Annotated in this window: 60 protein-coding genes and 1 tRNA gene (2 of these 61 only partly in view); 28 read left to right on the top strand and 33 right to left on the bottom strand. The window is 74.2% G+C overall.

Going from position 1 to position 54,311, the window contains the following annotated elements; translation table 11 throughout:
- From EMA09_RS03285 to EMA09_RS03275, 3 genes are all read right to left on the bottom strand, one after another.
- Positions 1–222, bottom strand: partial view of a glycoside hydrolase family 13 protein gene (locus tag EMA09_RS03285; RefSeq protein ID WP_129843805.1) — the beginning only. It extends 1,434 nt beyond the left edge of the window; the window shows 222 of its 1,656 coding nt (coding positions 1–222); it begins with the start codon at positions 220–222; its stop codon lies beyond the left edge, outside the window.
- 120 nt (positions 223–342) lie between these two features.
- A complete protein-coding gene (gene ligD, locus EMA09_RS03280) occupies positions 343–1,326 on the bottom strand; it encodes a non-homologous end-joining DNA ligase (protein WP_129838708.1) in 984 nt (327 codons plus the stop codon).
- Between the two features lie 68 nt (positions 1,327–1,394).
- Positions 1,395–2,015 (bottom strand): CGNR zinc finger domain-containing protein, encoded by a 621-nt coding sequence (locus EMA09_RS03275; RefSeq protein WP_129838706.1) that lies wholly within the window; start codon positions 2,013–2,015, stop codon positions 1,395–1,397.
- 165 nt (positions 2,016–2,180) lie between these two features.
- On the opposite strand from EMA09_RS03275, the gene EMA09_RS03270 reads away from it, so the two are divergent.
- The 3 genes from EMA09_RS03270 to EMA09_RS03260 all read left to right on the top strand — a co-directional run bounded on the left by EMA09_RS03270 (position 2,181) and on the right by EMA09_RS03260 (position 4,447).
- The gene (locus tag EMA09_RS03270) at positions 2,181–2,642 is read left to right on the top strand and encodes a nuclear transport factor 2 family protein (RefSeq protein ID WP_129838704.1); all 462 of its coding nucleotides are present in this window, start codon (positions 2,181–2,183) and stop codon (positions 2,640–2,642) included.
- Positions 2,643–2,849: 207 nt separating this feature from the next.
- Positions 2,850–3,545 (top strand): hypothetical protein, encoded by a 696-nt coding sequence (locus tag EMA09_RS03265; RefSeq protein WP_129838702.1) that lies wholly within the window; start codon positions 2,850–2,852, stop codon positions 3,543–3,545.
- 233 nt (positions 3,546–3,778) lie between these two features.
- Positions 3,779–4,447: a UdgX family uracil-DNA binding protein gene (locus EMA09_RS03260; protein ID WP_129838700.1), complete on the top strand. Its 669-nt coding sequence runs from the start codon at positions 3,779–3,781 to the stop codon at positions 4,445–4,447.
- A gap of 13 nt (positions 4,448–4,460) precedes the next feature.
- Here the strand turns inward: EMA09_RS03260 and rfbB are convergent, their stop codons facing one another.
- The 3 genes from rfbB to EMA09_RS03245 all read right to left on the bottom strand — a co-directional run bounded on the left by rfbB (position 4,461) and on the right by EMA09_RS03245 (position 6,801).
- Positions 4,461–5,444: a dTDP-glucose 4,6-dehydratase gene (gene rfbB / locus EMA09_RS03255; protein ID WP_129838698.1), complete on the bottom strand. Its 984-nt coding sequence runs from the start codon at positions 5,442–5,444 to the stop codon at positions 4,461–4,463.
- 79 nt (positions 5,445–5,523) lie between these two features.
- Positions 5,524–6,321 (bottom strand): DNA-formamidopyrimidine glycosylase family protein, encoded by a 798-nt coding sequence (locus EMA09_RS03250; RefSeq protein WP_129838696.1) that lies wholly within the window; start codon positions 6,319–6,321, stop codon positions 5,524–5,526.
- 33 nt (positions 6,322–6,354) lie between these two features.
- Complete coding sequence (locus EMA09_RS03245) at positions 6,355–6,801, bottom strand: hypothetical protein (protein ID WP_129838694.1); 447 nt, start codon at positions 6,799–6,801, stop codon at positions 6,355–6,357.
- A gap of 233 nt (positions 6,802–7,034) precedes the next feature.
- Between EMA09_RS03245 and EMA09_RS03240 the strand changes: the two genes are divergently transcribed.
- From EMA09_RS03240 to EMA09_RS03225, 4 genes are read left to right on the top strand one after another with little or no spacing between them, the layout of a single operon-like run.
- On the top strand, positions 7,035–8,111 hold the full coding sequence (locus EMA09_RS03240) for a 2-keto-3-deoxygluconate permease (RefSeq protein ID WP_129838692.1): 1,077 nt from the start codon (positions 7,035–7,037) through the stop codon (positions 8,109–8,111).
- Positions 8,108–9,391: a four-carbon acid sugar kinase family protein gene (locus EMA09_RS03235; protein WP_129838690.1), complete on the top strand. Its 1,284-nt coding sequence runs from the start codon at positions 8,108–8,110 to the stop codon at positions 9,389–9,391. Before EMA09_RS03240 ends, EMA09_RS03235 begins: the two co-directional genes overlap by 4 nt.
- Positions 9,392–9,428: 37 nt before the next feature.
- Complete coding sequence (gene pdxA, locus EMA09_RS03230; protein WP_129838688.1) at positions 9,429–10,433, top strand: 4-hydroxythreonine-4-phosphate dehydrogenase PdxA; 1,005 nt, start codon at positions 9,429–9,431, stop codon at positions 10,431–10,433.
- Between the two features lie 55 nt (positions 10,434–10,488).
- A complete protein-coding gene (locus EMA09_RS03225) occupies positions 10,489–11,256 on the top strand; it encodes a DeoR/GlpR family DNA-binding transcription regulator (protein WP_129838686.1) in 768 nt (255 codons plus the stop codon).
- Between the two features lie 13 nt (positions 11,257–11,269).
- Here the strand turns inward: EMA09_RS03225 and mnhG are convergent, their stop codons facing one another.
- From mnhG to EMA09_RS03180, 9 genes are all read right to left on the bottom strand, one after another.
- The gene (gene mnhG, locus EMA09_RS03220; RefSeq protein WP_240796211.1) at positions 11,270–11,668 is read right to left on the bottom strand and encodes a monovalent cation/H(+) antiporter subunit G; all 399 of its coding nucleotides are present in this window, start codon (positions 11,666–11,668) and stop codon (positions 11,270–11,272) included.
- Positions 11,665–11,931, bottom strand: a complete 267-nt coding sequence (locus EMA09_RS03215) for a monovalent cation/H+ antiporter complex subunit F (RefSeq protein WP_129838684.1) — start codon at positions 11,929–11,931, stop codon at positions 11,665–11,667. Before EMA09_RS03215 ends, mnhG begins: the two co-directional genes overlap by 4 nt.
- Positions 11,928–12,521 (bottom strand): Na+/H+ antiporter subunit E, encoded by a 594-nt coding sequence (locus tag EMA09_RS03210; RefSeq protein WP_129838682.1) that lies wholly within the window; start codon positions 12,519–12,521, stop codon positions 11,928–11,930. Before EMA09_RS03210 ends, EMA09_RS03215 begins: the two co-directional genes overlap by 4 nt.
- Positions 12,518–14,029 carry a Na+/H+ antiporter subunit D gene (locus tag EMA09_RS03205; protein WP_129838680.1) on the bottom strand — a complete coding sequence of 504 codons (1,512 nt, stop codon included), beginning with the start codon at positions 14,027–14,029 and terminating at the stop codon, positions 12,518–12,520. Before EMA09_RS03205 ends, EMA09_RS03210 begins: the two co-directional genes overlap by 4 nt.
- Complete coding sequence (locus EMA09_RS03200; RefSeq protein ID WP_206305889.1) at positions 14,026–14,469, bottom strand: Na(+)/H(+) antiporter subunit C; 444 nt, start codon at positions 14,467–14,469, stop codon at positions 14,026–14,028. The genes EMA09_RS03205 and EMA09_RS03200 overlap by 4 nt, the downstream gene beginning before the upstream one ends.
- A complete protein-coding gene (locus EMA09_RS03195) occupies positions 14,466–17,372 on the bottom strand; it encodes a Na+/H+ antiporter subunit A (RefSeq protein ID WP_129838678.1) in 2,907 nt (968 codons plus the stop codon). Before EMA09_RS03195 ends, EMA09_RS03200 begins: the two co-directional genes overlap by 4 nt.
- 197 nt (positions 17,373–17,569) lie before the next feature.
- Entirely contained in the window at positions 17,570–18,139 is a 570-nt protein-coding gene (locus EMA09_RS03190; protein ID WP_129838676.1) for a GNAT family N-acetyltransferase, read from the bottom strand.
- 50 nt (positions 18,140–18,189) lie between these two features.
- A complete protein-coding gene (locus EMA09_RS03185; protein ID WP_129838674.1) occupies positions 18,190–18,762 on the bottom strand; it encodes a hypothetical protein in 573 nt (190 codons plus the stop codon).
- Positions 18,763–18,771: 9 nt separating this feature from the next.
- A complete protein-coding gene (locus EMA09_RS03180; RefSeq protein WP_206305888.1) occupies positions 18,772–19,734 on the bottom strand; it encodes a LysR family transcriptional regulator in 963 nt (320 codons plus the stop codon).
- Between the two features lie 122 nt (positions 19,735–19,856).
- Here EMA09_RS03180 and EMA09_RS03175 point away from each other — a divergent pair, with 122 nt between their 5' ends.
- Positions 19,857–21,104: an MFS transporter gene (locus tag EMA09_RS03175; RefSeq protein WP_240796210.1), complete on the top strand. Its 1,248-nt coding sequence runs from the start codon at positions 19,857–19,859 to the stop codon at positions 21,102–21,104.
- 14 nt (positions 21,105–21,118) lie between these two features.
- Here the strand turns inward: EMA09_RS03175 and EMA09_RS03170 are convergent, their stop codons facing one another.
- The 3 genes from EMA09_RS03170 to EMA09_RS03160 all read right to left on the bottom strand — a co-directional run bounded on the left by EMA09_RS03170 (position 21,119) and on the right by EMA09_RS03160 (position 24,402).
- Positions 21,119–22,153 carry a DNA topoisomerase IB gene (locus tag EMA09_RS03170; protein ID WP_129838670.1) on the bottom strand — a complete coding sequence of 345 codons (1,035 nt, stop codon included), beginning with the start codon at positions 22,151–22,153 and terminating at the stop codon, positions 21,119–21,121.
- A 94-nt stretch (positions 22,154–22,247) separates the two neighbouring features.
- Positions 22,248–22,751 (bottom strand): peptide-methionine (S)-S-oxide reductase MsrA, encoded by a 504-nt coding sequence (gene msrA, locus EMA09_RS03165; RefSeq protein WP_129838667.1) that lies wholly within the window; start codon positions 22,749–22,751, stop codon positions 22,248–22,250.
- Positions 22,752–22,944: 193 nt separating this feature from the next.
- Positions 22,945–24,402, bottom strand: a complete 1,458-nt coding sequence (locus tag EMA09_RS03160) for an MFS transporter (RefSeq protein ID WP_129838665.1) — start codon at positions 24,400–24,402, stop codon at positions 22,945–22,947.
- Positions 24,403–24,534: 132 nt separating this feature from the next.
- Between EMA09_RS03160 and EMA09_RS03155 the strand changes: the two genes are divergently transcribed.
- Both EMA09_RS03155 and EMA09_RS03150 read left to right on the top strand, forming a co-directional pair.
- On the top strand, positions 24,535–24,990 hold the full coding sequence (locus EMA09_RS03155; protein ID WP_129838663.1) for a MarR family transcriptional regulator: 456 nt from the start codon (positions 24,535–24,537) through the stop codon (positions 24,988–24,990).
- 74 nt (positions 24,991–25,064) lie between these two features.
- Positions 25,065–25,889, top strand: a complete 825-nt coding sequence (locus EMA09_RS03150; protein WP_129838661.1) for a hypothetical protein — start codon at positions 25,065–25,067, stop codon at positions 25,887–25,889.
- Between the two features lie 56 nt (positions 25,890–25,945).
- Here the strand turns inward: EMA09_RS03150 and EMA09_RS03145 are convergent, their stop codons facing one another.
- The 3 genes from EMA09_RS03145 to EMA09_RS03135 form a co-directional block, all read right to left on the bottom strand.
- Positions 25,946–26,167 (bottom strand): DUF397 domain-containing protein, encoded by a 222-nt coding sequence (locus EMA09_RS03145; protein WP_129838659.1) that lies wholly within the window; start codon positions 26,165–26,167, stop codon positions 25,946–25,948.
- An 80-nt stretch (positions 26,168–26,247) separates the two neighbouring features.
- Positions 26,248–26,484 carry a DUF397 domain-containing protein gene (locus EMA09_RS03140; RefSeq protein WP_129838657.1) on the bottom strand — a complete coding sequence of 79 codons (237 nt, stop codon included), beginning with the start codon at positions 26,482–26,484 and terminating at the stop codon, positions 26,248–26,250.
- Positions 26,481–27,356: a helix-turn-helix transcriptional regulator gene (locus EMA09_RS03135; RefSeq protein ID WP_129838655.1), complete on the bottom strand. Its 876-nt coding sequence runs from the start codon at positions 27,354–27,356 to the stop codon at positions 26,481–26,483. The genes EMA09_RS03140 and EMA09_RS03135 overlap by 4 nt, the downstream gene beginning before the upstream one ends.
- 231 nt (positions 27,357–27,587) lie before the next feature.
- Here EMA09_RS03135 and EMA09_RS03130 point away from each other — a divergent pair, with 231 nt between their 5' ends.
- The 4 genes from EMA09_RS03130 to EMA09_RS03115 all read left to right on the top strand — a co-directional run bounded on the left by EMA09_RS03130 (position 27,588) and on the right by EMA09_RS03115 (position 29,906).
- Entirely contained in the window at positions 27,588–28,022 is a 435-nt protein-coding gene (locus tag EMA09_RS03130; protein ID WP_240796209.1) for an ATP-binding protein, read from the top strand.
- Between the two features lie 115 nt (positions 28,023–28,137).
- On the top strand, positions 28,138–28,527 hold the full coding sequence (locus EMA09_RS03125) for a hypothetical protein (protein WP_129838653.1): 390 nt from the start codon (positions 28,138–28,140) through the stop codon (positions 28,525–28,527).
- Positions 28,520–28,837, top strand: a complete 318-nt coding sequence (locus tag EMA09_RS03120) for a hypothetical protein (protein WP_129838651.1) — start codon at positions 28,520–28,522, stop codon at positions 28,835–28,837. The genes EMA09_RS03125 and EMA09_RS03120 overlap by 8 nt, the downstream gene beginning before the upstream one ends.
- Before the next feature lie 265 nt (positions 28,838–29,102).
- A complete protein-coding gene (locus EMA09_RS03115) occupies positions 29,103–29,906 on the top strand; it encodes a hypothetical protein (RefSeq protein ID WP_240796208.1) in 804 nt (267 codons plus the stop codon).
- 288 nt (positions 29,907–30,194) lie between these two features.
- On the opposite strand, the gene EMA09_RS03110 is transcribed toward EMA09_RS03115, so the two are convergent.
- The 4 genes from EMA09_RS03110 to EMA09_RS03095 all read right to left on the bottom strand — a co-directional run bounded on the left by EMA09_RS03110 (position 30,195) and on the right by EMA09_RS03095 (position 33,906).
- On the bottom strand, positions 30,195–30,443 hold the full coding sequence (locus EMA09_RS03110) for a hypothetical protein (RefSeq protein WP_129838649.1): 249 nt from the start codon (positions 30,441–30,443) through the stop codon (positions 30,195–30,197).
- A 274-nt stretch (positions 30,444–30,717) separates the two neighbouring features.
- The gene (locus EMA09_RS03105) at positions 30,718–31,224 is read right to left on the bottom strand and encodes a carboxymuconolactone decarboxylase family protein (protein ID WP_206305887.1); all 507 of its coding nucleotides are present in this window, start codon (positions 31,222–31,224) and stop codon (positions 30,718–30,720) included.
- Between the two features lie 82 nt (positions 31,225–31,306).
- Positions 31,307–32,746, bottom strand: a complete 1,440-nt coding sequence (locus EMA09_RS03100) for an MFS transporter (protein ID WP_129838647.1) — start codon at positions 32,744–32,746, stop codon at positions 31,307–31,309.
- Positions 32,747–32,757: 11 nt separating this feature from the next.
- A complete protein-coding gene (locus EMA09_RS03095) occupies positions 32,758–33,906 on the bottom strand; it encodes a serine hydrolase domain-containing protein (RefSeq protein WP_129838645.1) in 1,149 nt (382 codons plus the stop codon).
- Between the two features lie 140 nt (positions 33,907–34,046).
- Between EMA09_RS03095 and sigJ the strand changes: the two genes are divergently transcribed.
- Complete coding sequence (sigJ, locus tag EMA09_RS03090) at positions 34,047–34,937, top strand: RNA polymerase sigma factor SigJ (protein WP_129838643.1); 891 nt, start codon at positions 34,047–34,049, stop codon at positions 34,935–34,937.
- Positions 34,938–34,946: 9 nt separating this feature from the next.
- Here sigJ and EMA09_RS03085 read toward each other — a convergent pair whose 3' ends face one another.
- On the bottom strand, positions 34,947–36,215 hold the full coding sequence (locus EMA09_RS03085; protein ID WP_129838641.1) for an MFS transporter: 1,269 nt from the start codon (positions 36,213–36,215) through the stop codon (positions 34,947–34,949).
- 32 nt (positions 36,216–36,247) lie between these two features.
- On the bottom strand, positions 36,248–36,928 hold the full coding sequence (locus tag EMA09_RS03080; RefSeq protein ID WP_129838639.1) for a hypothetical protein: 681 nt from the start codon (positions 36,926–36,928) through the stop codon (positions 36,248–36,250).
- 300 nt (positions 36,929–37,228) lie between these two features.
- On the opposite strand from EMA09_RS03080, the gene EMA09_RS03075 reads away from it, so the two are divergent.
- Positions 37,229–37,570 carry a hypothetical protein gene (locus EMA09_RS03075; RefSeq protein ID WP_129838637.1) on the top strand — a complete coding sequence of 114 codons (342 nt, stop codon included), beginning with the start codon at positions 37,229–37,231 and terminating at the stop codon, positions 37,568–37,570.
- On the opposite strand, the gene EMA09_RS03070 is transcribed toward EMA09_RS03075, so the two are convergent.
- Positions 37,539–38,657, bottom strand: a complete 1,119-nt coding sequence (locus tag EMA09_RS03070) for a hypothetical protein (protein WP_129838635.1) — start codon at positions 38,655–38,657, stop codon at positions 37,539–37,541. The two genes, EMA09_RS03075 and EMA09_RS03070, sit on opposite strands and share 32 nt — an antisense overlap.
- A gap of 252 nt (positions 38,658–38,909) precedes the next feature.
- Here EMA09_RS03070 and EMA09_RS03065 point away from each other — a divergent pair, with 252 nt between their 5' ends.
- The 3 genes from EMA09_RS03065 to EMA09_RS03055 are packed head-to-tail and all read left to right on the top strand — an operon-like array spanning position 38,910 to position 41,571.
- Positions 38,910–39,593, top strand: a complete 684-nt coding sequence (locus tag EMA09_RS03065; protein WP_129838633.1) for a response regulator transcription factor — start codon at positions 38,910–38,912, stop codon at positions 39,591–39,593.
- Positions 39,590–41,080, top strand: coding sequence for a HAMP domain-containing sensor histidine kinase (locus EMA09_RS03060; RefSeq protein ID WP_129838631.1), 1,491 nt, complete (start codon positions 39,590–39,592; stop codon positions 41,078–41,080). Before EMA09_RS03065 ends, EMA09_RS03060 begins: the two co-directional genes overlap by 4 nt.
- Entirely contained in the window at positions 41,077–41,571 is a 495-nt protein-coding gene (locus EMA09_RS03055) for a GerMN domain-containing protein (protein WP_129838629.1), read from the top strand. Before EMA09_RS03060 ends, EMA09_RS03055 begins: the two co-directional genes overlap by 4 nt.
- A gap of 56 nt (positions 41,572–41,627) precedes the next feature.
- Here EMA09_RS03055 and EMA09_RS03050 read toward each other — a convergent pair.
- A tRNA-Leu gene (locus tag EMA09_RS03050) sits at positions 41,628–41,712 on the bottom strand.
- 254 nt (positions 41,713–41,966) lie between these two features.
- Between EMA09_RS03050 and EMA09_RS03045 the strand changes: the two genes are divergently transcribed.
- The 3 genes from EMA09_RS03045 to EMA09_RS03035 all read left to right on the top strand — a co-directional run bounded on the left by EMA09_RS03045 (position 41,967) and on the right by EMA09_RS03035 (position 44,578).
- On the top strand, positions 41,967–43,271 hold the full coding sequence (locus EMA09_RS03045; protein ID WP_129843799.1) for a M20/M25/M40 family metallo-hydrolase: 1,305 nt from the start codon (positions 41,967–41,969) through the stop codon (positions 43,269–43,271).
- A 144-nt stretch (positions 43,272–43,415) separates the two neighbouring features.
- A complete protein-coding gene (locus tag EMA09_RS03040; protein ID WP_129838627.1) occupies positions 43,416–43,649 on the top strand; it encodes a chaplin in 234 nt (77 codons plus the stop codon).
- A 143-nt stretch (positions 43,650–43,792) separates the two neighbouring features.
- Positions 43,793–44,578 (top strand): chaplin, encoded by a 786-nt coding sequence (locus EMA09_RS03035; RefSeq protein WP_129838625.1) that lies wholly within the window; start codon positions 43,793–43,795, stop codon positions 44,576–44,578.
- Positions 44,579–44,708: 130 nt separating this feature from the next.
- Here EMA09_RS03035 and EMA09_RS03030 read toward each other — a convergent pair whose 3' ends face one another.
- The gene (locus EMA09_RS03030; protein WP_077062428.1) at positions 44,709–44,897 is read right to left on the bottom strand and encodes a DUF5703 family protein; all 189 of its coding nucleotides are present in this window, start codon (positions 44,895–44,897) and stop codon (positions 44,709–44,711) included.
- Between the two features lie 47 nt (positions 44,898–44,944).
- Here EMA09_RS03030 and EMA09_RS03025 point away from each other — a divergent pair, with 47 nt between their 5' ends.
- A complete protein-coding gene (locus tag EMA09_RS03025) occupies positions 44,945–45,694 on the top strand; it encodes a hypothetical protein (RefSeq protein ID WP_129838623.1) in 750 nt (249 codons plus the stop codon).
- A gap of 162 nt (positions 45,695–45,856) precedes the next feature.
- On the opposite strand, the gene EMA09_RS03020 is transcribed toward EMA09_RS03025, so the two are convergent.
- A complete protein-coding gene (locus EMA09_RS03020) occupies positions 45,857–47,842 on the bottom strand; it encodes a helix-hairpin-helix domain-containing protein (protein WP_346655802.1) in 1,986 nt (661 codons plus the stop codon).
- On the bottom strand, positions 47,839–48,825 hold the full coding sequence (locus EMA09_RS03015) for an aldo/keto reductase (protein ID WP_129838621.1): 987 nt from the start codon (positions 48,823–48,825) through the stop codon (positions 47,839–47,841). The genes EMA09_RS03020 and EMA09_RS03015 overlap by 4 nt, the downstream gene beginning before the upstream one ends.
- Before the next feature lie 102 nt (positions 48,826–48,927).
- On the opposite strand from EMA09_RS03015, the gene EMA09_RS03010 reads away from it, so the two are divergent.
- The 5 genes from EMA09_RS03010 to mshC all read left to right on the top strand — a co-directional run bounded on the left by EMA09_RS03010 (position 48,928) and on the right by mshC (position 53,537).
- Positions 48,928–49,977 carry an LLM class F420-dependent oxidoreductase gene (locus EMA09_RS03010; RefSeq protein WP_129843797.1) on the top strand — a complete coding sequence of 350 codons (1,050 nt, stop codon included), beginning with the start codon at positions 48,928–48,930 and terminating at the stop codon, positions 49,975–49,977.
- Positions 49,978–50,007: 30 nt separating this feature from the next.
- A complete protein-coding gene (locus EMA09_RS03005) occupies positions 50,008–50,700 on the top strand; it encodes an MSMEG_4193 family putative phosphomutase (RefSeq protein ID WP_129838619.1) in 693 nt (230 codons plus the stop codon).
- 65 nt (positions 50,701–50,765) lie between these two features.
- Positions 50,766–51,359, top strand: a complete 594-nt coding sequence (locus EMA09_RS03000; protein WP_129838617.1) for a DUF3090 domain-containing protein — start codon at positions 50,766–50,768, stop codon at positions 51,357–51,359.
- Positions 51,320–52,237, top strand: a complete 918-nt coding sequence (locus EMA09_RS02995) for an SCO1664 family protein (protein ID WP_129838615.1) — start codon at positions 51,320–51,322, stop codon at positions 52,235–52,237. Before EMA09_RS03000 ends, EMA09_RS02995 begins: the two co-directional genes overlap by 40 nt.
- A gap of 70 nt (positions 52,238–52,307) precedes the next feature.
- Complete coding sequence (mshC, locus tag EMA09_RS02990) at positions 52,308–53,537, top strand: cysteine--1-D-myo-inosityl 2-amino-2-deoxy-alpha-D-glucopyranoside ligase (protein ID WP_129838613.1); 1,230 nt, start codon at positions 52,308–52,310, stop codon at positions 53,535–53,537.
- Positions 53,538–53,636: 99 nt separating this feature from the next.
- Here the strand turns inward: mshC and EMA09_RS02985 are convergent, their stop codons facing one another.
- Positions 53,637–54,311: the 3' portion of a PAC2 family protein gene (locus tag EMA09_RS02985; RefSeq protein WP_129838611.1), read on the bottom strand. The gene runs 318 nt beyond the window's last position; 675 of the gene's 993 nt are visible here — the last part of the coding sequence; its start codon lies off the right edge, out of view — the gene reads right to left on this strand; it ends in the stop codon at positions 53,637–53,639.

The following is a 54,311-nucleotide window of genomic DNA, read 5'->3' as shown; positions in this document are numbered from 1 at the left end:
GCGCGGGTCGACGTCGCGGTGGTCGGCCACGTCGTAGCCGGCGTCGGCCCAGGGGGAGGGGTAGAACGGCGTGAGCCACACGGCGTCGACGCCGAGGTCCGCCAGGTGGCCGAGACGGCCGGTGATGCCCGGGAGGTCCCCCACGCCGTCGCCGTCCGCGTCGGCGAAACTGGGGACGTACACCTGGTAGACGACGGACTCGCGCCACCAGTCGTCGGGCATGTGCTGTATCACGGTGTTTCCTCCGGGCGGAACGGTACGCGGGGGCACCCGTCGCGCGGGTCCCCGGGGCCCGCCGTTCTACCAGACGGCGCGGACACGGCCGTGGGCCGGGCGCCCGCGTCAGCGGTCGTCCGGCAGGGTGACGCCGGCGGGCTCCACGTCGGCGCGCAGCCCGCGCCACACGGCGTGCCGAAGCCGTCCGTCGCGCGTCCACGTGCGGTGCGCGACGTCACCGACCAGGACGGGTTCGACCCAGCGCGCGCGGCGGGCGCGCTCGCGGGGGACCGGCTCGTCGAACGGGCTGCCGGCGCGCGCGAGGGGCGCGAGCCGGTCGGCGAGGTCGGCGAGCGCCGCGTCGGAGAAGCCGGTGCCGACGTGGCCGATGTACCGCAGCCGGCCGGCCGTGTCGTACGCCCCGAGCAGCAGCGATCCGATGGCTCCCGAGCGGTGCCCCTCGCCCGGCTGCCAGCCGCCCACGACGGCCTCCCGCGCGGTGAACAGGGGGCGTTTCACCCACAGCGCGGAACGCCGCCCCGGCAGGTAGCGGGAGTCGAGGCGCTTCGCGACGATCCCCTCGATGCCGCCCCGGCGCGCCGCCTCGATCAGCTCGGCCGGTTCGGCGTCCCGGGCCGTGTAGTACCGGGGGACGGCGAACTCCCGGTGTTCCGCGTCGAGTCCGAGCCCGTCCAGGGCCGCGCGGCGGTCGGTGTAGGGGGCGTCCAGCAGGTCGTCCGTGCCGAGGCGCAGCAGGTCGAACGCGAAGAGGACGACGGGGATCTCGGCCAGCAGCCGGGGGGACGGACGCCGCTGGTGCCGCCGTTGCAGGCGTCCGAAGTCGGGCCGCCCGGCGGAGTCGGGGGCGACCAGTTCGCCGTCGAGCACGGCGGCGCGCCCGCCGAGCGCGCGGCCGGCCGCGGCGGCGACCTCGGGGTAGGCGGCGGTGAAGTCGTTGCCGTTGCGGCTGGTGAGCCGGGCCTCGCCGGTCGGTGCCACGCGCAGGCAGCAGCGGTAGCCGTCCCACTTGTACTCGTAGGCCCACGGCCCGCTGGGCGGATCGCCGTCCACGGCCAGCATGGGCGGGACGGCCCTCGGCATCTGCGCCATTCCCCCAGTACACGCCGGACGCCGGCCGCCTCACGCGCCGACACGCACGGTGCGGGGCGGAGCGGCCGTCAGGTCGGCGGGCGTCGGTGGCGGTGGTAGTGGCGTCGGGCGCGGACCCGGCTGCCGCATGTGGGGGAGCACCACTCGCGGCGCGGGTGGTCCTTGAGGAAGTAGAGGACGCACCCGGGGGCGAGGCAGGAGCGCAGCCGCAGCCGGTCGCCGCCCTGGCCGAACAGCGCGATCGCCTCCTCCGCGAGGGCCGACAGTGCCGCTGCCGGGGCGTCGCCGCCGGTGCGGGTGAGGCGCGCGGGCTGCCCGCCGGGGGGCCAGACCAGGGCTGACCAGTGCGGCACCGCGCCGGCGGCCTCGTTGAGGGTGGCGACGGCGGCGGCCAGTCCGGCGGGCGAGGCGGCGGCGGGCCGGGGGTCACCGGTCGCCTCGGCGGCCAGCCGCCGCAGCGCGTCGCGCAGTCCGCGCAGCCGCTCCGTCAGCGTGCGCAGGTCGTCGGGGGACAGGGCGTCCACGTCGCCGGCCGTGAGCGGGGCGAGCCGCGGGGCGACGGCACGCAGCCAGGCGGCGGTGCCGGCGGTGTCGCGCAGCGCGTCGTGGATGCCGTCGCGGTCGGCCCAGACGGTGTTCATCAGCTCGACCGGCAGCGGTTCGCCCAGGAGCGGCGGGCTCGTCCCCATGGGGTGACCCTATCGCCGCAGCCCCGCTCGTCGGGCCTTCCCCGCGTTGACAGCGGAGGGGGACCCTGCCAGTCTTCTCACGGTTGCATCGCTTTACAACCGTTGGGTTGGGGGCGGCTCCACCGACCGTCCCCGCCTCCGCCGACACGAAAGGGCGTCATCGCCATGCCCGCCTCCCGCCCGCCCCTCCCGCCGTTCGACCTGGACGGCGCCCTCGCCAAGGTCCAGGCCGCCGAGGACGCCTGGAACACCCGTGACGCCCACCGGGTCGCCCTCGCCTACACGGAGGACTCGGTCTGGCGCAACCGGGACGTCTTCCTCGCCGGCCGCGACGAGATCGTCGCCTTCCTCACCCGCAAGTGGGAGCGCGAACGGGACTACGTGCTGCGCAAGAGCCTGTGGGCCTTCCACTGGAACCGCATCGCCGTCAGGTTCCAGTACGAGTGGCACGACGCCGCGGGGCAGTGGTATCGCAGCCACGGCAACGAGCAGTGGGAGTTCGCCGACAGCGGCCTGATGAGCCGCCGCGAGGCGAGCATCAACGACGTGCCGATCAGCGCGGCCGACCGCCGCTGGACCGGCCCCCGGGCACCGCACGAACACGGACAGGACCTGCCGCTGCGCTGAGGGGGCGGCCCGGGTCCGGGGCACCGTCGAAGAAGCGGTGGCAGACCCCGGCGGCACCCTGCCCCACGACACAGCGGTCAGGGGCGACACCCAGCGGTGCGGGCCGCCCGACCTGCTGACCGGCGGGAAGAGCCCGGCCGCCGTCGTCAGGGCTGATTCCCGCCACCCCCGGGGCCTCGGGCGGCGGCCGCGTGCGAGGATCCGGCTGTGCTGGACGCGATCGACGCGGTGGACTGGGCCGCCATACCGGGTCACCCCGACCGGTACCTGCCGGAGCGCGCCGCCGGTGGTCTGCGCGCGCTGGCCACCGCGACGAATCTCCTCCAGGCGGCGGACGCGGGATCACGGCTCGGCGGCGGCGGAATCGTCCACGGCCACAGCGCCGCGGTGTTCCCCGCCGCGGTCGCGGCGACCCCGCTGCTCCTCGACATCGCGCGGCTGGGGCACCCGGCCGCGCGGGACACGGCCCTGCTGCTCCTCGACGACGCCCTGTCGTTCCATCCGCATGCCGGGTACACGCGGGACGGCGCCGGCGTGCCCGTCTGCTGCGCCATCGCCCACCACCTGCGGGCACGGGCCGGTTTCCTCGCCGGGCTCGGCGGACGGGGCAGGTCACTGCTGGCCGAAGCGGCCGCCCACTGGCGTTTCGAGGTCGTCGAGTGCGTCGCCGAGGGCGGGGACACGGCGGCCTTCGGCACACTGGCCGGCCGTCTCCCCGAGGGCGTACAGGCAGCCGAGATGCTCTTCGCCGGCACCGCCACCCCGCTCGGCGGCGTCTTTCTCGACTACCCGCCCGTGCAGGGCTCGCCCGATGCGTGCCTGCGGGTGACCGGCCGTCACCCCGGTGAACTGCCGCGCGGCGCCCTGCTGCTGCCGACCGAGTGCGGGGAGCGCGTGCACTGACGGACTCCCGGCTGCGTCCCTTCGTACGGGGTACGCGTGGCCGTCCTCCGGACTGTGGAGGCCCGTCATCCTGGAGAGGTTCATGGGCTCCGCCCCGGCCTGCTGGTTCGTCGTCCTGCCCGATCGGGACTTCTCCCCCGGGCACTGTGGCACGTCTGCGGGCGGAACGTCCGTCCGCCGCGCGGTCGCTGGCGCGATGGGTGAAACCCCGGGGGAGGGGTACCCGGGTCGGCATGCAGCAGCGAACCGACGAGGCGGCCGGTCCGGGCCGGTACGACGCCGCCCCCTACCTGCCCCGCCTGAACGCGGGTCTCGCAGCCCTGCGCCGCGCCGCCGCCGACTGCCACGGCTGCCCCCTGTTCGAGGGCGCCTCGCAGACCGTGTTCGGCGCCGGTGACACGCGGGCGCGCCTCATGCTCGTCGGGGAGGAGCCGGGCGACCAGGAGGACCGCGCGGGCGAGCCGTTCGTCGGCCCCGCCGGCCGACTGCTCGCCCGCGCCACCGAGGACGCCGGGATCGACCCGGACCACACCTACCTCACCAACGCGGTGAAGCACTTCAAGTTCACCCGTCCGGGCGGCGGCAAGCGGCGCATCCACAAGTCGCCGACCCTGCGCGAGATGTCCGCCTGCCGGCCCTGGCTCGACGCGGAGCTGCGCCAGGTCGCCCCCGAGGTCGTCGTCACCCTCGGCGCGACGGCCGGCAGGGCGCTGCTCGGCTCGTCCTTCCGGGTCACCAGGGAACGCGGCGTCCTGCGCCCGCTGCCCGGCGCGGACGACGGCACCCGCCTCGTCGCGACGATCCACCCCTCCGCCGTCCTGCGCGCCGACGACAGCGACCGCGCCGCCGCCTACGACGGCCTGGTCGCGGACCTGCGGGTCGCCGTGACGGCTCTCGGCTGAGCCGCACGGCGGCTCACGCCTCGGCGCGCGCCTTCAGCGGCTCCCACCACGCCCGGTTCGCGCGGTACCACGCGACGGTCGACGCGAGCGCCGCGTGGAAGGCGGCGCGCGGCGCGTACCCCAGCTCGGCGGCGATCTTCGCGCAGTCCACCGAGTAGCGGCGGTCGTGCCCCTTGCGGTCGGTGACGTGGCGGATCCGCTCGGGGCCGGCGTCGCAGGCGTCAAGCAGCAGCCCCGTCAGCTCGCGATTGGTCAGCTCGGTGCCGCCGCCGATGTTGTAGATCTCGCCGGGCCGCCCGCCGGTGCGCACCAGTTCGACGGCCCGCACGTGGTCGTCGACGTGCAGCCAGTCCCGGACGTGCAGGCCGTCCCCGTACAGCGGCACGTCCCGGCCCTCCAGCAGCCGGATCACGAACGACGGGATCAGTTTCTCGGGGAACTGGTAGGGGCCGAACGTGTTCGAGCAGCGGGTGATCCGTACGTCCGTGCCGTGCGTCCGGTGCTCGGCGAGCACCAGGAGGTCGGCCGCCGCCTTCGACGCCGCGTACGGGGAGGACGGGTTCAGCGGTGCCGTCTCGGTCCACGAGCCGGTGGCGCGGGAGCCGTACACCTCGTCGGTGGAGATCTGCACGAACCGCCGCACCCCGCCGTGCCGTGCCGCGTCGAGGAGGACCTGCGTGCCGAGCACATTGGCCGAGACGAACGGGTCGGCGTCGTGGATCGAGCGGTCCACGTGCGACTGGGCGGCGAAGTGCACCACCTCGTCGTGCTCGGCCGCGAGCCGCCCGGCGAGGACCGCGTCGCGGATGTCGCCGTGCACGAAGCGGAAGCCGGGGTGGTCGCGCACCGGGTCGAGGTTGGCGCGGTTGCCCGCGTAGGTGAGCGCGTCGAGGACGGTGACCGCGACACCGCCGGGGCCGCCGGGGCCGAGCAGACCGCGCACGTACGCCGAGCCGACGAAGCCGGCACCCCCCGTCACCAGGATCTTCGTCACCATGGAACCTTCCGCGCCGTGCCGTCGTGCTGTGCGGGCCGCGTCGCCGCGGGCCCGCCGGGTAGACCGTAACCCGTGCCGGTCAGCGGTCCGGGGCGGGCTGGCAGCGCGGGCACCAGACGGTGGTCCGGCCGGCGACGCGGCCGCGCGCGAGACGGTCCCCGGTGCGCGGGCACCGGCCGCCGTCGGGGTCGTCGCGCCGGCCGGTGAGCCAGTCGTCGCGCGGCGGCACGCGCCCGGCCGCGACGGCGGCGTCCAGGACGCGCGGGAGCGCGCCGGCGAGACGGCGGCGCTCGGGGGCCGTCAGGCCGTCCGCGCGGCGGGCGGGGTGGAGGCGCGCCCGCCACAGCAGCTCGTCGGCCAGCAGGTTCCCGAGGCCGGCCACGACGGACTGGTCGAGGAGCGCGCTCTTCAGGCCGCCGCGCCGCCGTGCGAGGCGCCGCACGAGGCCGGGGCCGCCGACGGCCGCCGCGTCGGGTCCCTGCCCGGCCAGGAGGCGCGCGATGTCGCCGGCGGTCGGGGCGAGCCAGATGCCGCGCAGTTTCCGTTGGTCGCGGAAGCGCAGCTCGCCTCCGCCGGACAGGCCGAACACGACGCGGTCGGCCCGCTCCAACGGGTCGCCCGCGGCGGCCGGGACGAGGCGGCCGGTCATCCCGAAGTGCAGCAGGAGCGTCGGCCCCGCGTCGGTGGGGGCGATGAGCCACTTCCCGTGCCGTTCCGGAGTGCCGAGACACCGGCCCCGGACGGCCCGCCGGAACCGGCGCGTGCTCACTTCGCGCAACACGCCGTCGTCCCTGACCGTGAGGCGTTCGACGCGGCGGCCCGTGCCGTGGTCCCGCAGGACGCGGCGGAAGCCCTCGACATCCGGCAGTTCCGGCATGCCGTCACCGTAGCCCGGGTCAGGGCGCGGGGCTCAGCGGACGGGCGCGCCCGTGAGTTCCTCGACGAAGCGGTCGAGTTCCGGCTGCCAGTAGTGCGCGACCTGGCACTCCAGCGATCCCTCCCCGTACGGCAGCGCGAGCCGCACGTGGCTGTACAGCCGTCCCCTGCCGGCCTCCTCCACGAGCGTGCCGTGGTCGGTGCGGAGCAGTGTGTGGACGCGGGTGCGCGGCCCGGGGTAGCGGAATCCGCCGGTCGCGTGGATGACGACGGTCCGTTCCGTCAGGGAGACGAAGCAGTCCTTGGACAGGGTCCGGCGCAGCGTCCCGACGACGCCGGACAGCAGTCGTGAGCGCGTGCCCGGCGGGCGCGAGGCGCCGATCGCGTGGAACGTGACGAGCGGCCGTTCGCCCGGGTCGCTCCGTGCGATCTCCTCGGCGGCCTGCTCGCGCACCCGTTCCTTGTCCCAGCGCACAGCCATGTCGTCCTCCTCGGTCCGGCTGCGGTGTGTTTCCGTGCTCCCACATCGGGTGAACGCGCTGGAACGGTGCAAACCACCCGAGCGACCATGTGACCGAAACCGGACGTCCCGCCCACCCCGAGTGCGCGAAGTGCGCAGCTTGCGCGAAACGCGCATGCAGTCGTAGGGTCGCCCGCGTGCCGACTCGTGAGGGCCGGTCTACGAAGAAGTGGATGGAAGGCAGGCCGCACACCATGTCGATTCCGATCAAGGCAACCGTGGAGCGCGTTCCCGGCGGGATGATGCTGGTACCGCTCCTCCTCGGTGCGGTGATCAATACCGCGCACTCGGGGACGGGCGAGTTCTTCGGCTCGTTCACCGGAGCGCTGTTCTCGGGCTCGCTGACGATCCTGGCCGTGTTCTACGTGTGCATGGGCGCCACGATCGATGTCCGCACGACGCCCTACATCCTGAAGAAGGGCGGCGTGCTCCTCGTCACGAAGGCGGTCATCGCGATCGTCGTCGGCGTCGTGCTGGGGCACTTCATCGGCGAGACCCCGGTGGACGGCGGCGCGTTCGCCGGCATCTCCACCCTCGCCGTCGTCGCCGCGCTGAACGACACCAACGGCGGCCTCTACATGGCGCTGATGGGCCAGTTCGGCCGCTCCAAGGACGCCGCCGCGTACTCCCTGATGAGCCTGGAGTCCGGGCCGTTCCTCACCATGGTGACCCTGGGCGTCGCCGGTCTCTCCTCGTTCCCGTGGCAGACGATGCTCGGCGCGATCCTGCCCCTCCTGATCGGCATGATCCTCGGCAACCTCGACCCCGACATGCGCCGGTTCCTGGCCCCCGCCGTCCCCGTGTGCATCCCGTTCTTCGGGTTCGCGCTCGGCACCGGCATCGACCTGGAGACCGTCTGGACCGCCGGTCTGCTCGGCATCGGGCTCGGCCTGTTCGTCCTGCTCGTGAGCGGCACGACCCTGTTCACGGCCGACCGCCTCGTCGGCGGCAGCGGACTCGCCGGCCTCGCCGCCGCCAGCACGGCGGGCAACGCCGCCGCCGTCCCGGCCCTGGTCGCCGCGGCCAACCCCGTCTACGAGGAGGCGGCCGAGAAGGCGACCGTCCTCGTCGCCGCCGCCGTCGTCGTCACGTCGCTGCTCGTGCCGGTCGTCACCCTCGCCTACTACAAGCGGCTCCAGCGCCGCCACCCCGACGAGTACCCGGCGGACACCGCGACCGCGCCGGCGGCCGGCGACGGCGGAGCCGCGCCCGCCCCGAAGCCGGCGCCCGGCACCCCGCGGACCGCCGCGCACGGGAGTGAGCGCGCATGACCGCCCCCGCAGCGTCCCCCGCCGTCCTGATCATCGCGGACGACCTCTCGGGAGCGGCCGACAGCGCCGTGGCGCTCGCCGACCGCGCCGCCACCACCGTCGTCCTGGACGCCACCGCGCCCTGGCCCGACAGCACCGTGGTGGCCGTGGACGCCGACAGCCGCTACCTGCCCGCCGAGGCGGCGGAACGGCTGGCCGCCGCGGTCGTCGACCGCGCGGGACCCGGCACCCTCGTCTACAAGAAGATCGACTCCACCCTGCGCGGCAACATCGGCCCCGAGACCGCGGGCTGCCTCACCGCCCTCGCCCGCCGCACGGGCCGCCGCCACCTGGCCGTCGTCGCCCCCGCTTTCCCCGCGACGGGCCGTACCGTCCGGGACGGGCGGGTCCTGATCGACGGGCAGCCCGTCGAGGACCGCCACCCCGGCCGGCGGCCCCTCGCCGGCCAGCTCACGGCGGCCGGCCTCACGGTCACCGCGCTGCCGCTCGCCGCACTGCGCACCGCCGGGGCCGCCGTCCGCGCCCTCACGGCCGCCATCGACGCCGGCACGGACGCCGTCGTCGTGGACGCCGAGACCGACGACGACCTGGCCGCGACGGTACGGGCCTGCGCCGACCTGCCGGTGCTGCTGGTCGGCTCCGGCGGTCTCGCCCACCGGCTCACCGGCTTCCCCGCCGCGCCCGCCGCCATGACGGCGCACAACACCGGCCCGGACACGGCGGAGGCCGCCCCCGGCGGCGCCCGCCGCCCGGCCCTCGTCTGCGTCGGCAGCCGCAGCGACCTCGCCCGCGCCCAGCGCGACGCCCTGGTCACCGGCCTGCCCGCGGCGGCCGTGCCCGTGCCCCTCACGGACCCGGACGCCGGCGACGCGACCGCCGCCGTCACGGCCGCCGTCACCGAGGCCCTGCTCGCCGGCCGGCACGCCGTCGTCTTCCCCGACCCGGACGAGCCGGTGCGCCCCGACCGCGCCGCCGACATCGCCGCCGGGGTGGCCCGCGCGGTCCGCCCCGCGCTCCACGCGGCCGGGACCCTGCTCGTCACCGGCGGCGAGACGGCCCGCGCCGTCCTCCTCGCCGCCGGCGTGCACAGCCTCACCGTCCACGGCGAGGCCGAACCCGGCGTCGTCCTGATGCGCACCCACGACGGGCTGCCCGTCATCACCAAGGCCGGCGCGTTCGGCGACGCGGGCACCCTGCTGCGCGTCGTCGGCGCGCTGCCCGGCGCCCCGGCCGCCCCCGGCCGCCCGGACGACGCCCCAACGGCGTCCTCCGCCCACTGATTTGTCCTCCCCGTCACTTCTCAGGAAAGCTGGCACCATGTCCCATCCCGTAGTCGCCATCACCATGGGAGACGCCGCGGGCGTCGGTCCCGAGGTCGTCGTCAAGGCCCTGGCCGGTGACGCGGCCCGGCTGCCGTTCCGCCCGCTCGTGGTGGGCGACGCGGCCCGGCTGCGCCGCGCCATCGAGATCTCCGGCGTCAGCCTGACCGTGAACCCCGTCGAAGGCCCGGAGCAGGCCGCCTGGCAGCCCGGCACCATCGACTGCGTCGACCTCGGCAACATCCCCGCCGACCTGCCGTTCGGCACCCTGTCCCCGGTCGCGGGCGAGGGCGCCTACCGCTACATAGAGGTCGCCACGCGCCTCGCCTCCGAGGGCCGCGTCGCCGCCATCTGCACGGCCCCCCTCAACAAGGAGGCCCTGCACGCCGCCGGGCACAAGTTCCCCGGCCACACCGAGCTGCTGGCCAAGCTCACCGGCACCGAGGAGGTGTCGATGCTGCTGTCCGCGCCCAAGCTGCGCGTCATCCACGTGACGACGCACATCGGCCTCGTCGACGCCGTCGCCCGCATCGAGCCGGGCCTCGTGGAGCGCACGATCCGCCGCGGCCACGCCACCCTCACCGCCGCCGGGATCGCGAACCCGCGCATCGCCGTGTGCGGCATCAACCCCCACGCCGGTGAGAACGGCCTGTTCGGCCACGGCGAGGAGGAGTCCAAGGTGGTGCCCGGCGTCGAGGCGGTGCGCGCCGACGGCATCGACGCCCGCGGCCCGCTGCCCGCCGACACGGTGTTCTTCCGCGCCGTGCGCGGCGACTTCGACCTCGTCGTCGCCATGTACCACGACCAGGGCCACGGCCCGGTGAAGGTCCTCGGCCTCGACGCGGGCGTGAACATCACCGTCGGCCTCCCCGTGATCCGCACCAGCGTGGACCACGGCACGGCCTTCGACATCGCCGGCACCGGCCGCGCCGACGAGGCCAGCATGGTCGAGGCGCTGCGGCAGGCCGTCGAACTGGCGCCGGGCGGCGACGCCGCGGCGTGACCGGCACGACGACGGCGCCGCCCGGCGGGCGGCGCCAGGGGAGAGGTGGCACAGCATGCTGAGCGGGGCGGCCAGGCGCGGCGAGATCCGGGACCTGCTGCAGGTGCGGCCCATCGCGGTCGCCGAACTGGCGGAGCGCTACGGCGTCTCCGAGTCGACGATCCGCCGCGACCTGGGCCGTCTCTCCCGGGACGGGCAGATCGTCCGCACCTACGGCGGCGCGGTGTCCCCGGGGCCGCAGGAGGAGCAGCCGCTGCAGGAGCGGGAGCACCTCGCCGGCCCCGAGAAGGCCGCCATCGCCCGCGCAGCCGACCGGCACGCGGCCGGCTGCGGCCTGGTCCTCCTGGACGCGGGCACGACGGTCGGCGCCCTGGCCGGCCGGCTCGCCGCCCGCGGCGGCCTGACGGTCGCGACACCCGGCCTCACGTCGATCAACATCCTGGCCGGTGTGCCCGGCATCGAGCTGGTCGTCCTCGGCGGCACCGTGCGGCCCCTCAGCCTCGGCATGGTCGGCCCGCTCGCCGAGGCGGCCGTGTCGCGCCTCACCGCCGACGCGGCGTTCCTCGGCGCGGACGGGGTGGTGGCCGGCCGGGGCATCTGCGAGGCCAGGCCGGAGCAGACGGCGCTCAAGCAGCTCATGATCGACCGCTCCCGCGAGCTGTACGTCCTCGCGGACGCGGGGAAGCTCGGCCGTGAGAACTCCCACTGGTGGGCGACGTTCGACCGGCCCTGGACCCTCGTCACGGACGCCGGTGCGACCGACGAGCAGCTCGCGCCGTTCCACGCCGACCCGCTGTGCACGGTGGAGACGGCCGCCATCTGACGCGCCGCCGGTGTCACCGGGGCGGCCCCGCGCCCGGCGGCCGGCCGGCCGTGCCCCGCTCCCGTTCGTCCGCCGCGTCGGCCTCCAGCCGGCCGGCCAGCTCGTCCACCGTGAGCGACGCCCGCCGTACGACGCCCGTGCGGTAGGCCGTACGCCCCACCACCTGCCCCAGCACGGGCACCGTCACGAGCTGGAACAGCACGACCAGCGCCAGGACGACCGCCTCCTTGACGGGTGTCTGGAGCGCGACGCCGAGCAGTACGAGCAGCACCCCGAGGGTCTGCGCCTTGGCCGCCGCGTGCAGGCGGCTGATCGGGTCGGGGAACCGCAGCACGCCCACCGCCGCCAGGACGCAGAACAGCGCGCCGACGATGGCGAGGACCCCGGTGAGGACGTCCAGCAGCGTGCTCACCGCAGGTCCTCCCGCTGCTCGACGAGGTGCGCCGCCGTGATCGACCCGATGAAGCCGAGCAGCGCGAGGACCAGCAGCAGCGGCACGGCCGCCAGGTCGCCGCGCGCCGCCACGTCGATGGCGACGCCGGTGACGATCAGCGTCACCAGGACGTCCAGGGCGACGATGCGGTCCAGCGTGCTCGGTCCGCGCAGCAGCCGGACGACCGTGAGCACGGCGGCCACGGACACCAGCGCCAGCGCGACGGCGTAGACGGCGGTCACGGGCTTCCCTCCCGGTTCGTTCCCCGGGAACCGCGGCGTTCCCGTTCGGCGTGCAGGGCGCGTGCGACCGCGCGCACCTCGGAGCGCGGGCCGAGGGCCAGGACGACGGCGCGCTCGTTCGCCCTGACCATCCGGCGGCCGTCCTCGACCGCGCGCGGCCCGGCGACCGGCAGGACGTGCACGTAGAGCTGCCCGCGCGCCCGGTCGATCTCCAGCACCAGGCTGCCGGGCGACACGGTCGTCAGCACCGCCGTCGCCGTGACGAGGAGGTCGCTGTCGGAGGCGAGCGGCACCTCGACGACCGCCGCCGGCACGCGCGGCCCCTGCCGCACGGCGGCCCACCCCACGCGTACGGCCGACACGACCAGGTCGCCGGGCATCCGCGCGGCCAACTGCAGCAGCCGCAGCGGGCGCGGCCGTGCCCGGGAGCCCACCTCGGGCATCGGGAAGGCCGCCACGGCCACCGCGCCCACCACCAGGCCGCCCAGCACCACGACCCAGCTCAGCGACGCCCACAGCACGACCCACAGCACCAGCAGCCACAGCAGGACCGGCAGTCGGCGCAGCACCCGGCCCGGACGGCCCGTCATCCCGGCTCCTCCAGCGTCACGGCCCGCCGGTAGGTGTCCGGCCGGTCCAGGTCGCGCGCGGCCCGCTCGGTGACGTCCGACAGCGGCCCGGCGCACACGGCGATCGCGAGGCCGGCCGCCACCATCCCGGCGCTCGCGCCCACCGTCAGGGTCCGCGCCCCGGCGCCCACCACCGTCGCGGGCCGCGCCGCCGGGGCGGACACCGCGCGCCACACCCGCACCATGGCGTACAGGGTGAGCAGGCTCGTGACGAGTGCCGCGCCGCTCAGCAGCCAGCCGGCGGCCCCGCCGTCCGCCGCGCCGGCCCGCAGCAGCGCGAACTTCGCGATGAAGCCGGAGAACGGCGGCAGCCCCGCCAGCGACAGCGCGGGCAGCAGGAACAGCACGGTCATCAGCGGCGAGCCGCCCCCCGCGCCGTCCTCGCCCTCCATCCGGTGCAGCTTCACCGTGCCGGTCCGCGCGACGACGAGCCCGACGACGAGGAACAGCGACGCCTGCACGACGATGTGGTGGACGACGTAGAGGATCGTCCCGCCGAGCCCGGCCGCGTCCGACAGGGCCAGCCCGAACAGCATGAACCCGATGTGGCTGACCAGCGTGAACGACAGCAGACGGTTCACGTTGTCCTGCGCGATGGCGCCGAGGATGCCGACCAGCATCGTCGCGACGGCCGCCACCGCGAGCAGCCACCACACCTGGTCGCGGGGGAAGAGGAGCGTCTGCGTGCGCAGCATCGCGTACACGCCGACCTTCGTCAGCAGCGCCGCGAACACTGCGGTGATCGGCGCGGGTGCCGTCGGGTAGGCGTCCGGCAGCCAGAAGTGCAGCGGTACGACGGCCGCCTTGATCCCGAAGACGACCAGCAGGAACGCGGCCAGCGCCGTCCGCACCCCGCCGGGCAGGCCGGCCGTGCGGTCCGCGAGCTGCGCGAGGCTCACGGTGCCCGTCGCCGCGTACACGAGCGCGATCGCCGTGAGGAACAGCAGCGACGAGGTGAGGCTCGTCATCAGGTACGTCATCCCGGCGCGCACCCGCGCCTCGCCCGCGTTCAGCGTGATGAGGACGTACGACGAGGCGAGCATCACCTCGAACGCCACGAACAGGTTGAACAGGTCGCCCGACAGGAACGCGAGCGCGATCCCCGCCACCAGCAGCAGGTACGCGGGGTGGAACGGCACCGCCGTCTCGGACGAGTCGCCCGCCGTGCCCTGCCCCACCGCGAACACCAGCACCGCGAGCGCCACCAGCACCGACACGGTGAGCAGCAGCGCCGCCAGCAGGTCGGCGACCAGCACGATCCCGACCGGCGGCGCCCAGCCGCCGGCCCGGACCACCGCCGTGCCGTCGGCGTCCACGCGCAGCAGCAGCGTCACGGCGTCCGCGAGGACGGCCGTCAGCACGACGACCGTCAGCAGCCGCTGGGCCAGGGCGCGGTGGGCGAGCCCGAGGGACACGCCGGCGGCGAGCAGCGGCAGCAGCACGGGCAGCGTGACGAGCCAGTCCGTCATCCGGCGCCTCCGTCCCGGCCTGCGGGCCGGTCGTCGTCGGGCGGCAGGGTGGCGGGCTCGGCGTCGGCGCGTTCGCCGACCGTGCCGATGCGCCGGTCCTCGATGTCGTCGCGCACCTCGTCGTGCCCGGACAGCCGCCACGACCGGTAGGCGAGGGCGAGGAGGAACGTCGTGACGCCGAAGGTGATGACGATCGCCGTCAGCGCCATGGCCTGCGGCAGGGGGTCGGCGAACCGGTCGCCGTCCGCCTCGTCCCCGGCGCGCACGACGGGCGGGTCGCCGGGCGCGCCGCCCGCCACCAGCAGGAGCAGGTTCGTGCCGTGCCCGAGGAGGATGAAGCCCAGCAGGGTCCGCATCAGCGACCGCTGGAGCAGCAGGTGCACGCCGGTGGCGAACAGGCCGCCGACCACCAGCGCCATCGTCACGTCGAGGGTTCTCACGCGGTGCCGCCCTCCTCGGCCGCGGCGGGCGGCGCGGTGGCGTCCCGCACGGTGCTCACGGCGCTCAGCAGTTTCAGGATCACGCCCACGACGAGCAGGTACACGCCGATGTCGAAGAACAGGCTGGTGCTGCCGTGCACCTCGCCGAGCACCGGCAGCGTCACGTGCCACACCGCCGACGTCAGCGGCGGGTGCCCGGCGACGAGGGGGACGAGGGCGACGACGGCCGCCACGGCGAGGCCGCCGCCCGTGATGCGGTTGGGGTCGGCGGGCGCGGCGAGCCCCAGGTCCGCGCGCCCGCCGACGAGGTAGCGCAGCAGGAACGCCTGCCCGGCCACCAGGCCCCCGGCGAAGCCGCCGCCGGGACCGTAGTGCCCGGAGAACAGCAGGAACAGCGACAGGACGACGACCGAGGTGAACAGCGCGCGGGTCACCACCTCCATCAGGACCGAGCGTTCCGTGTCGGGCCGTTCGCCCGCGCCCGGGAGCCAGCGTTCCTTCGGAGCGTCCCAGCGTGTCGCGGGCGACCGTTCCGGCACGGCCGCCGCGTCACGCACGGGGGGCGGCGGGTGCGCGGGACCCGCGACCGGCTCGCGCGCGCCGGGCTCCGCCTCGGCGCCGCCCCACACCCGCACCAGGCTGAGGACGCCCACCGTGGTGATCATCAGCACGGAGATCTCGCCGAGGGTGTCGAACGCCCGGAAGTCCACGATGATCGCGTTGACGACGTTCTCCCCGCCGGTCTCGCCGACGCGCGCCAGGTAGTCGGGGCGCCGGGCGGCCGGGTCCCTGGCGTGGGTGGCGACCAGCGCGAGCGCCGCCACGACCGCGCCGATCGCGACCGCGATGACGCCGCGCACCCAGCGCCCGGCCGCCGGCTGCCGCTCCGGCGTGAACCGCGCGGGCAGCCGCCGCAGCACGAGCGCGGTGACGACCAGCGTCAGCGTCTCGACGAGGAACTGCGTCAGCGCCAGGTCCGGCGCCCCGCGCACCACGAACAGCACCGCCACGCCGTAGCCGACGGCGCCCGTCAGCAGGACGGCGGCGAGCCGCTGGTGCACGACCGTCACGGCCACGGCGGTCGCCAGGACGACCAGCGCGGGCGGCACCTCGGCGACCGACTGCCACAGCGGCACGTGCCCCACCGGCGAGGCGCCGATGCACAGCGCCCCTGCGGACAGGACCACCACCGTGCCGAGCACGGCGGCCAGGTACGTCGGCAGCGAGCCGACCTGCGTCACGCGCGTCACGTGGACGGCCGCCGCCACGACTGCGCGCACCGTCCGCCGGTACGCGTACTGGCCGTCGGGCACGCGCGGCAGCCGGCGCTGCGCGGCGATGACCCGGTCGCGCGCGACATGCAGTCCCGCCCCGAGGACGAACGTGAACAGCGCCAGGAAGAGCGTGAACGAGACGCCGTGCCACAGCGACACGTGGTACGGCTTGTGGCCGTCCGCCGGGAACTCGTCCCCCCACGGCGCCGTCAGCGCGTCCGTCAGCGGGGTCCACACGCCGAGGACGAGTCCGAGCGCGCTCGGCACGGCCGCCGGCCACACCAGCCCGGGGGACACGGCGCCGAGCGGTGTGTCCCCGGGGGCGCCCGTCTTCCGCGCGAACGCCCCCCACACCCACCGCGCGGCCAGCCCCACGGTCAGCACCGAGCCGGTGAAGAACGCGGCGAGCGCCCACGCCCCGCCCGGCAGCGCGTCGTTCAGGTAGCCGTCGAACCCGGCGTCCTCGCCGACGTACCCGATCAGCGGCGGCAGGCCCGCCGTCGATGCGGCCGCGAGCACCCCCACCGCGCACACCAGCGGCATGCGCCGTCCGAGCCCCGACAGGCGCCGCAGGTCCCGTGTCCCCGCCGCGTGGTCGATCAGCCCCGTCACCATGAACATGCACGACTTGAACAGGGCGTGCGCCAGGAGCATCACCGCGCCGCCCAGCACCGCCGTCCGCGTCCCGGCGCCGAACAGGGCGATCAGCATGCCCAGTTCACTGACCGTCGCGAACGCGAGCACCCGCTTCAGGTCGTTCTCGCGCAGCGCGTGCCACGCGCCGAGCACCATGCTCGCCAGCCCGACGCCCAGCACGAGCGGCCGCCACACCGGCTCGTCGGCGAACCCCGGCGCGAGCCGCGCCACCAGGTACACGCCCGCCTTCACCATCGCGGCGGCGTGCAGGTACGCGCTCACCGGCGTCGGCGCCACCATCGCCGCCGGCAGCCACGAGTGGAACGGGTACTGCGCCGACTTGGTGAACGCCCCCACCAGGATCAGCACGAGCGCCGCCGTGACGACGGCCCCGCCGTGCGGCGGATCGGCCAGCAGCTCCGACAGCCGGTACGTCCCGGCGGCCCCGCCGAGCATCACGAGCCCGAGCAGCATTGCGAGGCCGCCCGCGATCGTCGTCAGCAGCGACTGCTCCGCCGCCCGCCGCCGCTCGGTCGACGGCCTGCGCCCCGCGATCAGCAGGAACGACGCGACCGTCGTCAGCTCCCAGAAGGCGTACAGCAGGAACAGGTTGTCCGCCGTCACGAGGCCCAGCATCAGTCCGGCGAACCCGACGAGGAGCCCCGCCTCGCGTCCCCGGTCGGCCGCCGTGTACGAGGCGCCGTACGCCGCGCTGTAGGCGATCACCAGCACCCCGATGCCGCTGACGACCAGTACCAGCAGCAGCCCGAGGACGTCGAGCCGGAAGTCGAGCCGCAGCCCCAGCTCCGGCGCCCACGGGACGCTCTCGGTGAGCCGCCGCCCGTCCAGCACCCGCCGCGCCCAGGCCAGCGCCCACCAGAAGGCGGCCAGCGGGGGGACGGCGGCGATCACCCAGACGGCGCGCCCGGTCCGCGCGGGGAGGAGGGGGACGACGAGGGCGCACACGAGGTGGGCGACCACCAGCACCAGCATGCCGCCGCTCCCTCACGCGTCCGTCGGGCCGCAGGCTTGGTTTCCCCCGACGGAGGAGCGCAAACAGGGCCATTGCGCTGAAACCATCTCAGACGCGACGCGCGGGGCGGGACAACCCTGGCCCCCCGGCGCGCCCGGGCGCCACCACGCCCATGCCCCGGATCACCTTCCGCACCCCCACCGAGGAGGCGGTCGTCTCACTGTCCGTCCGGTGGCCCTGGTCGTGGTGCCCGGCGATCGGGATGCCGGGGGCGGTCCCGCGTCAGTGCGAAGTGCGCCATACGCAGCCCGGGGACAGGCTCACCGGTACCGATGCGGGAAAAGCCGAGACTCTGATAGAGCGCGACGGCCGGATGGTTGTCCGTACCCGTACTCACCCGGACGTCACCGCGCGGAGCCAGGTCGGCCAGCAGGTGGCCGATCAAGCGTGACGCCAAGCCGCGGCGAAACCACGCGGGATCCACGCAGACGCGGTCGATATCGATGACCGCCCCTCCGTCGAGGCTCCGCCAGGCGACGAAGGCGGCGATCCGTCCGCCGTCCGTCATCGCTCCGAGCCAGCGCAACGGCCGGCCCCGCAGCTCCGCCACGCTCTCCCGCAGGGCGGGGATTCCGTCGAAGCCGATCAGTCCGGCCTCGACCGCGTAGGCGCGGCGCCCGATGCGATGCACAGCCGCCGCGGTCGCGTCCTCGGCCAGATCCAACTCGCACAACGAAACGGCGGGGATTCCCTGCCCGTCGAGGTCAGGCGACGCGGGGGGTGTCATGCGCCGATGTTAGGCCGCCGTCCCGTACACATGCGGCTTCCGGAGGACAGTCAGGACGACCCGGCGGCGGCGTCGGCCGCCTGCCCGTAGCCCTCCGGCCGCTCGACGGGCAGTGCCGTGATCCCGAGATCATGGCGCATCGTCTGCCGTGCGGTGTACAAGCCCCCGGAGGCACGCTCCAGCAGCTCCCGTATCTTCTCCGCCGCGCCCGCCTGTTCACGGGCGCTCCGCATGAGCCACCAGACGTCCGACGCCGCCGCCAGGACCTCGTCCGACGCGACCATCTGCGCCTCGGCGTACGCGTCGCGGACGGCATGGTCGGCCTCCGTCACCTCCGGCGGCGGGCCGTCACCCCCGCGCCCGGCCTCAAGATCCCGCATCCAGCTCCACAGGGCGCCGTGCAGTTGGCGCAGGCTCTGGTTCAGCACCACGTACGACGCGCGGCGCGCCTCCAGGTTCTCGCGCCGCTCCACGGCGCCGCGCTCCTCGCGGCGCTCCCTGAGCAGGTGGTCGAGTTCGAGCCGTTTGGACCGCAGCGCACCGCGGTGCGCGAGGGTCCCGGACACCAGCGTGCCCACCACGCCGACGACGGCGACCACGAGGGAACTCGTCGAAGCATCCACGGTGCGACTCTAACGGGGGTCGCCGACAGGGGGGTTGGTGCTGCGGCGCCTCGCCCAGGACGGGCGCCACACCGGCCCGGGGAGCGGCGCCAGGCTCCGGAAGTGGCGGATCACCGCCCGCAGGCCCGGGTGCGGACCCGTCCGGGGGAGGATCAGGAAGAGCGGGTAGGCGAGCGCCGGGCCGGCGATCGGGATGCGCCGCAGGTCGTGGCCGGCCGGCCACAGGTAGCGGTCGCGCGCGCCGACGAGCGTCGCGAGGCCGGCGGAGTCGGCGAGGGCGTCGAGGAGCACCTCGTTGCCGAAGTTCGGCCCCGTGCCGTCGACGCGGAGGCCGAACGCGGTGGCGAGCTGGTCGTAGAACTCCCCCCACTCCGTGCGCGGCGCGATGCCGGGCACCCAGATGCGGTGCCCGCGCAGCCGGTCCGGCGTCAGCGTCCGCGCGGAGGCCAGCGGATGCCGGGGGCCGACGAGGAGTTCGAGGGCGGAGTCGAGGACGTGGACCATCCGTACGTCCGGCGGCAGCGCGGCCGGTTCCGTGACGGCGCGGAACGAGGCGTCGACCTCGCCGGCCCGGACGGCGGCGACCGCGTCCTGCGGATCGTCGGACCTGAGGGTCACCACGTCGAGTTCGGTCCCGGGGCGGGACCGCCAGTACTCGTGCAGGACGACGGCCTGCGCGGACCGCAGCCCGAGGACGTCGATGCGCAGGGCGCGCGAGCCGGGCCGCACGGCGGCGACGGCGCGGTCGGCGCCCGTCACGATGGTCCGCGCGTGCGGCAGGAACGCCTGGCCGTCGAGCGTCAGCTCGACCCCCCGCGGCGTACGGACGAACAGGCGCACCCCGAGCGCCCGCTCCAGGGCGGCGATCCGCTTGGAGACCGCCTGCTGGCTCACCCCCAGCTCGTCCGCCGCGTGCCGCACCTGCCCCAGCTCGGCCGCTCTGACGAACGACCGCACCGCCTCGGTATCCACCGCCCCAGCGTACGGGTGCCCAACCGTTCGTTGTGGCTCGCCCGGGAACGGTTGTTTGATCCGCAGGTCCACCGCTCGGTGTGATGCGGGCACCCAAACACCGGTTGTCCCCGAGGAGTCCCGTGCGCGAGAGATCCGTTCCCGGTTTCGGTCTGCTGTGGTCGGCCCACGCCGTCAGCACGTACGGCACGTGGATCGCCTTCGGGGCGTTCCCGCTGATCGCCGTCCGCGTGCTGCACTCGTCGGCGTTCGCGGTCTCGCTCCTCGGCGCGGCCGGGCTCGCCGTCGCGGCGGTCGTCGCGGTGCCCCTCGGGCCGTGGGTCGAGCACCGGGCCAAGCGTCCGGTGATGATCGCCACCGATCTGCTGCGGTTCCTCGCGATGGCGAGCGTCCCGGCCGCGTACGGGCTCGGCGTGCTGACGTACGGCCACCTGCTGGCCGTCTCGGTCGTCTCGGGCACCGCCGGGATCGCCTTCACCGCCGCGTCCGGCGCGTACCTGAAGCACCTCGTGCCGGCGGACCGTCTGCTCGCCGCGAACGGCAGGTTCGAGGGCACGAGCTGGGTGGCGACCGCCGCCGGCCCGCCGCTGGGCGGCGCGCTCATCGGCCTGCTCGGCCCGGTCGTCACCGTCCTGGCCGACTCCGTCAGCTACCTGCTGTCCGCGCTCGCGGTCTCCCGCATCCGCGGCGGGGACGTCGCCACGGCCCGCCGCCCGGCCGCCGGGGCACGCGCCGCGGGTCTCCTGCACGGCTGGCGGTTCATCCTCCGGCATCCCGTCCTGCGGCGCCTCTTCCTGAACTCCATCCTGGTCAGCGGCCTGATCACGGCCGGCGTCCCGGTCCTGACCGTCCTCCTCCTCGACCAGTACGGCGTCCCGGCGTGGCAGTACGGTCTGGCCTTCGGCGTGCCCGCGCTCGGCGGTTTCCTCGGCGCGCGCCTCTCCGCGCCCCTCGTACGGCGCCACGGCAGCCACCGCGTCATGACCGTCTCCGGATGGCTCCGCTCGCTGTTCCCGCTCGGTCTCGCGTTCACCGGCCCCGGCGTCACGGGGGTCGTCACCGTCATCGCCGTCGAAGCCCTGCTCATCACCTGCATGGGCGTCTTCAACCCGGTCCACGCCACGGAACGCCTGCGCCGCACCCCCACGGACCGGGCCGCGCGGATCCTCACCGCGTGGAGCGTCAGCAGCCGCCTCACGCAGGCCGCCCTCACGGCGGTCTGGGGGGTCCTCGCCTCGCTCACCGGCCCTCGTACCGCGCTCGCCGCCGCCGGTGTCCTGCTGCTCGCCACCCCGCTCCTGCTCCCCGGGCGCGCGCTCCTGGCAGCGTCCGAGCCCGCCGCACCGTCCGAGCCCGTCCGGGCGGCGTGACGCGCCGGATGCGGTCAGCGGCGCGGGGGACGGCCGGTCCGCAGCATCGTCAGGACCGCGTCCTCGACCGGACCCTGCGTCGCCGGCATCCCCGTGGCCGCGTCCACGCCGAGCCGCTGGAGCACCGGTTCGACGGTGACGCCCTCCTCGTACAGTTCGATGACCCGCGGGTTGATGTACGAGGCGCGGCACACCGCCGGCGTGTTCCCCAGGTAGTCGGCCACCTCCCGCACGGCGCGCGCCACGGCCCGTCTGCGCGCCGCCTCGGTCCGCGCGGCGTTCCGCGACACCGCGAGCCCGACGGACGCGAGGACCGTCCCGTGCCACGTCCTGAAGTCCTTCGCGGTGACGTCCACGCCGCCCGACTCCTTCAGGTAGGCGTTCAGCTCCTCGCCCGTCACGTCGTGCCAGCCCGCGCGGGACGACCCGTACGCGAGCAGCCGCTCGCCCCCGCCGCGCCGCCGGCGCAGCGCCGTCACCGCCCGGCACACGTCCGGCGCGACGACCTCCTGCTCCTGCTGCCGCCCGTGCTTGCCCGCGTAGGCGAACGTCACCCGGCCGCGCCCGCACCGCACGTGGTCGCGGCGCAGCGTCGTCAGGCCGAAGGTGTTGTGGCGGTCCGCGTACCGCTCGCTGCCGACGCGGAAGAACCCCATGTCGAGCAGCCGGGCCGCCGTGCCGAGGACCCGTTCCTCCGGCAGCCCGGGCAGCGCGAGGTGTCCGGCGGCCGTGTCGCGGATGCGGGGGAGCGCCTCGGCGACGGTCAGGACGTGCTCGTGCTTCGCCTTCTCCCGCGCCGCGCGGAACCGCTCGTGGTACAGGTACTGCCGGCGCCCGGCGGCGTCGGTGCCGACGGCCTGGAGGTGGCCGTTCGGCTGCGCGCAGATCCACACGTCGCGCCAGGCGGGCGGGATGACGAGGCCGCGGATGCGCTCCAGCGCGGCCGTGTCCCGCAGCGGGCGGCCGTCCGTGTCGAGGTAGCGGAACCCCCGGCCGTGGCGCTTCCGTACGAAGCCCGGGTCGGTGGGCCGTGTGTGCCGCAGCCGCATCAGCGGTCCGCCCGCGTCGTGGGTCTGCCCGCGCGTCCGTTCACGACCCCCCGGGTGCCCAGCGGCCCCCGGGGGGAAACGGCGCCGGCCGGGGTCAGCCGCGCGGCAGCGTCCACTCGGGGCGGACGTAGTGGCACGTGTAGCCCTCGGGGTAGCGCTCCAGGTAGTCCTGGTGCTCGGGCTCGGCCTCCCAGAAGTCGCCGACCGGGGACACCTCGGTCACGACGGTGCCGGGCCAGCGGCCGGACGCGTCGACGTCGGCGATCGTCTCCTCGGCGGTCCGCTTCTGCGCCTCGCTCGTGTAGAAGATCGCGGACCGGTAGCTGGTCCCCACGTCGTTGCCCTGCCGGTTCGCCGTCGTCGGGTCGTGGATCTGGAAGAAGAACTCCAGCAGGTCCCGGTACGACACCTTCTCCGGGTCGAACACGATCTCGATCGACTCGGCGTGGGTGCCGTGGTTGCGGTAGGTGGCGTTCGGGACGTCCCCGCCCGAGTAGCCGACACGGGTGGAGACCACGCCGGGGAAGCGCCGGATCAGGTCCTGCATTCCCCAGAAACACCCGCCGGCCAGCACGGCGCGCTCGGTGGCTGCGTTCATCGTGATCCTCTCCTCTGTCTCTCACCTGCGGATCGGCCGGTACACGGCGTACCCGCCGGGCCGGGGCGTACGCGGCGTACCGGCCGGTACTGACCCGCGTCCGCCGTCGGCGTCACTGGTGAGAACCGTATCCGTGCCCGTTTTGGTCCCGGACCGGCGGACGGATTCCGGCCGCCGGTCCGGGACCGGGCGCTCAGCCCTCCAGCGCGGGCTCCTTCGGCGCGGGGGCCGTCCCGGTGGCCGCCCCGGCACCGGCGGCGCGGCGCGCGGCGGGGATGACGGCGGCGATCGCGGCGGCGATCACGGCGAGGCCGCAGCCGACCAGGAGGCCCGTGCGGAAGCCGTCCTCCGACGCCAGCTCGTGGCCGCCCATCGTGACCGTCATCTGGGACAGGATCACGCCGATCACGGCGGCGCCGACCGAGGTGCCGAGCGAGCGCATCAGGGTGTTGAAGCCGTTGGCGGCTGCCGTCTCGGCGACCGGGACCGACCCCATGATCAGCGCGGGCATGGCGCCGTACGCGAGGCCGACGCCGCTGTTGATCACGATGGTGACGAGCATCAGGCCCCACGCCGTGCCCATGAGCCCCATCGACAGGCCGTAGCCGGCGGCGATGACGAGCGCGCCGCAGACGAGGGTGAACTTCGGGCCGCGCGCGTTGGTGAGCATGCCGCCCAGCGGTGAGACGATCATCATCATGATGCCGCCGGGGGCCATCCACAGACCGGCCGCCAGCATCGACTGGCCCAGGCCGTAGCCCGTCTCCTCGGGGAACTGGAGCAACTGCGGTGTGATCAGCATGCCGGCGTACATGCCGAAGCCGACGAAGACGGAGGCGACGTTCGTCAGCAGCACGCGGGGCCGCGCGGTGGTGCGCAGGTCGATCAGCGGGTCGGTCGTACGGATCTCCCAGAAGCCCCACGCGAGCAGCAGCACGACGGCCGCGCCGAACAGGCCGAGCGTGGTGCCGGAGGTCCAGCCCCAGTCGCCGCCCTTGGACACGGCGAGCAGCAGGCAGACGAGACCCGCGCCGAGGCCGAGGGCGCCCGGCAGGTCGAACCGCTGGCCCTTCGCGGCGGGCGGCACGTCGGGGATGAACGCCCAGATCATGACGCCGATGGCCACCGCGAGGGCGGCGGAGCCCCAGAACAGGACGCGCCAGTCCGCGTACTGCGCGATCGCGGCGGCGATGGGCAGGCCGAGGCCGCCGCCGATGCCCATGGAGGCGCTGACGAGGGCGATGGACGAGCTGAGCTTCTCCTGCGGGACGACGTCGCGCAGCAGGGCGATGCCGAGCGGCACCATGCCCATGCCCATGCCCTGGAGGCACCGCCCGACGATCATCGGCACGACCGACGAGGCGAGCGCGCACACCACGGAACCGATCACCAGCGGCACGGCGCAGAACAGCAGCATGCGGCGCTTGCCGACGAGATCCCCGAGCCGGCCGAACACGGGCACGCACACGGCGCCCACCACCAGCGTCGCGGTGATGACCCAGGAGGCGTTGGACGAGGAGGTGTCGAGGATCTGCGGCAGCTCGGCGATCAGCGGCGTGACCAGCGTCTGCATGATCGCGGCCGTGATACCGGCGAGCGCCAGAGTGGCGACCACGCCCCCGGTGCGGGACGTGGGCTGGGTGGCATTCATGTGGGCGGTCTCCTGGACGGCACTGGGACAAGGCTGTGCATCCTACATGTGATGTGTATCGCGCACATGTCGTGTGGTGCGTGAAAGGATGCCCGCAGGACGCCGTGGCCAGGGGCGATCGGGAGGAGACGCATGGTGAGGCCCACGCACGAGGTCGAGTACGAGCAGATGCTGCTCGCGCGCTACGTGTACATGCATCGGATGGGCGAGCACCGCAAGGGCGCCATGCTGGAACGCAGCGCCTACATCCTGCTCAGCCGCGTCCGCGTCCAGGGGCCGATGACCATCGGCGAGCTGAGCGGCGCGTTCGGTCTCGACGTGTCGACCCTGAACCGGCAGACGGCGGCGGCCGTCCGCTCGGGCCTGCTGGAGCGCATCCCCGACCCGGAGGGCGGGATGGCGCGCAAGTTCCGCATCACGGAGACGGGCGAGCGCCTGCTCGACGAGGAGCGCGAGCGGAGCGTCCGCAGCCTGGACCGGGTCATGGAGGACTGGCCGGACGAGGACATCGCCGAGTTCGCCGCGTACTTGAGGCGCTTCAACACGGACATCGAACGCATCGGGGGCCGTCCCTGGCCGCGCCCCTGAACCACGCCCCGCGCGGCGCTAGGCTGACGCCACCATCATGAGGCGGCGGCGAACCGTCGCACGGAGGGGACGCGATGAGTCAGGGACAGCCGGGTTACGGGGGCGCGCAGGGCGGCCCGTACGGACCGAACGCGCCGGGCCAGGGCTACGGCCCCCCGGCACCCGGGCCGTACGGACAGCAGGGCGGCCGGGGCGGCGGGGGGAAGAAGGCCGTCCGGACGATCGCGGGCGTGGTGGGCGTCGCGGCGATCGCCACCCTCACCGTCCTCGCGATGAACGACTCGGGCGGCGGCTCGGACGACGGCGGGTCGGGGGAGTCCCACACGCTGGTCCTGCCCGTCACCAGCGGCGACTTCAGGATCGCCGGGGCGGCGGAGAGTGCCGACGACCTGGACCCCCAGCGGCTCGCCGAGCTGGGCATCGAGGACGCGGAGGGCACGTCGGGCCTCTACTACGCGGGCATCACCCCGGAGGAGGCCGCTTCCCTGACGGATCTCTCCGAGCTGAACGGCCGGGAGGTCACGACCCTTTCGGTGTTCGGTGTGTGGGGCACGGTCGATGACCCGGAGGCGGCGGCGTCCGGCCTGCTCACGTTCGGCGCGCAGCAGAACGGCGGCGGGGGCATGACCCTGGTCGGCGATCCGCAGGACATGCAGCCGGCGGGCATCGGCGACGCGGTGATGAAGTGCCAGTACGCGACGACGACCGACCCGGCGACCGCGTCACAGGTGCAGGTACCGGTCTGCGCCTGGGCGGACGACTACACGGTCGGCTTCACCGCACTCCAACGACAGGACGCGTCCGGCACGGTGGAGATCCCCCTCGACGTGGCGGCGGACCACACCTCGACCCTGCGCACGGCCTCCCTGGCAGAAACCACGACGACGACCGAGGAGTGACGGCGTGCCCCCGTCCACGGCTGTGCGGTGGACGGAGGCACGCCACGTGTCGTGGCTCAGTTCGACAGCGTTCCAGTGGTCACACTGCCGATGAAGGCAAGCCAGCCATCGCCGGACGCGGTCACTACCGCACCGTCCGACTGCTTACTGTCCCGCATCCCGACCCTGCTGCCGAGGTCCGCAACCTCGACACAGTCCCCATTGCCATTGCTGAACGAGGACTTCGCCCAGCCCTCGTCAGGAAGTCCCCCGAAGAACTGCTCCTTGCCACGATGCATCGAGCCTCCTTCTCGTCACCTGCTGATGGAGTCGATTTTCCCGATGGCCGGTCGAGGCGTCGATCGACGTGGAGGGCCGGTCACTCCTCGATGAAACGGTCGAACTCTCCGGCCTTGACGCCCGCGATGAACGCGGCGAACTCGGAGCGGGTGTACCGGTGCGGCGGCAGGTCCGGAGCCTTCGAATCTGCCATGGCCACACCGCCGTTGAGCGCCATCAACTGCACACAGTCGTTGCCGCTCCCGTTGCTGAACGAGGACTTCACCCAGTCCCCGTCGAGAAGTTCCGCGTAGAGCTGGTCCTTGTCGCTGTTCATCGGAATTCTTTCTCCAACGCTTGCAGGAACTGGATGGTGCCGTCCCGAGGTAGTGCATTGCTCGCAAGGTCATTGAACTTGCGCCGTACTTGCCTGACCTCAGCCGGATCGTCGTGCAGGGTTTCTCCGGTGAGCTTCTCCTGAGAGACAACGCTGCTGTTGTCCACCCCGGGGAAGTCGACGATGGTGAAGGCGGCGCTCGATACGCTCGGAGCGCCGGCGGAGTAGGGAATGATCCTTAGAGTGATGTTGGGGCGAGAAGCCATCGTGACCAGGTGTTGTAGCTGCTCGCGCATCACGCTCGCGCCGCCGACAACGGCCCGGACGGCGGACTCCAGGCACAGCGCATCGAGCACGACGGGGTTCTTCCCGTTCAGGACGGCCTGTCGCCGTATACGCGCTTCGCGGAAAACGTCGCGGCGCTCGGCGCTTTCCTGCTTTTGACCGAAGGCCGCGATGGCATCGACGTAGTCAGGAGTCTGGAGCAGTCCCGGGACATACGTGCCGGAGTGGACGGACAGGCGCTCGGCGGCATCCTCCACATAGAAGTACCGGTACGAGTCGCCCTGGAACAGCTTGCGGAAGCGCTGTTCCTCCCACCAGGCGCGCCCGTATGACTTGCCCTGACTGATCTCCGCTTCGATGGCCGCGCGCTCGTCGGTGTTCGCCGCGTAGAGGCCGAACAGGGTCCTCAGTTGGCGATCGGTGGGAAAGGCCCTGCCGCGCTCGATCTTGCTGATGGTGTACCGCGACACGTTCAGCTTCGCCGCCGCGTCCTCCTGGCGCAGGCCGGCGCGTATCCGGAGACGCTGCAACTCCTCGCCGACATGACGCATGGCGAAGATCGCGTTCGTGTTGACGTCGACGGACACGGCCCCCTCAACAGCTCATTTGCGGCGTCTGATCAGCGTACCGTCCTGCCGCGCTCATGCGGTCGCCCACCGTGTCGGCGAACCCTTCGAAGTGGTGTGTGGGCACGCGAGGTTGCGCGCGATGAGTCACGTGACCCATGCTGTTCCCGCACACGCCATGCAACGGCCCGATCTCTGTGTGTTGCGGCGAAGCGTGCTGCCCGTGTGCCCATTTGCGGCTGGAGGTGTCTCGTGCCCGTCATCACGCAATCCGCGAAGGACACCGAGGTGTTCGCGTGGGAGTTACTGACTCACGCCTCCGGGATCGAGACGTGGCGGCGGACGTTGGCCCTGGTGCTGTGGTCCTGGGGGGCCTCGGACGCCACGGTCGAGGTCGCCCGCATGGGGTTGTCCGAGCTGATGGCGAACGTCATCCGGCATGTCGGGGACCCGCGTTGCCGACTGTCGGCGGTCCTCGACGGTGGCCGGGTCACGGTCCTGCTGTCCGACCGCTCGCCCCGTCTGCCGGTCGTCTCGCAGCCCGACTGGGACGCCGAATCCGGACGCGGACTCTGGATGCTCCGGGAGATGTGCCGGGGCTTCGGGTGCCGGCCGGTGGCCGACGGCAAGGACGTGTGGTTCGAACTGGACCTCGTCGCGGCTGGCGTCGAGGAGGTGGTGCTGTGATGCGGGCGGGCTGCCTTATCGGTTCCCTCGTCGCGCTGTTGGTCGTCGGTGCCTGGCTGACCGGCGTGCTCCTGGTGCTGCGGCTGGTCCGCGCGTTCGGCGAGGGGGAGGACACATGAGCCTGCCACCGGCCGTCGAGGCGGCGGGGGCCTCGTGGGTGATCGGGGCCTGCTGGTTCTACTGCGGCGAGACGGCGCTCGTCCTGTGCATCGGGACGATCACGACGACCGGACCGCCGTTGCGTCAGGCCCCTCTCTACGCGTGCGGTTCATGTCTGGAGGCCCTGGAGAGCGCGGTCGAGGAGTACAACCACGCCCTCTCGTTCCTCCCGGTCGATGACAAGGGCGCCGAAGTGCCGCTGTACGCAGCCCCGGAGGCGGGGTGTCCGCAGAGCCTCCGCTACCGGCCGGGCGGCCCGTACCGCCGCCCGAGGACCCGCCTCGGGCGGCACTGGTGGCGGCTGATCTCCGGTATCCGCCGCGCGGATCGGAGGGCTCATGGCTGACAGCCGCAAGCGGCGGGCACGTGGCGGAACGCTGCCGCGAGCGTTGGGATTCCTCGCGGTCGGAGTGGCCGCCGGACTCGTCGCCCGCCCGTCACCGGCGACCACACGTGCGACGACGGCCCGTGTACTCGACGTCGTGGACCGCGCGTGGTGGTGGTTCTCCCAGGAACTCCGGATCGCGATGGACGACATGGCCGAGCCGCTACCCGACCCGTCACTCCAGGAGGCGGACGACCTGACACTCGGCCTGGCCGTCTTCTCGGCACTGGACCGGGCCTCCGCGAACCACGAACCGACCGGGGACACATAGCCGCCAGGCCCCGGCACCCGCAGACCCCCGCCTCGGGCCGGACCAACAGCCCGGCCCGAGGCGGGCCATCACCGGTACGACAGAGACAGGAGGAGTAGCCATGACGTCCTCGACCGAGGTATTAACCGCTTCCACGGAGGTTCGCTTCCTCTGGCTGGACCTGACGAGGAAGTGCCAGCTCGGCGACTTTCCGCCGCGATGCGAGCCGCATGATGATCAGTGCACGCCAGGCTATCCGAGTACCGAATGCTCTCCGAGGATCTGAGTGAAAGACAGCGCCAGTACCGATCCCGTGTTGTGCGAACTGATCAGCGCCTTCACGGGCAACGTCACCAGTGTCGAGCCGATCGGTCGCGGCGGCTTCACGGACCTCACGGCCGTGGTCACCGCCGATGCCGGCCGGTTCTTCGTCAAAGCCATGCGGAACCGGCCCGGTGGGCGACGGGACCAGATGCTCCGGGAACGTGCGATCAACCCATGCGTCCGTTCCCTGGCGCCTGCCCTCCTGTGGTCCGGCGAGAACGGGGACTGGATCGTCTACGGGTTCGAGCGCGTGGAAGGACGACGAACCGATTTCCGTCCGGGATCGGACGACCTCCCGGTCATCACGGAGCTGGTCAACCGCATCGGTGTGCTGGAACTGCCGGACGTTGCCCGGGACTGGCAGGAGACACGCTGGGATTGGTGGGCCGATGAGGGCGCGCCGGAACTGTTCCGGGGGGACGCTCTTCTCCACGCGGACGTCAATCCCGGCAACCTGCTGATCGGCGAGGGACGTGCGTGGGTCGTGGACTGGTCCTGGCCCACGCGCGGAGCGGCATTCATCGATCCGGCCATGCTGGTACACCAGCTCATCGCCGCCGGTCACACGCCTGACGAAGCGGAAGCCTTGGCGGCGGACTGCCCGGCCTGGACGGAGGCCGATCCCGCAGCCATCGACGCCTTCGTCATCGCCTATGCCCGCATGAACCGCCACCGGGCTCTCCGCAACCCCGGTCAACCCTGGCTCGGAGCCATGGCGGAAGCCACGGAAGCGTGGGCCGCCTTCCGTGGCTTGCGATGGTCTTAGCGTGGCGCCTGAGCGCCCCGGGGCATGCCGCCCCGGGGCGCGCACGTTCTGTTGAATCCGGTCAGCTTTTCTCGCTACGCCGGGATGTTCCCGGCCGTAATGCGCCCGGCGCACGTGTATGCGCGTGGTGAGGGTGGAAGCCGATTTCGCCGTGGCCACGGGAATGGTTCGGACGGGAAGGAAATTCCGTCCTTACCAGGTGTGGAGGAGATAGTGGCCTGTTATATGCCGCGCCAGCAGCCTGGCGCTGCCCCGGCCGGGTGGTCGGTCGCCCGGCCGGGGGGATTCCTACTGGGCGGGCCAGATGATGGAACCCGTACGTGACACCACGAGGTAGTAGCTCCCGTCCGCCTGGCGGACGCACGTGTAGCCGGTCAGCTTCCCCTGCTGGGCGAGGATGTTCCCGGCCGTGATGCAGCCGGCGTACGTGAAGCCGCGCGGTGCGGCGGAGGCCGATGCCGCCGTGGCCACGGAAACACCGGCACACATGGCGAGACCGGCCGCGACGGCGGCCACCCTCGTTCCGAGCTTGCTCATGTTTTTCCTTCCGTCCGGGCTCTGGTCGAAAGGGCACGCCGACCGGGCGAATTCGGGGCGAGTGACGCCGGTCGATGTCCTCTTCCACCGGTTCTACGCACCGGCCGGACGAAGGGTTCAACCTTTCGGGAGGCAATACGAAAAATTATTCCTTTCGGTCACCGTCATGAGCCGTATGTCGGACTTTCGCGGTACATTTTCCCGGCTCCGCACAAGCGCGGGCGCCCCGGCGGTCGTACGACCACCGGGGCGCCCACGGTCCGTTCACCCGCCGTCAGTTCCGCCACTGCTCCGCCGGCGAGACGCCGGGCAGCGGCTTCCCGACGAGGGCCAGCGGGATGAAGAAACCGATCTGGCTCAGCGCCATGACGAGCGTGGCGAGGGCCTTGTCGTCGTAGTGGGCCGACGCCTGGGCGTACAGCTCGTCGGGGACGCGCTCACCGTGCGGGCTGGGCGTGAACACGGCCTCCGCCAGGGCCAGCGCCGCCCGCTCGGCGGGGGAGAAGCACGGCGCGTTGCGCCAGGACGCCACGGCCGTGATGCGCTCCTCCGACCCCCCCGCCCTGCGGAGGTTCCCCGTGTGCAGGACGGTGAGGTAGGTGTTCCCGACGATCTGCCCGGCGCGGAGCTGCACGAGGCTGATGGTGGCCGCCGGGACCGAGCCGTTCCCCGTGGCCCGGAACAGGGCGCCGCCGATCTCCCCCAGTTCGGGGACGAGCACGGCCGGGTTCGGCAGGCGTGACTGGAGGGGCTGCGGCTCGGTGGTCGTGGTCTCGGTCATGGTGGGGTCGTTCCTCTCGGTTCTGTTGGTGTGTCACTGCTCTGACGTTCCGCGCGCGGCCGATGTGACCGCCGAACGCGGCTCAGACGCGGGTGCTCGCTGTCCCGGCCCGTGGCCGCAGGAGCGTCACCGCGACGACGACGGCCGCCGCGTAGAACGCGCCCGCCCCGAGCAGGCCGGTGGTGTAGCCCTCGGTGAGCGCGTCCGCGATCGCCGTCCCGGCGGGCTGGTCCGCGGTGGCGTCGACCGCGATGCCCGCCAGGACGGCGAGGCCCAGCGCGCCGCCGATCTGCTGGCTCGTGTTGATGAGCCCGGAGGCGACGCCCGCGTCCTCCGGGTCGACGCCCTGCACGCCGCTGATCGTCGCCACGACGAAGCCGATGCCGAGACCGATGCCGCCGACGAGTTGGGCCGGCAGCAGTGTGACCAGGGCGTTCTGGCCGGGCGTCAGCATGCTGAACCAGACCATCGCCGCGCCGGCGACCGTCATCCCGATCGCCAGGGCACCGCGCGCGGAGGCCCGGACCTGGAGCCGCGGGCCGACCACGCCGGAGCCGATGCCGATGCCGATGGCGAACGGCAGGTAGGCGAGCCCCGTGACCACGGGGGAGTAGTCCTTGACCGACTGCATGTAGAGGGTGAGGAAGTAGAACGTGGCGAGCTGGCCCGCGCCCATCAGCAGCATCACCAGGTTCGCGCCGAGCCGCGCGCGGTCGGCCAGCACGCCGGCCGGGAGCATCGGATCACCGACGCGGCGCTGGATGACGATGAACGCCACGCCCAGGACCAGGGCCGCCCCGCCGGAGACGAGGGTCGGCGTGTCGCCGATGCCGTCGGAGCCGGCCCGGTTGATCGCGTAGACCAGTGAGCCGAGGGCGAGCGTCGCGCTGACGGCACCGGGCAGGTCGATCCCGCCGCGCCTGCGGGCACCGGGGACCACGGCGGACGTGCCGAGCAGCACCAGCAGGGCGAACGGGACGTTGACGAACATGATCCACCGCCAGCCGAGGTACTGCGTGAGCACGCCGCCCAGCAGGAGCCCGACCACCGCGCCGAGGCCGCCCATCGCGCCGTAGACGCCGAGCGCCTTGTTCCGCTGCGGACCGGCGGGGAAGGTGTCGGCGAGCAGTGACAGCGCCGCCGGTGCGACGATCGCGCCGCCCACGCCCTGCAGCACGCGCGCCGCGATCAGCATGCCGCCGCTCTGCGCCACCCCGCCCAGCAGGGACGCGAGGAGGAACACCACGAGTCCGGCGCGGAAGAGCCTGCGGCGGCCGAAGACGTCGCCCGCCCTGCCGCCGGCCAGCAGCATGCCGCCGAACGCCAGGGCGTAGGAGGTGAGGACCCAGTCGAGGTCCGCCGCGGCGATGTCGAGCCCCGTGCCGATGAGGGGCAGGCCGACGGTCACGATGGTGCCGTCCATCACGATCAGGAGTTGCGCCGCGGCGATGACCAGCAGCGCCGGGCCGCGGTTGCCGGTACCGGCGCGGGCCGGGGATGTCGTGTCGTCGTACGAGGTCATGTCGGGACTCCTCAGCGGGCCGTGGCGGCGCGGTGGACCGCGGCGGCCAGCCGGTCGTGTTCGGGATAGGACCAGGTGGGGGAGAAACGGCGGCGGGTGTAGCCGAAGGCGATGCCGCTGCCGGGGTCGGCGAAGGATTCCGAGCCGGCCGAGCCGTTGTGGCCGAAGGCGTCCGCGCCGAGGAACGGGTAGTGCAGTCCCTTGGCCTGGAAGCCCAGGGCGTACTGGCCCCGGTCGCCGGTGACGAGGTCACTGCCGGTCGAATGGAGCGTCGCGAACGCGCCGACGGTGTCCGGTTCCAGCAGCGGAGCCCGCCCGTCCAGGCCGGAGACCGCGGCCGCGTACATCCCGGCCAGTCCCCTTGCGCTGCCCACACCTCCGGCGGACGCCGGGCCGAGGGCGCGCACCCGTCGCGTGTTGGCGAACGCGACCTGGTCGAGCGGCGGCGTCGAGTCGAGGCCGTACCCGATGCCCGTGATGCTGCGCGGCCCCGGGACGTTCGCCAGGAACGCGGCGAGTTCCGCCGGATCGGCCAGGCCCGGCAGCACGTCCCGGTACCGGTGCTCCGCCTCCTCGGGCAGCCCGAGATGCACGTCGAGGCCGTACGGCGCGCGCACCCGCTCCTCGAACTGCTCCCGGAGCAGGCGGCCGGTGACCCGGCGGACCACCTCGCTCACGATCGCGAACGCCACGAACGCGCTGTAGCCGTGGGCGGAGCCGGGCCGCCAGTACGGCCGCTGCCCGGCCAGCCGCCGGGCGATCACCCGGTCGTCGGCGAGTTCGTCCGCGGTCAGCCCGCCGTCGACCCCGATCACCCCGGAACGGTGGGTGAGCACGTCCCGCAGGGTGATCCCGCCCTTGCCCGCCGCGGCGAACTCCGGCCACACGCGGGCGACCGGCACGTCCAGGTCCAGCGCCCCGTCCTGCACCAGCAGCGCCACCACCAGGGCCGCCGCGCCCTTCGTCGACGAGTAGACGCCGGTCAGCGTGTCACCGGCCACCCCGTCCCCGGCCCACAGGTCGACCACCCGGCGGCCGCGCACGTACGCCGCCACCTGCGCGCCGGACGCACCCCCGTCCCGTGCCACCACGGCGGCGAACTCGTCGCGCACCGCCTCGAACCCGTCGGCCACCGTCCCGTGGATCTCTGTCCCGCTCATCGTTCTGCCGCTCCGATCGTCGTGCCACTGCGTGTGTTCGACGGCCTGACGGACGGGCGGACGGGAATGTGACCGGCCCTCGCGGTCACATCGGGGCGTCCGCGTCCGTCATCCGTGTGAGACCGACATGAGGGGCGACCATGAACGAGACCGACTTCCTGGCCCGGCGGTTCGAGGAGCACCGGCCGCATCTGCGCGCGGTGGCCTACCGGATGCTCGGTTCCCTGACCGACGCCGACGACGCCGTCCAGGAGGCGTGGCTGAGACTGGCGCGCTCCGAGGCCGACGGCATCGACGGCCTCGGCGGCTGGCTGACCACGGTCGTCGGCCGCGTCTGCCTGGACATGCTGCGCTCACGCCGGCTGCGCCGCGAGGACCCGCTGGAGAGCCGCCTGCCGGACCCGGTCGTCGGCGAGCCGGCCGAGCAGGGACCCGAGAACCGGGCGCTGATCGCCGACTCGGTGGGCCTCGCGCTGCTGGTCGTGCTGGAGTCGCTGACCCCGGCCGAACGGCTGGCGTTCGTCCTGCACGACCTGTTCGGCATGCCGTTCGAGGAGATCGCGCCGATCGTCGACCGCACACCGGTCGCGGCCAGGAAGCTCGCCAGCCGCGCGCGCCGCCGCGTCCGGGGCGCGGCGCCCTCGCCGGACCCGGACCCGGTCGCCCAGCGCCGCGTGGTCGACGCGTTCCTGACGGCCGCGCGCGGCGGCGACCTCGACGGCCTGGTCGCGATCCTCGACCCCGACGTCGTCCTGCGCGCCGACAGCGGGCGGACGCTGCCCGGCGGCATGCGGGTGCTCCGGGGCATCCCCGCCGTGGCCGGCCAGCTCGCGACCTTCCGGCGGATGGCCACCATCGCGACGGCCCGTCCCGTGCTGGTCAACGGCTGCGCGGGGCTCGTCAACACCGTCGGCGGCGAACTCTTCTCGATCATGAGTTTCACCGTCACCGACGAGCGGATCGCGGCCATCGACATCCTGTCCGACCCCGACCGGCTGGCCGCCCTCGACCTCACCGACCCGGCGCTCTGACCGCCACGCTCAGCCGTGTCCCGCCCGCCCCCGGCCGCCCGTCAGGCGGCGCTCCAGCGGGCGGATCACCATGCTCGCCGCCAGCGCCAGAGCGCCGACGGCGAGCCACGGCAGCCCGCGGCTCACGCCGTACAGCGCGCCGAACAGTACCGGCGTCACCATGTCGGCCGTCGCGAACGAGTACTGGAACGCCGCCAGGTACGTGCCGCGCAGCCCCTCCGGAGCGGCCTCGGCCGAGAGCGCGTTCGAGGCGGGGCCGTGCAGCATCTCCGCCACCGCCCACAGCAGCATCACGAGCGTCAGGTAGCCGACGAGCAGCGGCCCGCGCGGCAGCAGCACGGCCACGGCGGCGGCCACGCACCAGGCCGCCCACAGCCGGCCGGCCCACGCCATCGCGCCTCCGCGCGAGGTGCGCCGGCGGACGCGGCGGGTCACCTCGGCCGTACCCGTGGCGACGGCGGCGGTGGTGACCGTGAGGAAGGCCCCGACCGCCCAGCCCGGCGCGTGCAGCCCACGGACGACGTAGACCGGCACCGCGACGGCGAGGAAGACCGTGCACACGGTGAAGAGGACGTTCACACCGATCAGCGCCAGGTACGGCCGGTCGGCCAGCAGGTGCCGCACTCCCCGCGGGACCCCGTCCGCACGCGCCCCCACCGTCCGCCGCCCGCCGCGCACGAACAGCGCGACCGTCGCCGCCGCGACGACGAAGGAGAACGCGTCCGCCAGCACCATCCCCTGGTACGCGTGCTCCGACGCGAGCGCGAGCAGCAGGCCCGCGAGCACCGTGCCCGCGCCCGTACCGGCCGCCCGGATCATGCCCGCCCGCGCGAACCACTCGTCCTTCGCGTCCCCCTCCGCCCGCTCGGCGATCAGCGCGAAGACCGACGACCAGTACACGCGCACGCCCGCCGCCTCGACCAGCGCCGCCGTGAACAGCGACGCGGGGCCCGACACCCCGAGATAGAGGAAGAACCCGACGGCCTGCAGTAGTTGCCCCGCGATCACCACCGGACGCGGGCCGACGCGGTCGACGGTCCGTCCGACAAGCAGCGGCAGCAGCAGCGAACAGGCTGCGGCGGAGGTCATCAGCAGACCGACGCGCGCCTCCGACAGATCGGTGACGGCGAGGAAGTACACCATCGACAGCGGGAGGCAGAGGCCGGTGCCGACGGCGTCGATGGCGAGGGCCACCGGTATCGCCCAGGAGGCGCCGTCCCGCGCCACGGTCCGGCCCGCGTCATGGGCACTCCACTCCGGCGCGCGGCGTATCGGCATCCGCAACTCTTAACCGGGGGCGCGCGCCGGCGTCAACGCGCCCCGGCCGGCCGCGTGCGCCGGTGGATCAGCCGGGCCACGCCCAGTACGACCGCCACGCTGACGGGCGGCACCCATCCCCACGGAACGCCGAGCAGCAGGGCGGCGAACCCGAACGCGAAGCTCGCGATCCCCATGGTGATGATCAGCCAGAGCCCCACGGGCCGCCACACGAAGGGCTCGTACGAGCGGGGGTTCGCCACCCGCACCGTGCCGAACGCGAACAGCAGGACCGCGAGGAGACCGGCGAACGTGCCGATGGCGGCCGTCATCTGGAAGTCGTCGCGAGGCTCGTCCGAGGTGCTCTGCCGGACACCGTCCCTGCTGAGCGTCATGACATCGCCGCGCCACACCGTACCCGTGACGTCGTCCCCCGGCCCCAGCCGTTCCAGCAGCGGACCGGGGTCGCCGAACGCCACGACACCGTCCCAGAACGGCGTGCCGCTCACCGTCGCCTCGAACGTGCTGTTCTGCCCCGACTTCCGCACCTCCGTGTCCTCGACGACGAAGGTGACCGTGCGGACGCACTCCTCCCGCGCCCGCGTCGCCACCCCCGCCGGACACGGTTCGGCCGCCCCGTAGTCCTCGTACCTGTCCACGGAGGAGGGCAGCCACGTGGCGAACGTGCCGAAGCAGGCGGCCGCGGGGACCAGGGACAGGACGATCAGCAGCACGCCCGCCAGCCGTACCGTGCCGGGGGAGCGGCGTCCGGGCCGGTTCGCCCCCGGCGGCAGCGGCGTCCCGTCCGTCCCCGAACCGCGTGCACTCCCGCCACCGCCATCACCCGCCCTTTCGTACCGGTCCCGTGTCGCAGCAGTCTCTCCCAGCCGGAATCGACACGTCGACACGGGCAACCGGCACCGTCCACGCGGTCTTCCCTTCCGCACCCCGGCAATGTCGGACGGGCGCCCCACCGGAAGGACCTGTCCGTCCGGGGGCTGTCCCCGGGGGCGCCCGTTCGTCATCCTTGCGTCATGTCCCATGCGATCCCGCTCAGCACCGCCGAGAACCCCGACGGGCGTCCCGCCTGGCAGTACTGGATGGTGTGGGGGCACGGACCGAGCGTCGAGGAGGCGCTGGCCGACATGGCGCGGAAGGCGCAGGCGGCAGGGGCGCACGCCGTCCGCGCCGTCCACCTCTGCGCGGCACCGGACGTGGCCACCACGTACTGGAGGGAGGAGATCAGGACGCACACCCAGTACACCGCGTCCGGCACGGCCGTGACCTTCCGGGACGGAGGGCAGCGCACTCAGCCGCTGGGCGACGACGGCCGCCCGCTGCCGCTCAGTCCCGCACGGCCGCGTAAGGAGCTGTGACCGAGGGGTCGGCCACGTTGTCGGCGGCTCCGGCCACCCAGACCCTGCCCGCGTCGTCCGTGTCAGCGCTCTCCAGCATCCCCGCGCCGGCCGGCGACTGCCTGCGCACGAGGCGCCCGTGGCGGTCCGTCGTCAGCAGGTAGCTCGCGGCGGGGTCCACCGCCAGGTCGATCGTCTGGCCCACGATCACCGGACGCCCGTTCCGGTCGAAGGTGATGCCGTGCAGCTCGGCGGTCTCCTCGGGCACGGGCACCTCGTTCCACGCCCGGCCGTCGAAACGCAGCACCACCGGGCGCCGCCACAGGGCGTCGTCCTCGACGTGCCCGACGGCCCACAGCTCGCCGTCGCCGCGCCGCTCGATGTCGTAGAGGACGACCTTGCGGTCGGCGAGGCCGGCCGGGAGCCGCTGCCGGGTCCAGGACGTTCCGTCGAAGTGGGCGAAGCCCTCGGAGCCGAGCACGTACACGTCGTCGTCCGCCACAGCGAGGATACTGATCGTGGAGCCGACCGACCCGTCGGCCGGGACGGCCACCCGGGTCCAGGTCCCGTCCGTGCCCCTGCTCAGCAGCAGTTGCTCCCGCACGCCGCTCGGATCGTCCGGAGCGGGGAAGGCACCGCCGCCCACCCACACGGTGCCCTCGGGGGAGACGGCGACCGAGTACAGGCCACCGCGCATCCCGTCCGGCAGCGGCAGGCCGACCGACTGCCACGCCGTGCCGTCCCAGTGCTGGGCGACCGGCTCGTCGGCGCCGGACGTCCCCACGGCCCACGCCTCGCCGCCCGGACCCGGCGCGATGCCGCTCAGGCTGCCGGACCCGAGCGGTGACGTGTCGGCCCAGCCCCGCCCGGTCCACCGCAGGGCGACGGGCGTCCAGTCCGACGCCTCGATCCCGACCGCCCAGGTGGCTCCCCGGCCGCTCTCGACCTCGTACAGGAGGGTGTCCGCCAGGTCGGGGGTCACCTCCTGCCACCGGGGGGCGGCGGACGCGGGGGAGGAGACGACGCCGAGCGCGAACGCGCCGGCCACCAGCCCCACGGTGACGGTCCGTCTGCCGAGGCGACCGCGGCGGGCTGTTGTTCCAGGCATGGGGGAGTCCTTCCATCGGTGCGCATGGGACGTGCACGGGAGGCGCGGACCGCGCGCCGCACCCGGGCACGGCCAGGACTCTAGGCCGCTTCCCGCATCGGAAAACCGTCCCGCGGCCATGTGACGGACGTTGCACAGGAACGGTCGTCGTCCCGTCACACACCCCGCCCGGCACGGTCATGAAGGCCGCTCACCGGCGCCGCCGTCGGCCTCCCGCGCCGCGCCCACCCGGGCGGATGCGAGACTCCCCGCATGCCACGCGTCCTCCTCATCGAAGACGACCCCTCCGCGCGCGAGGGCATCGCGATCGGCCTGCGCCGGCGCGGTCACGAGATGCGCACCGCCGCCACCGGGGAAGCGGGCCTCACCGCCCTGGACGAGTTCCGGCCCGACCTGCTGCTGCTCGACCTGATGCTCCCGGACACGAACGGCGTGCGGGTGTGCCGGCAGGTGCGCGGGAGCAGCCGGCTCCCGATCATCATGCTCACCGCCCGCGGGGACGACTTCGACATCGTCGTCGGCCTGGAGACGGGAGCCGACGACTACATCGTCAAACCCGCCCGCGCCGAGGTGATCGACGCCCGCATCCGCGCCGTGCTGCGCCGTGTCGAGCAGCCGGCGGCGGCGCCATCCCCCGTCGAGATCCACGGCGGTCTCGCCATCGACCGCACCGCGCTGACCGTCAGCAGGCACGGGACGCGCCTGGCACTCGCCCCCTCCGAACTCAGACTCCTCCTGCACCTGTCGGCGGCCCCCGAGCAGGTCTTCAGCCGCGAGCAACTCCTCGAAGACGTCTGGGAGTACAGCCATCACGGCGACACCCGGCTGGTGGACGCGTGCGTGCGCAGGCTGCGCGGCAGGCTGGAGGACCCGCCGGCCGGCCCGCGCTACATACAGACCGTGCGCGGCTTCGGCTACCGCTTCGGGCCGCTGTGACCCGCTTCAGAACCCGGATCGGCCTGCGTACCCGCCTGGTCCTCGCCTTCCTGGTCGTCGCGGCGATCAGCGCGGGCAGCACCGCGAGCCTCGTCTACCGGGAGGCCCGCGACGCCATCCTCGACCAGGCCCAGGACACCGCCGTCTCGACCTTCCGCGAACGGGTCGCCGGCATCGGCACGCTGCTGCCCGTCGACCGCGTTTCGCTGGAGGACGCGCTGCGTCGACTCGCACGCCAGGGCAGGCCGCACCCCTGGACGACGTACGCCGGCTACGGGTCGCTGTGGCTCGCCTCCGGCCCCGACCCGGCGCCCGGCCTGATCGACGCGGAACTGCGCCGCACGGCCTTTGCCGCCACCCGCACCACCTACCGGCGCGTGGCCACGGCCGGCGCCCCCTGGCTGGTCATGGCCATGCCCATCGCCTTCGAAGCCCGGGACGCGGCCGGCGACCCCCTGCCCACCGGTCTCGTGCTGTACGCCGTGATGCCGCTGACCGACGAGGAGACGACGGTCCGCGCCATGGTCACCGCCGCGCGCGACGGCGCGATCCCCGGACTCGCCGTCGCACTGGTGCCCGCGCTGTTCGCCGCACGCAGCGTGCTGCGGCCCGTCGGGGAACTGCGCCGGGCCGCGCGCCGCATGGCCGGGGGCCGCCTCGACACCCGCGTCCGCGTCAAGGGCAACGACGAACTCGCCGACCTCACCCACGCCTTCAACGAGTCGGCCGCCGCCTTGAAGCGGTCCGTCGACGACCTGCGGCGGGCCGAGGAACGCGCGCGCCGCTTCGCCTCCGACGTCTCGCACGAGCTGCGCACCCCGCTCGCCGGGATGCTCGCGGTCACCGAGGTCCTCGACGAGGACGCGGCGCACCTCACCCCCGACAGTGCCGCCGCGCTGCGGCTGATCAGCGTGGAGACCGGCAGGCTGGCCGTCCTCGTCGAGGACCTGATGGAGATCTCCCGGTTCGACGCCCGCGCCGCCGAGCTGATCACCGACGAGGTCGACGTCGCGCGGACCGTCCGCCGTACCCTCACCGGCCGCCACTGGACCGACCCGGCGCTGATCGTGACCGATCTCCCCGCCGGCGTCCGGGCGCGGCTCGACCCCCGGCGCCTCGACATCATGCTCGCCAACCTGATCGGGAACGCCCTCCGGCACGGCAGCCCACCGGTCACCGTGCGGCTGCGCCCCCTCACCCGCGACGACGGGGTGCCCTGCCTCGCCATCGAGGTCGCCGACAGCGGCCCCGGCATCCCCCCGGACGTGCTGCCGCACATCTTCGACCGCTTCTTCAAAGGCTCCTCGGCCCGAACCCGCCCGGCGGGCGGCGGCCTCGGCCTCGCCATCGCCCTGGAGAACGCCCGGCTGCACGGCGGCACCATCAAGGCCGGGAACAGGCCAGGGTCCGGGGCCGTCCTGACACTGGAGCTGCCGCTCGCACCACCCGGCCCGGCCACGGGCGAGGAGACGGAGACACCCCGGTGAGACGCCCACTGCCGCGCGCCGCGCTCGCCACGGCCGCCGCCGCCCTCCTGCTCACCGGCTGCGGGATACGGCAGACCGGCACCGTCGACGCGGGCGGCCCCGGCACCCCGCGCCCCGCCGCCGGACAGTGGCTGCTGTTCTTCGTCGCACCGGACGGCCGCCTGACACCCGTACCGAGGCCGGCGGGCACGCCGTCCGCACCGGAGAAGGCCGTCGCCGCGCTCTTCTCGGGACCCGGGGAGGACGATCGCGCGGCCGGCCTCGCCACCGACCTGCCACCCGGCGTCGGGCTGCGGTTCTCGGCGTCGTCGGCCGGGGAGACACTGGAGATCCGGGTGACGCTCCCGATGGAGGGCCTGGGGGAGACGGCAGTGCAGCAGATCGTGTGCACAGCCGCGTACGCCACCGGCGACGCCCGCACGCACGTGACCCTCACCGGCAGCGACACCTCACTGCCCCCGGCACAGTGCGCCCCCACCGAACAGCACTGAGCCCCTGCTCCGGATCTCCCCGGAACAGGGGCTTCAACGACATCGACTGCTCTGTGTGTCCGAGGGGGGACTTGAACCCCCACGCCCTTAAACGGGCACTAGCACCTCAAGCTAGCGCGTCTGCCATTCCGCCACCCGGACGAGTGGTCCACCGGCTGCCCGGCGGTATGACACACCCTACCAAGATCCTGGGGTGCCTTTCACCGCGGACGGTCGTGAGCCGTCCCACGCCGCGGGGCGGGAGCCGTGGCCGGGCGCCGCTGAGCTGTGGTTTCCGGGGCCGAACAGGCGTTCCGGGGGCTCGGGGGCGCTCCTAGGATGGGTGGGAACCAGCGCACCAGGAGGCCAACGTGAGCCCGTCAAGCCCCACACCCCCGGCACCGGACGACTCCCGGATCAGCGAACGCGGGGAGGCCGAGGTCGTCGACCTGTGCCGCGACCTCATCCGCATCGACACCAGCAACTTCGGCGACCACTCGGGACCCGGTGAACGCGCCGCCGCCGAGTTCGTCGCCGAGCAGCTCGCCGAGGTCGGCCTCGAACCGAGGATCTTCGAGTCGCACCCCGGCCGCGCCTCCACCGTCGCGCGGATCGAGGGCGAGGACCCCTCCCGGCCCGCGCTGCTCATCCACGGGCACACCGATGTCGTCCCGGCCAACGCCGACGACTGGACCCACCACCCGTTCTCCGGCGAGATCGCCGACGGCTGCGTCTGGGGGCGCGGCGCCGTCGACATGAAGGACATGGACGCGATGACCCTCGCGGTCGTCCGCGACCGCATGCGCAGCGGGCGCAAGCCGCCGCGCGACATCGTCGTCGCGTTCCTCGCCGACGAGGAGGCGGGCGGCGTGCACGGCGCCCGCTACCTGGTGGACCACCACCCGGAGCTGTTCGAGGGCGTCAGCGAGGCCATCAGCGAGGTCGGCGGCTTCTCCTTCACCGTCAACGAGAACCTGCGCCTCTACCTGATCGAGACCGCCGAGAAGGGCATCCACTGGATGCGCCTGACCGTCGATGGGACGGCCGGGCACGGCTCGATGACCAACAGCGACAACGCCATCACCGAGCTGTGCGAGGCCGTCGCCCGCCTCGGCCGGCACCGCTTCCCGGTGCGCGTCACGAAGACCGTGCGCTCGTTCCTCGACGAGCTGTCCGACGCCCTCGGCGTCGAGCTTGACCCCGAGAACATGGACGAGACCCTCGCGCGGCTCGGCGGCATCGCCAAGCTCATCGGTGCGACCCTGAGCAACACGGCGGCCCCCACGCAGCTCGGCGCCGGCTACAAGGTGAACGTCATCCCCGGCCAGGCCACGGCGCACGTGGACGGGCGCTACCTGCCGGGTTTCGAGGAGGAGTTCCTCGCCGACCTCGACCGGATCCTCGGCCCGCGCGTGCGGCGCGAGGACGTGCACCACGACCGCGCGGTGGAGACGTCGTTCGACGGACCGCTCGTGGCGGCGATGCAGTCGGCGCTGCGCGCGGAGGACCCCATCGCGCACGCCGTCCCCTACATGCTGTCCGGCGGCACGGACGCCAAGTCGTTCTCGCGGCTCGGCATCAGGAACTTCGGCTTCGCGCCGCTCCAGCTCCCCCCGGACCTGGACTTCGCGGGAATGTTCCACGGCGTGGACGAGCGGGTGCCCGTTGACGGACTGAAGTTCGGCGCCCGGGTGCTGGACCGTTTCATCGACCAGTGTTGACGTCTACCGGCCGGGCGGTCGTGCGCGTGTTCAATGCCCACCCGGTCGGGTGAAAGTCCCCTGCCCTTCGTGCCCATGATCGCGCCTCCTCGTTACGACCAGTGCAGTCCCCGGCTGGGGCCGCACTTGTCACTAGGAGGAACAATGATCAAGAAGGTCGTCGCCGTCGCGGCTGCCGCGGGTGGCCTGATGATGGCGGGCGCCGGCATCGCCGCCGCCGAGTCCACCGCCGCGGGTGCGGCTGTGAACTCCCCCGGCGTCGTTTCCGGCAACAACATCCAGGTGCCGGTCCACGTGCCGATCAACGTCTGCGGCAACACGATCGACATCATCGGTCTGCTGAACCCGGCGTTCGGCAACACCTGCGTCGCCAAGTGACGGCACACCCCCACTTCATGAGGGCTTGAGCCGGCGGCCCCGGAACGCGCTGCGTGTGTCCGGGGCCGCCCGCTTGTCGGCGGTCGCGGGCCGCCCTCGCCCCCACCCCGCGACCCACCAGCACAAGGCAGGGGAACACCACCATGCGACAGGTCACGAAGAAGGGCCTGCTCACCGTCGCCGCCTTCGGCGGCGCCTTCGCGCTCTCCGGCGGCGCGGCGTTCGCGGACTCCGACGCCGACGGCGTCGCGGCCAACTCGCCCGGCGTCGCGTCCGGCAACAACGTGCAGGTCCCGGTCGACGTCCCGGTCAACATCTGCGGCAACACGGTCAACGTCGTCGGCGTCCTGAACCCGGCGTTCGGCAACAACTGCACGAGCGGTGGCGGCGACCACGGCCACGGCGGTGACCACGGCGATGGTGGCGCCGACGCGGACGGCGTCGCGGCCGACTCGCCCGGCGTCGCGTCCGGCAACAACGTGCAGGTCCCGGTCGACGTCCCGGTCAACGCCTGCGGCAACACCATCGATGTCGTCGGCGTCCTGAACCCGGCCTTCGGCAACGACTGCGGGAGCGGCGGCGAGCACCGCCCGGAGGAGCCCGGCAACCCGGAGGAGCCCGAGAGCCCCGAGGAGCCCGGCAACCCGGAGGAGCCCGAGAGCCCGGAGGAGCCGAACAGCCCCGAGGAGCCGGAGAGCCCGGAGGAGCCGAACAGCCCGGAGAAGCCCAACGGCCCGGTGGAGCCCGAGGGTCCCGCGCCGGCCGGTGACAGCGGCCCGGAGGCCGAGCCGGTCGCCAGCACGCCCGAGGGCGAGCTGGCCGAGACCGGCAGCGGCGTTCCCATGACCGCGGCGGTGTCGATGGGGGCCGGCCTGGTGCTCGGTGGCGCGCTGCTCTACCGGCGCTCCCGCGTCGCGAGCCGCGGCTGACCCAGCGGTACGGCCCGCGCCGGCCACGCCCGCGGCGAGTGCCCTCCGTCACATACGGGGGCACTCGCCGCTGTGCTGTGCGAGGACGCGGGCCGTGGCGGCCGTGCGGCGTCCCACGGTCACCGGTGTGTCACCAGGTGGCCCGGAGCTGGCGGATGATTCTGCGGCGCAGCCGCACGCGGCGGCTCCCGTCCGGGTACAGGCGGAGTCGGGCCAGCTCCCAGTGACCGTACTCGGCGTGGTCGGTCAGCAGGCGGGTGGCGGCGGCACGGGAGACACCCCGTGGTACATACACATCGCGAAACTCGTATTCCGGCATCGAATCCATTGTGCGCTCATGGCCGGGATGCGGATACCGTCTGCACCATGTCTGATGCTGTGCAGCCGACCGCTGCCGAAGTCCGTGCCGCCGCCGACGCCCTGAAGGCGGCGATCGACCGGCACCTCGCCGCCGTGGAACGCCGGGCCGCCGCCCCCGGTGGCGGCACCGACGCGGAGGCCGCCGCCGTGTTCGCCGCGTTCAACGAGATGGCCGCCGCGGGCGAGGCGTACGACGAGCTGCTGTACGACGTCTACGACGAGGTGACCCCCTTCGAGGTCCCCGACACCGATGGGTCCGCGCCCTACGACGGCCCGGACGAGCCGGAGACGCTCAGCGTGTTCATCCGGCGCGACTACACCCTCGTCGAGCCGCGGCGGCTCCTCGCGCAGGCACAGCGCGTCGCCGACCTCGACCCGGACAGCAGCCTGGTGGCCGCGCCCGACCCGGACGAGCCCGGCGGCCGGGGCGTCCAGGCGGCGCTCGGTGTCCTGTTCGGCGAGTACGACCCGGACGAGATCGCGGGCCGGCACCAGGAGTTCGGCCTGGAGGAGGGCGACGCGACGCTCTGGGTGACGGCCGGTGACGAGCCGTCCGAACCGGGGGAGTGGCTGGCCGCGCCGTTCGACGCCGTCGACCCCGAACGCGTCATCTGCCGCTTCGACATCAGCGAGGCGTTCGAGGACGAGGGCGACGACCTGGAGGACGACGGGGACGGCGCCGGCGACGACATCGATCCCGAAGGACCGGGACACGGGCCGGACGACGACGTCGACGACCCGGACGACCGCGACTGATCCCGCAGGCCCCCGCCCCACCGGGCGGGGGCCTGCGCCGTCACCGGTGCCGCGCGGGGCGGTCCGGCGGGTCGGGTCGGGCTCGCGGCGTCGGACCGCGGCTCCCACCCGGCCGTAGGCGTGTGGCGCGGCAGCGCGACGAGCCGCCGGACGGACGCCGGGTCAGGAGGCCGCCGCCTGCTCGCGGAGCAGGGCGCGCAGCCGCGTCGTCCGGGGCGCGGCGGGCGGCCCGGCGACGGCGGCGGCGAGCCCCGGACCGCTCCCCTGCACGATCGACAGGTGGCGCTCGCCCCGGCCGAACGCGGTGTAGACCCAGGACCGGTCGACGAGCCCGTCCGCGTCCCCGGGCAGGACGACCACGGCCGCCGGCCAGCGGCTGCCCGCGGCCTGGTGCGCGGTGAGCGCCCAGCCGTGCCGGACGGTCTCGCCCACGCGGTCCCGCGCCACCGGGAACCTGCCCTCCTCGTCCTCCAGCCACAGCCCGTCCGCGTCGGCGTCCGCCACGGTCGCGGTCCGCGTGCGCCCGGGGGCGGGGGAGTGGGCCACGCGGTCGCCGGGGTCGAAGCCGGCGAACCGGCCGGGGCCGGGGTTCAGGCGTTCCTTGAGGGCGGCGTTCAGCACGCGGGTGCCGACCGGGCCGCCGTGTCCCGGGGTGATGACCCGGACGTCCCCGGCGGTCACTCCGAACGCCCGGGGGATCGAGTCGGTCACGAGCTGGACGGTCCGGTGCACCGCCTCCCCCGGGTCGCGCACCGGGACGATGACGACCTCGTTCCCCGGGGCGTCGGGCTTCGCCAGCTCACCGACGCCGACGCCCGACACCAGCTCGCCCACGGGCCCCGGGTCGGGGGTGCGGGACGCCACGTGCGGCGCGGCGCCGGCGGCCAGCACATCGGCCAGCACCTGCCCCGGCCCCGCCGACCCGAGCAGCGCCGGGTCCCCGCTGAGGACGAGCCGCGCGCCGTCCGGCAGCGCCTCGACCAGTGACGCCGCCGCCTCGGCCGACAGGGCCACGGCGTCGAGCACCACGAGTACGTCGAGGGGCAGGAGGCCCTCCGCGTCCCGCTCGGGCCCCTCCTCGCCGGCCAGCAGCCCCGCCACCGTCACGGCGGCCTCCGCCGCGCCGTCCGGCAGGAGGGCCGCGAAACGGCGGCGGCCGTCCGCGCAGTGCGCCGCCGCGCAGGCCCGGAGGCCCTGCGCGCGCGCCGCCGCGACGAGCGCGGCCGGTTCGGCGCGGGCGGCGTCGCCGCCGGTGTGCGCCACGAGGGCGTGGGCGGCGACGGCGCCGAGCAGCTCACGGGCCGAGGGGGACGGCGCCTCCGCCGCGGCCGACTCCCAGGCGGCCGCCGCCTCGCCGGCGGGCGCGGCGAACGTGCCGCGGAGCCGGGCCAGGCCGTCCGCGAGGCTCTCCTCGGCCAGGGCGTACCGGTCGAGACCGAGGAGCAGCCGCACCGGCGCCTCATCGCCCTCACCCCCGTCCCCGCCGGCCGCCGCATCGCGCTCGGTGTCCCGGAAGACGAGCACCGCGCCGGACTCGACCGCGTCGCGCACGGCCTCCTCCGGATCGGGCACCCCGTGCCCGGCCAGGTCCCGCGCCACCGTGTCGGCGGCGACGGCCGTGTGGCCCGAGCGCGCGGCGCGCTCCAGCAGCCGGACGGCCAGCGCCCTGGTGCGCCGCTCGTCGCCGGGACCGGCGGCCTCGCCGAGTACGGCGCGCGCGAAGCCGTCGGCCTGCTCGGGGCGCACGCCGGGGACGGCGAGCAACTGCCACGGGTCGGCGCGCAGCGCCTCGTCCGCGCCCTCGCCGAGCGCGGCGGCCAGCGGGCCGGCCAGTGCCGCGGGGGCGCCGCCGGCCGTGAGCAGCGCCGGCAGGCCCTCCGGCACGGGCACGGGGGCGGCCGCCCGTTCCCCCTCTGGGGCCGGACGCCGCGCGGCCCCGCCCCGCTCCGCCGCGGGCGCGGCGGGGGGCCGGGGCGCCGGCGGAGCGGTGAAGAACGAGGCGGCGGACCGCTCGCCGCTCTCCACCGCCTTCACGGCCGCCCGCAGCAGGGCCGCCGCGTCGTCCCCGGCCGGGGCCGGGGCGTCGGGGACGGCGGTGGGGGACGCGTCGGCGGCCGGGGCGGGCGGCGTGTCGTGCTCGGCGGTCACAACGTGCTCCAGTCCTGGTCGGGGTAGTGGTGCACCGGGGCCGACACGTCGTCCAGCGCCCGGCTGATCTCTTCCGGAAGCGTAAGGTCCTCCACTGACAACGCCTCCCCGAGCTGCCGCGCCGTCCGCGCCCCGAGCAGCGGGGCGGCCACCCCGGGCCGGTCCCGCACCCACACGAGGGCCACCTGCGCAGGCGTCACGGCGAGCCCGTCCGCCGCCGTCGTCACCGCGTCCACGATCCTGGCCGCCGCCTCGTCCAGGTAGGGCGCGACGAAGCCCGACAGCCGCTCGGACGCCCCCCGGGAGCCGGCCGGCAGCGCCCCGTTGCGGTACTTGCCGGTCAGCACCCCGCGGCCGAGCGGCGACGACGGCAGCAGCCCGACGCCGAGGTCGAGCGCCGCGGGCAGCACCTCGCGCTCGACGCCGCGCTGCACCAGCGAGTACTCCATCTGCGTGCTGGCCAGCCGGGTCCGCGTGCCGGGTGCCGCGAGCTGCCAGGTGGCGGCCTTGGCGAGCTGCCAGCCGCTGAAGTCGGCCACCCCGGCGTACCTGGCGCGTCCGCTGCTCACCGCGATGTCCGCGGCCTGCAGGGTCTCCTCCAGCGGTGTCGTCGGGTCGAAGGCGTGGATCTGCCACAGGTCGACGTGGTCGGTCCCGAGCCGTTCCAGGGACGCGTCGAGCGCCGCGAGCAGGTGTCCGCGCGAGCCGTCGAACCGCCGGTACGGGTCCGGCACGCTGCCCGCCTTGGTCGCGAGGACGATGTCTCGGCGTGCGACGAGCGTGCCGAGGAGCCTCCCCAGCAGGGCCTCGGCGCCGCCGTCGCCGTACACGTCGGCGGTGTCCACGAGCGTGCCGCCCGCCTCCCAGAACGCCTTCAGCAGTTCCGCCGCGTCCGTCTCCCCGATGTCCCTGCCCCAGGTGAGCGTGCCGAGCCCGAGCCGGGAGACGCGCAGGCCCGTACGTCCCAGGTGCCTCAGTTCCATGGCCGTTGAGGGTATCGGCGGTGACGCGCTACAGTCCCCGGGGACGGATGGTTACCCGCCGGTAGGCGGTGGGTGCGACGACGGGAGGACCCGCGGATGGGCATGCGTCTCGGCATCAACCTCGGCTACTGGGGCGCGGGCCTCGACGCCGACAACCTCGCCGTCGCCCGCGAGGCCGACCGTCTCGGGTACGCCGTGTGCTGGGCCGCCGAGGCGTACGGCTCCGACGCCCCCACCGTGCTGTCCTGGGTCGCCGCCCACACCGAACGCATCGACGTCGGCGCCGGCATCCTGCAGATCCCCGCCCGCGCGCCCGCCATGACGGCGATGACCGCTGCGACGCTCGACGCCCTGTCCGGCGGGCGGTTCCGCCTCGGGCTCGGGGTGTCCGGGCCGCAGGTGTCGGAGGGCTGGTACGGCGTCCGCTTCGACCGCCCGCTCGCCCGCACACGCGAGTACGTCGCCGTCGTGCGCGCCGCCCTGTCCCGCGACCGCCTCACCCACGACGGGGACCACTGGACGCTGCCCCTGCCGGACGGTCCGGGCAAGCCGCTGCGCCTCACCGTGCACCCCGTCCGTGAGCACATTCCCGTCTACATCGCCGCCATCGGGCCGCGCAATCTCACCCAGACCGGTGAGATCGCCGACGGCGCGCTGCTGATCTTCTTCTCGCCCGAGCACGCCGAGGAGACGACGCTGCGGCACCTGCGCGCCGGCCGTGCCGCGGCGGGGAAGTCCCTCGACGGGTTCGACGTCGTCCCCACCGTCCCGCTCGCCGTCGGCGACGACCCGGCGGCCCTGGCCGACCACTTCCGCCCGTACACGGCCCTCTACGTCGGCGGCATGGGCAGCCGCGAGCAGAACTTCTACAACCGCCTCGCCCACCGCATGGGCTACGGCGGGGCCGCCACCGAGATCCAGGACCGCTACCTCGCCGGCGACAAGCATGGCGCGGCAGCCGCCGTCCCCCACGACCTCATCGACGCCACCACCCTCATCGGTACGCCCGCCCGCATCGCCGACCGCATGCGCGCCTACGCCGACGCGGGCGTCACCACCCTGTCCATCGCCCCCGCCGGACTCACCCTCGACGAGCGCGTCGCCGGGCTGCGCACCGCCGTCGACGCCGTCGAACGCGCGGGACTGGCCTGAACGGGCGGCCGACCGCCTACGCTGAACGCCATGCCCACCCTGCTGCTCCTGCGCCACGGCCGTACCACCGCCAACTCCGCCGGCCTCCTCGCCGGCCGCGCGCCGGGCGTCGCCCTGGACGCGTACGGCAGCAGCCAGGCCGCCGCGCTGCCGGACCGGCTGGCCGGCATCCCGCTCGCCCTCGCCGTGCACAGTCCGCTCCAGCGCTGCGCCGAGACCCTCGCGCCGCTGCGCGAGCGGCGCCCCGGCCTGCCGGTCCACGCGGACGAGCGCGTCACCGAGTGCGACTACGGCGCGTGGACGAACCGCAGTCTGGCCGACCTCGCCGACGAGCCGCTGATGGCGACCGTCCGCACCCAGCCGTCCGCCGTCACCTTCCCCGGCGGCGAGTCGATGCGCGCGATGCAGGCCCGTGTCGCCGACGCCGCCCGCGACTGGGACGCCCGGGTCGCCGCGGAGCACGGCCCGGACGCCGTCTGGCTGATGTGCACCCACGGCGACAACATCAAGGCGGTCACCGCCGACGCCCTCGGTCTGCCCCTCGACCTGTTCCAGCGCCTGGCCCCGCACCCCGCGTCCATCACCGCCATCCGCTATGGCACGCCGCCCCTGCTGCTGCGCTTCGGCGACACGGGCGACCTCGCCGAGTTCGTGCCGCGTACGGAGGCCGCGCGGCGGGACGCGGCCGAGGCGACCGAGACCCCGGTCGGGGGCGGCGCCTGACCACGGTGATCGCGAAGCGCAGTAGGGTGCCAGTGTTCCCCCGACCTCGATTCCCGGAGCAGTGCGTGTCCCGTCAGGTGTTCCTCTACGACCCGCCCGACCGCTTCGTCGCCGGGACGGTCGGGCTGCCTGGCCGCCGTACCTTCTTCCTGCAGGCGACGGCGGCCGGCCGCACCACCAGCGTCGCCCTGGAGAAGGCACAGGTGGAGGCGCTCGCCGAACGCATCGACGAGCTGCTGGACGAGGTGGTGCGCCGCTCCGGCGGCAACACCACCGTGCCCGCCGTCGCCCCGGCCGAACTGGCCGACACCGGCCCGCTGCAGACGCCCGTCGAGGAGGAGTTCCGCGTCGGCACCATGGCCCTCGCCTGGGACAGCGACGGCGAGCGCATGATCGTCGAGGCGCAGGCGCTGGTCGAGCTGGAGGCGGAGTCCGAGGAGGAGTTCGCCGAGGCCGAGGAGCGGCTGCTGCGGGACGACGAGAACGGTCCGCCGATGCTGCGGGTCCGTCTCAGCGGCACGATGGCCCGCGCGTTCGCCAAGCGCGCCCTGGAGGTCGTGAACGCGGGACGGCCCCCGTGCCCGCTGTGCAGCCTGCCGCTCGACCCGGAGGGACACGTATGTCCGCGCCAGAACGGATACCGCCGCAGCCGCGCGTGAACGCCGCTTCCTCCCGTCCGGTGGACGCCGGGGCGGCCGTGCTGGCCGACGGCGCGCTGACCGTCGTCGGGCGTGTCACCGACGCGTCCAACGCCGTCCTGTACGCCGTCGCCGAGCTGGACGGCGTCCGTGTCCCCTGCGTGTACAAGCCCGTCAGCGGCGAGCGCCCCCTGTGGGACTTCCCCGACGGGACGCTCGCCCAGCGCGAGGTCGCCGCCTACGAGGTGTGCCGCGCCCTCGGCTGGGACATCGTGCCGGTCACCGTGCTGCGGGACGGGCCGTTCGGCCCCGGCATGTGCCAGCGCTGGGTCGGTCCCGTGCCCGACGCGGACGACGGGGAGGACGCGGACGGCGGGGACGGTGCGCCGGAGCGGGAGCCGGCTGAGCCCGACCTCACCGACCTGCTCGCCCTCGTGGCGGGGGACACCCCGGCGCCCGGCTGGAAGGCCGTCGGGTACGCGCAGATCGACGCGGAGCGCACCGCCCTCCTGGTCCACGCCGACGACCCCCGCCTGCGCCGCGTCGCCGCCCTCGACGCCGTGATCAACAACGGCGACCGCAAGGGCGGGCACCTCCTGCCCCAGCCCGACGGCCGCCTGTACGGCATCGACCACGGCGTCACGTTCCACACCGATCAGAAGCTCCGCACCCTGCTGTGGGGCTGGGCAGGCGAGCCCCTGCCCGCGCCCGTCACCGAGGCCCTGTGCGGCCTCGACGCGGCGCTGGCCGAGGGAAGCCCCCTCGCCGCACGCCTCGGCGGGCTGATCACCCCCGCCGAGCTCGACGCCCTCCGCGCCCGTACGGCCGGCCTCCTGCGGGACGGCCGCCACCCCGAGCCCGGCGGCGAGTGGCCCGCGATCCCCTGGCCCCTCGTGTGAGGGCCGCCCCCCGGGGGACGGCCCGACGCCCGCTCGTGCGCCGGACGGTGCGCCGGTTAGGCTCGTTCACATGTATGCCTGGCCTGCCTCCACCGTCCCCGTTCTGCCCGGTCAGAGCCCTGAACTGTCGATCCACGACACCGCGACCGGCGGCCGGGTGACCCTCGCCCCCGGCCCCGTGGCCCGGATCTACGTCTGCGGGATCACCCCGTACGACGCCACCCACATGGGCCACGCGGCCACCTACACCGCCTTCGACCTCGTGCAGCGGCTGTGGCTTGACACCGGCCGCGAGGTCCACTACGTGCAGAACGTCACCGACGTCGACGACCCGCTGCTGGAGCGGGCCGCCGCCACGGGCGAGGACTGGACGGCCCTGGCCGAGCGCGAAACGGCCCTGTTCCGCGAGGACATGACGGCCCTGCGCGTCCTCCCGCCCCGCGCCTACGTCGGCGCCGTCGAGTCCATACCGCGGATCGTCCCCCTCATCGAACGGCTCCGCTCCGGGGGCGCCGCGTACGACGTGGACGGCGACATCTACTTCTCCGTGGACGCCGACCGCCACTTCGGCTCCGTGTCGCGGTACGACGCCCCGACCATGCGCGCCCTGTCGGCCGAGCGCGGCGGCGACCCGGACCGGCCCGGCAAGAAGAACGCCCTCGACCCGCTGCTGTGGCGCGCGGCGCGCCCCGGCGAGCCGTCGTGGGACGGCGGTCCCCTCGGTCCGGGCCGCCCCGGCTGGCACATCGAGTGCGTGGCCATCGCGCTCGACCACCTCGGCATGGGCTTCGACGTGCAGGGCGGCGGGTCCGACCTCGCGTTCCCGCACCACGAGATGGGCGCGTCGCACGCGCAGGTCCTCACCGGTGAGCACCCGTTCGCCGCGGCGTACGTCCACGCCGGGATGGTGGGGTACGAGGGCGAGAAGATGTCCAAGTCGAAGGGCAACCTCGTGCTCGTCTCGCGGCTCCGCGCGGCCGGCACGGACCCGGCGGCCATCCGTCTCGCCCTGCTCGCACACCACTACCGCGCCGACTGGGAGTGGACCGGCGCCGTCCTCGACGCCGCGCTCGCCCGCCTGGACCGCTGGCGCGCCGCCGTCTCCCGCCCGGACGGCCCGCCCGCGGGCGACCTGGTGGCGGAGATCCGCGCCGCGCTCGCCGACGACCTGGGCGCCCCGGCGGCGCTGGCCGCGGTGGACCGGTGGGCGGAGCGGCAGCACGCGGGCGGCGGGACCGACACGGGCGCGCCCGGCGTCGTCAGCCGTGCCGTGGACGCGCTCCTCGGTGTCGCGGTCTGACGGACGGCCGGCACACACGGCCGGCGGCCCGCGCGCCCGCCCCGGAGCGATCCGGAAGGGGCGCACGGGCCGCCGGCCGCGTACGGAAGGGGAGCGGGGTCAGTCCTCCGCGTCGCCGCCGGGCTCGGGCCGTCCGTCGTCGGCGCCGCCCTCCCCGGGGCGCCGCCCGGGCCGCCCGCGGCGGCTGCTGCCCGGGTCGCGCAGGTAGGAGGACCCCTGGTCGCCGCCGCCGGGCGGCTGCCCGTCGCGCCGGCGCAGGTACCGCTCGAACTCCTTCGCGATCGCCTCGCCGCTGGCCTCGGGGAGGTCGGCGGTGTCCCGCGCCTCCTCCAGCGACTTCACGTACTCGGCGACCTCGCTGTCCTCGGCCGCGAGCTGGTCGACGCCGATCTGCCAGGCACGGGCGTCCTCCGGCAGGTCGCCCAGCGGCATGCCGAGCCCGAGCAGGTCCTCCAGGGAGTGCAGCAGCGCGAGGGACGCCTTCGGGTTCGGCGGCTGGGCGACGTAGTGCGGCACGGCGGCCCACAGCGTCACGGCGGGGACGCCGGCGTGCGTGCACGCCTCCTGGAGGATGCCGACGATGCCGGTCGGCCCCTCGTACCGCGACTCCTCCAGGTCCAGGGTGCGGGCGAGGTCCTCGTCGGACGTGACGCTGGTGACGGGAACCGGACGTGTGTGCGGGGTGTCACCGAGGAGCGCGCCGAGGACGACGACCATCTCGACGCCCAGCTCGTGCGCGAAGCCGAGGATCTCGTTGCAGAACGACCGCCACCG

This window comes from Streptomyces sp. RFCAC02 (genome assembly GCF_004193175.1).
In the GTDB taxonomy this organism is placed as follows: domain Bacteria; phylum Actinomycetota; class Actinomycetes; order Streptomycetales; family Streptomycetaceae; genus Streptomyces.
The sequence above is the reverse complement of the archived record's forward strand: the minus strand, read 5'-3'. Positions and strand labels throughout refer to the sequence as shown.

Coding starts and splice junctions, on each gene's coding strand:
- ligD (WP_129838708.1), bottom strand. CDS start 1,326: ATGGCGCAGATGCCGAGGGCCGTCCCGCCCATGCTGGCCGTGGACGGC.
- EMA09_RS03275 (WP_129838706.1), bottom strand. CDS start 2,015: ATGGGGACGAGCCCGCCGCTCCTGGGCGAACCGCTGCCGGTCGAGCTG.
- EMA09_RS03270 (WP_129838704.1), top strand. CDS start 2,181: ATGCCCGCCTCCCGCCCGCCCCTCCCGCCGTTCGACCTGGACGGCGCC.
- EMA09_RS03260 (WP_129838700.1), top strand. CDS start 3,779: ATGCAGCAGCGAACCGACGAGGCGGCCGGTCCGGGCCGGTACGACGCC.
- rfbB (WP_129838698.1), bottom strand. CDS start 5,444: ATGGTGACGAAGATCCTGGTGACGGGGGGTGCCGGCTTCGTCGGCTCG.
- EMA09_RS03250 (WP_129838696.1), bottom strand. CDS start 6,321: ATGCCGGAACTGCCGGATGTCGAGGGCTTCCGCCGCGTCCTGCGGGAC.
- EMA09_RS03245 (WP_129838694.1), bottom strand. CDS start 6,801: ATGGCTGTGCGCTGGGACAAGGAACGGGTGCGCGAGCAGGCCGCCGAG.
- EMA09_RS03240 (WP_129838692.1), top strand. CDS start 7,035: ATGTCGATTCCGATCAAGGCAACCGTGGAGCGCGTTCCCGGCGGGATG.
- EMA09_RS03235 (WP_129838690.1), top strand. CDS start 8,108: ATGACCGCCCCCGCAGCGTCCCCCGCCGTCCTGATCATCGCGGACGAC.
- pdxA (WP_129838688.1), top strand. CDS start 9,429: ATGTCCCATCCCGTAGTCGCCATCACCATGGGAGACGCCGCGGGCGTC.
- EMA09_RS03225 (WP_129838686.1), top strand. CDS start 10,489: ATGCTGAGCGGGGCGGCCAGGCGCGGCGAGATCCGGGACCTGCTGCAG.
- EMA09_RS03210 (WP_129838682.1), bottom strand. CDS start 12,521: ATGACGGGCCGTCCGGGCCGGGTGCTGCGCCGACTGCCGGTCCTGCTG.
- EMA09_RS03205 (WP_129838680.1), bottom strand. CDS start 14,029: ATGACGGACTGGCTCGTCACGCTGCCCGTGCTGCTGCCGCTGCTCGCC.
- EMA09_RS03195 (WP_129838678.1), bottom strand. CDS start 17,372: ATGCTGGTGCTGGTGGTCGCCCACCTCGTGTGCGCCCTCGTCGTCCCC.
- EMA09_RS03190 (WP_129838676.1), bottom strand. CDS start 18,139: ATGACACCCCCCGCGTCGCCTGACCTCGACGGGCAGGGAATCCCCGCC.
- EMA09_RS03170 (WP_129838670.1), bottom strand. CDS start 22,153: ATGCGGCTGCGGCACACACGGCCCACCGACCCGGGCTTCGTACGGAAG.
- msrA (WP_129838667.1), bottom strand. CDS start 22,751: ATGAACGCAGCCACCGAGCGCGCCGTGCTGGCCGGCGGGTGTTTCTGG.
- EMA09_RS03160 (WP_129838665.1), bottom strand. CDS start 24,402: ATGAATGCCACCCAGCCCACGTCCCGCACCGGGGGCGTGGTCGCCACT.
- EMA09_RS03155 (WP_129838663.1), top strand. CDS start 24,535: ATGGTGAGGCCCACGCACGAGGTCGAGTACGAGCAGATGCTGCTCGCG.
- EMA09_RS03150 (WP_129838661.1), top strand. CDS start 25,065: ATGAGTCAGGGACAGCCGGGTTACGGGGGCGCGCAGGGCGGCCCGTAC.
- EMA09_RS03145 (WP_129838659.1), bottom strand. CDS start 26,167: ATGCATCGTGGCAAGGAGCAGTTCTTCGGGGGACTTCCTGACGAGGGC.
- EMA09_RS03140 (WP_129838657.1), bottom strand. CDS start 26,484: ATGAACAGCGACAAGGACCAGCTCTACGCGGAACTTCTCGACGGGGAC.
- EMA09_RS03125 (WP_129838653.1), top strand. CDS start 28,138: ATGAGCCTGCCACCGGCCGTCGAGGCGGCGGGGGCCTCGTGGGTGATC.
- EMA09_RS03120 (WP_129838651.1), top strand. CDS start 28,520: ATGGCTGACAGCCGCAAGCGGCGGGCACGTGGCGGAACGCTGCCGCGA.
- EMA09_RS03110 (WP_129838649.1), bottom strand. CDS start 30,443: ATGAGCAAGCTCGGAACGAGGGTGGCCGCCGTCGCGGCCGGTCTCGCC.
- EMA09_RS03105 (WP_206305887.1), bottom strand. CDS start 31,224: ATGACCGAGACCACGACCACCGAGCCGCAGCCCCTCCAGTCACGCCTG.
- EMA09_RS03100 (WP_129838647.1), bottom strand. CDS start 32,746: ATGACCTCGTACGACGACACGACATCCCCGGCCCGCGCCGGTACCGGC.
- EMA09_RS03095 (WP_129838645.1), bottom strand. CDS start 33,906: ATGAGCGGGACAGAGATCCACGGGACGGTGGCCGACGGGTTCGAGGCG.
- sigJ (WP_129838643.1), top strand. CDS start 34,047: ATGAACGAGACCGACTTCCTGGCCCGGCGGTTCGAGGAGCACCGGCCG.
- EMA09_RS03085 (WP_129838641.1), bottom strand. CDS start 36,215: ATGCCGATACGCCGCGCGCCGGAGTGGAGTGCCCATGACGCGGGCCGG.
- EMA09_RS03075 (WP_129838637.1), top strand. CDS start 37,229: ATGTCCCATGCGATCCCGCTCAGCACCGCCGAGAACCCCGACGGGCGT.
- EMA09_RS03070 (WP_129838635.1), bottom strand. CDS start 38,657: ATGCCTGGAACAACAGCCCGCCGCGGTCGCCTCGGCAGACGGACCGTC.
- EMA09_RS03065 (WP_129838633.1), top strand. CDS start 38,910: ATGCCACGCGTCCTCCTCATCGAAGACGACCCCTCCGCGCGCGAGGGC.
- EMA09_RS03040 (WP_129838627.1), top strand. CDS start 43,416: ATGATCAAGAAGGTCGTCGCCGTCGCGGCTGCCGCGGGTGGCCTGATG.
- EMA09_RS03035 (WP_129838625.1), top strand. CDS start 43,793: ATGCGACAGGTCACGAAGAAGGGCCTGCTCACCGTCGCCGCCTTCGGC.
- EMA09_RS03030 (WP_077062428.1), bottom strand. CDS start 44,897: ATGCCGGAATACGAGTTTCGCGATGTGTATGTACCACGGGGTGTCTCC.
- EMA09_RS03025 (WP_129838623.1), top strand. CDS start 44,945: ATGTCTGATGCTGTGCAGCCGACCGCTGCCGAAGTCCGTGCCGCCGCC.
- EMA09_RS03015 (WP_129838621.1), bottom strand. CDS start 48,825: ATGGAACTGAGGCACCTGGGACGTACGGGCCTGCGCGTCTCCCGGCTC.
- EMA09_RS03010 (WP_129843797.1), top strand. CDS start 48,928: ATGCGTCTCGGCATCAACCTCGGCTACTGGGGCGCGGGCCTCGACGCC.
- EMA09_RS03005 (WP_129838619.1), top strand. CDS start 50,008: ATGCCCACCCTGCTGCTCCTGCGCCACGGCCGTACCACCGCCAACTCC.
- EMA09_RS02995 (WP_129838615.1), top strand. CDS start 51,320: ATGTCCGCGCCAGAACGGATACCGCCGCAGCCGCGCGTGAACGCCGCT.
- mshC (WP_129838613.1), top strand. CDS start 52,308: ATGTATGCCTGGCCTGCCTCCACCGTCCCCGTTCTGCCCGGTCAGAGC.